This is a genomic window from Arenimonas soli (genome assembly GCF_014643775.1).
GTDB lineage: Bacteria > Pseudomonadota > Gammaproteobacteria > Xanthomonadales > Xanthomonadaceae > Arenimonas > Arenimonas soli.
In genome coordinates this window covers 110727-168275 of record NZ_BMKC01000001.1, presented here as the reverse complement: position 1 = coordinate 168275, position 57549 = coordinate 110727, and the positions used below count along the sequence as shown (strand labels likewise).

Annotated in this window: 49 protein-coding genes (2 of these 49 running past the window's edge); 24 read left to right on the top strand and 25 right to left on the bottom strand. The window is 68.0% G+C overall.

The window, feature by feature from the left end; translation table 11 throughout:
• The 4 genes from IEX13_RS00780 to IEX13_RS00765 form a co-directional block, all read left to right on the top strand.
• On the top strand, window positions 1-649 hold the end of the coding sequence (locus IEX13_RS00780) for a TonB-dependent receptor domain-containing protein (protein WP_188660026.1). The gene continues 1166 nt to the left of window position 1, outside the view; only the last 649 of its 1815 coding nucleotides appear in the window; its start codon lies off the left edge, out of view; its stop codon occupies window positions 647-649.
• 103 nt (window positions 650-752) lie between these two features.
• On the top strand, window positions 753-3092 hold the full coding sequence (locus IEX13_RS00775) for a DUF1631 domain-containing protein (RefSeq protein ID WP_188660022.1): 2340 nt from the start codon (window positions 753-755) through the stop codon (window positions 3090-3092).
• Window positions 3089-3439 carry a PilZ domain-containing protein gene (locus tag IEX13_RS00770; RefSeq protein WP_188660019.1) on the top strand — a complete coding sequence of 117 codons (351 nt, stop codon included), beginning with the start codon at window positions 3089-3091 and terminating at the stop codon, window positions 3437-3439. The genes IEX13_RS00775 and IEX13_RS00770 overlap by 4 nt, the downstream gene beginning before the upstream one ends.
• Window positions 3440-3455: 16 nt before the next feature.
• Entirely contained in the window at window positions 3456-4499 is a 1044-nt protein-coding gene (locus IEX13_RS00765; RefSeq protein ID WP_188660016.1) for an FAD:protein FMN transferase, read from the top strand.
• A 9-nt stretch (window positions 4500-4508) separates the two neighbouring features.
• Here IEX13_RS00765 and IEX13_RS00760 read toward each other — a convergent pair whose 3' ends face one another.
• Window positions 4509-7190 (bottom strand): bifunctional diguanylate cyclase/phosphodiesterase, encoded by a 2682-nt coding sequence (locus IEX13_RS00760; RefSeq protein ID WP_229668405.1) that lies wholly within the window; start codon window positions 7188-7190, stop codon window positions 4509-4511.
• A 71-nt stretch (window positions 7191-7261) separates the two neighbouring features.
• Between IEX13_RS00760 and pepQ the strand changes: the two genes are divergently transcribed.
• The 3 genes from pepQ (at window position 7262) to IEX13_RS00745 (ending at window position 12893) form a co-directional block, all read left to right on the top strand.
• Window positions 7262-8578, top strand: coding sequence for a Xaa-Pro dipeptidase (pepQ, locus tag IEX13_RS00755; RefSeq protein ID WP_188660010.1), 1317 nt, complete (start codon window positions 7262-7264; stop codon window positions 8576-8578).
• Between the two features lie 567 nt (window positions 8579-9145).
• Window positions 9146-11905: a valine--tRNA ligase gene (locus tag IEX13_RS00750; RefSeq protein WP_188660007.1), complete on the top strand. Its 2760-nt coding sequence runs from the start codon at window positions 9146-9148 to the stop codon at window positions 11903-11905.
• A gap of 151 nt (window positions 11906-12056) precedes the next feature.
• On the top strand, window positions 12057-12893 hold the full coding sequence (locus tag IEX13_RS00745) for a hypothetical protein (RefSeq protein ID WP_188660002.1): 837 nt from the start codon (window positions 12057-12059) through the stop codon (window positions 12891-12893).
• 31 nt (window positions 12894-12924) lie between these two features.
• On the opposite strand, the gene rimI is transcribed toward IEX13_RS00745, so the two are convergent.
• The 3 genes from rimI to pssA are packed head-to-tail and all read right to left on the bottom strand — an operon-like array spanning window position 12925 to window position 14426.
• The gene (gene rimI / locus IEX13_RS00740; RefSeq protein ID WP_425488975.1) at window positions 12925-13407 is read right to left on the bottom strand and encodes a ribosomal protein S18-alanine N-acetyltransferase; all 483 of its coding nucleotides are present in this window, start codon (window positions 13405-13407) and stop codon (window positions 12925-12927) included.
• A 6-nt stretch (window positions 13408-13413) separates the two neighbouring features.
• Window positions 13414-13671, bottom strand: coding sequence for a hypothetical protein (locus tag IEX13_RS00735; protein WP_188660000.1), 258 nt, complete (start codon window positions 13669-13671; stop codon window positions 13414-13416).
• Entirely contained in the window at window positions 13668-14426 is a 759-nt protein-coding gene (pssA, locus tag IEX13_RS00730; RefSeq protein WP_425489067.1) for a CDP-diacylglycerol--serine O-phosphatidyltransferase, read from the bottom strand. The genes IEX13_RS00735 and pssA overlap by 4 nt, the downstream gene beginning before the upstream one ends.
• A 108-nt stretch (window positions 14427-14534) precedes the next feature.
• Between pssA and IEX13_RS00725 the strand changes: the two genes are divergently transcribed.
• The 3 genes from IEX13_RS00725 (at window position 14535) to IEX13_RS00715 (ending at window position 17198) form a co-directional block, all read left to right on the top strand.
• Window positions 14535-14921: a hypothetical protein gene (locus IEX13_RS00725; protein ID WP_188659994.1), complete on the top strand. Its 387-nt coding sequence runs from the start codon at window positions 14535-14537 to the stop codon at window positions 14919-14921.
• A 63-nt stretch (window positions 14922-14984) separates the two neighbouring features.
• Entirely contained in the window at window positions 14985-16685 is a 1701-nt protein-coding gene (locus IEX13_RS00720; RefSeq protein WP_188659991.1) for a proline--tRNA ligase, read from the top strand.
• 132 nt (window positions 16686-16817) lie between these two features.
• Window positions 16818-17198 carry an H-NS histone family protein gene (locus IEX13_RS00715; protein ID WP_188659988.1) on the top strand — a complete coding sequence of 127 codons (381 nt, stop codon included), beginning with the start codon at window positions 16818-16820 and terminating at the stop codon, window positions 17196-17198.
• A gap of 6 nt (window positions 17199-17204) precedes the next feature.
• Here the strand turns inward: IEX13_RS00715 and IEX13_RS00710 are convergent, their stop codons facing one another.
• Window positions 17205-18464, bottom strand: coding sequence for a threonine/serine exporter family protein (locus IEX13_RS00710; RefSeq protein ID WP_188659985.1), 1260 nt, complete (start codon window positions 18462-18464; stop codon window positions 17205-17207).
• A gap of 62 nt (window positions 18465-18526) precedes the next feature.
• Here IEX13_RS00710 and IEX13_RS00705 point away from each other — a divergent pair, with 62 nt between their 5' ends.
• From IEX13_RS00705 to IEX13_RS00690, 4 genes are read left to right on the top strand one after another with little or no spacing between them, the layout of a single operon-like run.
• Window positions 18527-19636 carry an MlaE family ABC transporter permease gene (locus IEX13_RS00705; protein WP_188659982.1) on the top strand — a complete coding sequence of 370 codons (1110 nt, stop codon included), beginning with the start codon at window positions 18527-18529 and terminating at the stop codon, window positions 19634-19636.
• Window positions 19633-20433, top strand: coding sequence for an ABC transporter ATP-binding protein (locus IEX13_RS00700; RefSeq protein WP_229668404.1), 801 nt, complete (start codon window positions 19633-19635; stop codon window positions 20431-20433). Before IEX13_RS00705 ends, IEX13_RS00700 begins: the two co-directional genes overlap by 4 nt.
• A 1-nt stretch (window position 20434) precedes the next feature.
• Window positions 20435-21361, top strand: coding sequence for an MlaD family protein (locus tag IEX13_RS00695; protein WP_188659979.1), 927 nt, complete (start codon window positions 20435-20437; stop codon window positions 21359-21361).
• Window positions 21358-21999: an ABC-type transport auxiliary lipoprotein family protein gene (locus tag IEX13_RS00690; RefSeq protein WP_188659976.1), complete on the top strand. Its 642-nt coding sequence runs from the start codon at window positions 21358-21360 to the stop codon at window positions 21997-21999. The genes IEX13_RS00695 and IEX13_RS00690 overlap by 4 nt, the downstream gene beginning before the upstream one ends.
• On the opposite strand, the gene IEX13_RS00685 is transcribed toward IEX13_RS00690, so the two are convergent.
• Both IEX13_RS00685 and IEX13_RS00680 read right to left on the bottom strand, forming a co-directional pair.
• A complete protein-coding gene (locus IEX13_RS00685; RefSeq protein ID WP_425488974.1) occupies window positions 21965-22555 on the bottom strand; it encodes an alpha-ketoglutarate-dependent dioxygenase AlkB family protein in 591 nt (196 codons plus the stop codon). The genes IEX13_RS00690 and IEX13_RS00685 overlap by 35 nt on opposite strands.
• Window positions 22548-23894 carry an amidase gene (locus IEX13_RS00680; RefSeq protein ID WP_188659969.1) on the bottom strand — a complete coding sequence of 449 codons (1347 nt, stop codon included), beginning with the start codon at window positions 23892-23894 and terminating at the stop codon, window positions 22548-22550. The genes IEX13_RS00685 and IEX13_RS00680 overlap by 8 nt, the downstream gene beginning before the upstream one ends.
• A 102-nt stretch (window positions 23895-23996) precedes the next feature.
• Between IEX13_RS00680 and IEX13_RS00675 the strand changes: the two genes are divergently transcribed.
• Genes IEX13_RS00675 through IEX13_RS00665 form a run of 3 tightly spaced genes read left to right on the top strand, consistent with a single transcriptional unit; the run spans window position 23997 to window position 27477 of the window.
• Window positions 23997-25604, top strand: coding sequence for an electron transfer flavoprotein-ubiquinone oxidoreductase (locus IEX13_RS00675; protein ID WP_188659966.1), 1608 nt, complete (start codon window positions 23997-23999; stop codon window positions 25602-25604).
• A complete protein-coding gene (locus IEX13_RS00670) occupies window positions 25601-26467 on the top strand; it encodes an ATP-grasp domain-containing protein (protein WP_188659963.1) in 867 nt (288 codons plus the stop codon). Before IEX13_RS00675 ends, IEX13_RS00670 begins: the two co-directional genes overlap by 4 nt.
• Entirely contained in the window at window positions 26464-27477 is a 1014-nt protein-coding gene (locus IEX13_RS00665) for a glycosyltransferase family 2 protein (RefSeq protein ID WP_188659960.1), read from the top strand. The genes IEX13_RS00670 and IEX13_RS00665 overlap by 4 nt, the downstream gene beginning before the upstream one ends.
• Here IEX13_RS00665 and cysN read toward each other — a convergent pair.
• The 3 genes from cysN to IEX13_RS00650 are packed head-to-tail and all read right to left on the bottom strand — an operon-like array spanning window position 27455 to window position 32065.
• A complete protein-coding gene (gene cysN / locus IEX13_RS00660; protein ID WP_188659957.1) occupies window positions 27455-29335 on the bottom strand; it encodes a sulfate adenylyltransferase subunit CysN in 1881 nt (626 codons plus the stop codon). The genes IEX13_RS00665 and cysN overlap by 23 nt on opposite strands.
• Window positions 29335-30273, bottom strand: a complete 939-nt coding sequence (gene cysD / locus IEX13_RS00655) for a sulfate adenylyltransferase subunit CysD (protein WP_425489066.1) — start codon at window positions 30271-30273, stop codon at window positions 29335-29337. Before cysD ends, cysN begins: the two co-directional genes overlap by 1 nt.
• 22 nt (window positions 30274-30295) lie before the next feature.
• Window positions 30296-32065 carry an SLC13 family permease gene (locus IEX13_RS00650; RefSeq protein WP_188659952.1) on the bottom strand — a complete coding sequence of 590 codons (1770 nt, stop codon included), beginning with the start codon at window positions 32063-32065 and terminating at the stop codon, window positions 30296-30298.
• Between the two features lie 123 nt (window positions 32066-32188).
• Between IEX13_RS00650 and IEX13_RS00645 the strand changes: the two genes are divergently transcribed.
• From IEX13_RS00645 to wecB (IEX13_RS00635), 3 genes are read left to right on the top strand one after another with little or no spacing between them, the layout of a single operon-like run.
• Window positions 32189-32935 carry an electron transfer flavoprotein subunit beta/FixA family protein gene (locus IEX13_RS00645; protein WP_188659949.1) on the top strand — a complete coding sequence of 249 codons (747 nt, stop codon included), beginning with the start codon at window positions 32189-32191 and terminating at the stop codon, window positions 32933-32935.
• Between the two features lie 12 nt (window positions 32936-32947).
• Window positions 32948-33886: an electron transfer flavoprotein subunit alpha/FixB family protein gene (locus tag IEX13_RS00640; RefSeq protein WP_188659944.1), complete on the top strand. Its 939-nt coding sequence runs from the start codon at window positions 32948-32950 to the stop codon at window positions 33884-33886.
• 32 nt (window positions 33887-33918) lie between these two features.
• Window positions 33919-35034, top strand: coding sequence for a non-hydrolyzing UDP-N-acetylglucosamine 2-epimerase (wecB, locus tag IEX13_RS00635; protein WP_188659941.1), 1116 nt, complete (start codon window positions 33919-33921; stop codon window positions 35032-35034).
• 3 nt (window positions 35035-35037) lie between these two features.
• On the opposite strand, the gene IEX13_RS00630 is transcribed toward wecB (IEX13_RS00635), so the two are convergent.
• The 5 genes from IEX13_RS00630 to IEX13_RS00610 form a co-directional block, all read right to left on the bottom strand.
• Window positions 35038-36090, bottom strand: coding sequence for a M48 family metallopeptidase (locus tag IEX13_RS00630; protein ID WP_188659938.1), 1053 nt, complete (start codon window positions 36088-36090; stop codon window positions 35038-35040).
• Window positions 36087-37229, bottom strand: a complete 1143-nt coding sequence (locus IEX13_RS00625; RefSeq protein WP_188659935.1) for a YjgN family protein — start codon at window positions 37227-37229, stop codon at window positions 36087-36089. The genes IEX13_RS00630 and IEX13_RS00625 overlap by 4 nt, the downstream gene beginning before the upstream one ends.
• A gap of 79 nt (window positions 37230-37308) precedes the next feature.
• Entirely contained in the window at window positions 37309-37689 is a 381-nt protein-coding gene (locus IEX13_RS00620) for a GtrA family protein (RefSeq protein ID WP_188659931.1), read from the bottom strand.
• Between the two features lie 7 nt (window positions 37690-37696).
• Entirely contained in the window at window positions 37697-38332 is a 636-nt protein-coding gene (locus IEX13_RS00615; RefSeq protein WP_188659928.1) for a CoA transferase subunit B, read from the bottom strand.
• Window positions 38332-39075: a CoA transferase subunit A gene (locus IEX13_RS00610; protein WP_188662920.1), complete on the bottom strand. Its 744-nt coding sequence runs from the start codon at window positions 39073-39075 to the stop codon at window positions 38332-38334. Before IEX13_RS00610 ends, IEX13_RS00615 begins: the two co-directional genes overlap by 1 nt.
• Before the next feature lie 197 nt (window positions 39076-39272).
• On the opposite strand from IEX13_RS00610, the gene wecB (IEX13_RS00605) reads away from it, so the two are divergent.
• From wecB (IEX13_RS00605) to IEX13_RS00590, 4 genes are read left to right on the top strand one after another with little or no spacing between them, the layout of a single operon-like run.
• Window positions 39273-40382 carry a non-hydrolyzing UDP-N-acetylglucosamine 2-epimerase gene (wecB, locus tag IEX13_RS00605; protein WP_188659925.1) on the top strand — a complete coding sequence of 370 codons (1110 nt, stop codon included), beginning with the start codon at window positions 39273-39275 and terminating at the stop codon, window positions 40380-40382.
• Window positions 40379-41299, top strand: coding sequence for a glycosyltransferase family 2 protein (locus IEX13_RS00600; protein ID WP_188659922.1), 921 nt, complete (start codon window positions 40379-40381; stop codon window positions 41297-41299). The genes wecB (IEX13_RS00605) and IEX13_RS00600 overlap by 4 nt, the downstream gene beginning before the upstream one ends.
• 2 nt (window positions 41300-41301) lie before the next feature.
• Window positions 41302-41535 (top strand): hypothetical protein, encoded by a 234-nt coding sequence (locus tag IEX13_RS00595; RefSeq protein WP_188659920.1) that lies wholly within the window; start codon window positions 41302-41304, stop codon window positions 41533-41535.
• Window positions 41536-41537: 2 nt separating this feature from the next.
• Complete coding sequence (locus IEX13_RS00590) at window positions 41538-42878, top strand: DUF6395 domain-containing protein (RefSeq protein WP_188659917.1); 1341 nt, start codon at window positions 41538-41540, stop codon at window positions 42876-42878.
• Between the two features lie 25 nt (window positions 42879-42903).
• On the opposite strand, the gene IEX13_RS00585 is transcribed toward IEX13_RS00590, so the two are convergent.
• The 10 genes from IEX13_RS00585 to IEX13_RS00540 form a co-directional block, all read right to left on the bottom strand.
• On the bottom strand, window positions 42904-43347 hold the full coding sequence (locus tag IEX13_RS00585; RefSeq protein WP_188659914.1) for a hypothetical protein: 444 nt from the start codon (window positions 43345-43347) through the stop codon (window positions 42904-42906).
• 327 nt (window positions 43348-43674) lie between these two features.
• The gene (locus IEX13_RS00580) at window positions 43675-44220 is read right to left on the bottom strand and encodes a hypothetical protein (protein ID WP_188659911.1); all 546 of its coding nucleotides are present in this window, start codon (window positions 44218-44220) and stop codon (window positions 43675-43677) included.
• Window positions 44221-44354: 134 nt separating this feature from the next.
• Window positions 44355-44981, bottom strand: a complete 627-nt coding sequence (locus IEX13_RS00575; protein ID WP_188659909.1) for a hypothetical protein — start codon at window positions 44979-44981, stop codon at window positions 44355-44357.
• Window positions 44982-45113: 132 nt separating this feature from the next.
• Window positions 45114-45659, bottom strand: coding sequence for a hypothetical protein (locus tag IEX13_RS00570; RefSeq protein ID WP_188659906.1), 546 nt, complete (start codon window positions 45657-45659; stop codon window positions 45114-45116).
• A 159-nt stretch (window positions 45660-45818) separates the two neighbouring features.
• Entirely contained in the window at window positions 45819-47837 is a 2019-nt protein-coding gene (locus IEX13_RS00565; protein WP_188659903.1) for an acyltransferase family protein, read from the bottom strand.
• 69 nt (window positions 47838-47906) lie between these two features.
• Complete coding sequence (locus IEX13_RS00560) at window positions 47907-48392, bottom strand: hypothetical protein (protein WP_188659901.1); 486 nt, start codon at window positions 48390-48392, stop codon at window positions 47907-47909.
• A 201-nt stretch (window positions 48393-48593) separates the two neighbouring features.
• Window positions 48594-49874 carry a nucleotide sugar dehydrogenase gene (locus tag IEX13_RS00555; protein WP_188659899.1) on the bottom strand — a complete coding sequence of 427 codons (1281 nt, stop codon included), beginning with the start codon at window positions 49872-49874 and terminating at the stop codon, window positions 48594-48596.
• Window positions 49875-49933: 59 nt separating this feature from the next.
• Window positions 49934-52474 carry a glycosyltransferase family 2 protein gene (locus IEX13_RS00550; RefSeq protein ID WP_188659897.1) on the bottom strand — a complete coding sequence of 847 codons (2541 nt, stop codon included), beginning with the start codon at window positions 52472-52474 and terminating at the stop codon, window positions 49934-49936.
• 1 nt (window position 52475) lies between these two features.
• Complete coding sequence (locus IEX13_RS00545; RefSeq protein ID WP_188659895.1) at window positions 52476-54140, bottom strand: class I SAM-dependent methyltransferase; 1665 nt, start codon at window positions 54138-54140, stop codon at window positions 52476-52478.
• A protein-coding gene (locus tag IEX13_RS00540) for a glycosyltransferase family protein (protein WP_188659893.1) crosses the window boundary here: on the bottom strand, window positions 54137-57549 show its 3' portion. It continues 202 nt past the right edge of the window; only the last 3413 of its 3615 coding nucleotides appear in the window; its start codon lies beyond the right edge, outside the window — the gene reads right to left on this strand; the stop codon is at window positions 54137-54139. Before IEX13_RS00540 ends, IEX13_RS00545 begins: the two co-directional genes overlap by 4 nt.

Sequence of the window (57549 nt, the reverse complement as noted above, 5' to 3'; positions counted from 1 at the left end):
TGCGCTGCTGCGCCTGTCCTGGGGCGAAGGTTTCCGGGCGCCCAACTTCAACGAGCTCTATTACCCGGACACCGGATTCGGCTTCGCCGGCAACCCCGACCTGCGACCCGAGCGCTCGGAAACCTGGGAAGCCGGGCTGTCGCTGGCGCCTGCCGCGGGACACCGGCTTGGCCTTTCCGCCTACCGCACCCGCGTTCGCGACCTGATCGCCTTCGCGGCCCCGGGCACCAACAACGCCATCAACGTCAACCGCGCCCGCATGGACGGCATCGAACTCGACTACCGCTTCGACGGTGGCGCCTGGATCGTCGGTGGCAACCTGGCCTGGCTCGATACCGAGGACGAGGCCACCGGCCTGGCCCTGCTTCGCCGCGCCCGCCACAAGGCCCACGTGGATATCGGCTACCGCTTCGACAACGGGCTGGAGCTGGGCCTGGACGCTGACTACGCCTCGTCCCGCCGCGATTTCGGCGGCAACCCCGGCGCGTACGCAATCGCCCACCTGCGCCTGGCCTGGACCCTGACCCCGTCCTGGCGCCTGGAAGCGCGCATCGAAAACCTGACCGACCGCGACTACACGCTGGTGCAGGGCTACAACACGCCAGGCCGCAGCGCCGTGCTGGGCCTGGTCTGGAACGGCAGGCACTAGCCCTTGAGGCCACCCGCGGCGCCGGCGTCGCGGGTGGCCCGGCCCTAGGCGCGGGCGCCCGGGTGTGCCTAGAATCGCGCTGGCGAATCACTCGGAGACACGGATGCCCGCATCCGCACCACCTCCGCACGCGTCGGCACCGACGCTGGCGTCGCGGCCATTGCCGGAACGGGTACGCGGCCTTTTGGGCGGCATCCTCGAGTATGCGTCCGATGAAATCGAGCGCACCCTGGTGGGTACGCTCAACGAATTCGAGCAGCAACTGTTCAAGTACGCCGAACAGGCGCGCAGCAACATCGTGCAGACCCGCTGGCTCGAGGCGCAGCGCCTGGTCAAGCGCACCCGTCCCGACCTGGTGCCCCGTTTCCTGATCGCGCTCGAGGCCGAACTGGCCTGCGTGCGCGACGCGGCGGGCCCGAAGACCCTGATCGGCGGCTTCCGGTTCAGCCCCGGCGAACTGGCCCTGGTCGACAACCTCGAACTGGACGAAGTCTCGGTGCTTACCGAGGTGTCGGGGCGCATCGAAGTCCGCAACAGCCTGCCGCTGTACCTGCTGGGCCAGCGCTTTGGCGTGCTCGGGGGCAAACCCGCCTTCGATGCCGAAACCCTGCCGGTGGGGCCGCACGCCCTGTGCCGCATGCTGCGCCTGGCGGCCGAATGCCTGGAACTGAGCACCGAACACCGGGCGCTGCTCTATCGCACCTTCGAACGGCACCTGTCGCCGCTCTACGGCGCATTCATCGAATCGATCAACACCTACCTGGCGCGCAACGGCGTGCTGCCCAACCTGCATTACGTGCCGGTGCGGGCGCGACCGACCGCAACGAATACCGGCCCGGCCAAGGCCAAGGGTGGTCCGGGCGACGAGCCCGCCGCCGGCGAGGCCGGTACGGCCCGCAGTGGTGGCGGCAGCGGTGCCGGCACCGGCGGAGGCCATGGCCACGGCGGCGGTTCGCCGGCCGGCGAGGACAGCTTCCAGCAGATGCGGCACCTGCTGGCCGGACGGCGCCAGCTGCTGGGCAAGCTGGTCGGGGGCGGCGCCGGGGGTGGCTCCCGCTCCGTGCCCGGCAATTCGGTCGTCATCGAACCGGCCCGGGTCCAGGAGGCCCTCGGCCTGCTGCAGGGAAAGGCGCCGGCACCGGTCATGGTCAACGGCGTGCCGACCGTGCGCACCGTCAACCACCTCAAGCAGGACCTGCTGGCCCAGCTCAGGCAGGCAACGCCCGACGGCAAGTCGCCGGCGCTTCCGGAAGAGGACAGCGACGCGATCGATCTGGTCGGCATGCTCTTCGACCACCTCATGAAGGACGTGCGGCCCAACAGCCCGGCTTCGAATTTGCTGGCGAAGCTGCAGGTGCCGCTGCTGCGCGTGGCCCTGCAGGACAAGGCCTTCTTCACCCAGCAGCAGCACCCGGCACGGCAGATGCTCAACGCCATCGCCGAAACCGGCGCCTACTGGCTGGGCGAGGACGACGCCGACCAGCAGCTGGTGGGCAAGATGCAGTCGGTGGTCGACCGCACCGTGCGCGAATTCGACGGCGACCTGGGCGTTTTCAGCAACCTGCTCGAAGACCTCAGTTCGCACCTGCAAACGGTGTCGCGCAAGGCCGAGGTGGCCGAAAAGCGCCACGTCGAGGCCGCCCGCGGCAAGGAGCGCCTGGCCCTGGCCCGCGACCGCGCGGCGACCGTGGTCGAGGCGATGCTCAAGAAGCAGAACCTTCCGCGGTTCACCCACACCCTGCTCAGCCAGGCCTGGACCGACGTCATGGCGCTCACCGCGCTGCGCCAGGGCGAGGATTCCGACGCCTGGCGCCAGCAGCTCGAAATCGCCGAACGCCTGGTCAGCGTGGCCAAGGCCGGGCCCGCCGCCGGCATCCCGACCGAAGAAGCCGCCGCGCTGCAGCAGGACATCCAGGGTGCGCTCACCCAGGTCGGTTACCACAACGAAGAAGCCACGGCGATCGCCCAGCGCCTGGTCGACCCGCAGGGCGCCGCGGCCGCCGATGACGATTCCGCCGCCAGCCGCACCGAACTCACCATGCGCCTCAAGGCCCGCGCCCGGCTGGGCGAGGACCTGCAGGAGTCGAAGAAAAAGAAAAAGGTCAGCCTGTCGCCCGACGAGCAGGCCCGGCTCGAACAGATCAAACACCTGCCCTTCGGCACCTGGTTCGAGTTCACGATCAACCAGCAGGGTGAAAAGGTCCGCCGCCGCCTGTCCTGGTTCTCCACCGTCACCGGCCACGTCCTGTTCGTGAACCATCGCGGCCAGAAGGTCGGCGAACTCACCCTCGAAGGCCTGGCCAAGGCCATCGCGCAGGGCCAGGTGAAGGTCGTCGAGGAAGAAAAGGGCACGCTGATAGACCGCGCCTGGAGCACGGTGATGAACGCCCTGCGCTCCTTCGCCGGCCAGCCCAAGAACGGCAAGGAGGGCCCCGCGCGATGAACACCGAATACCGCCGCGCCAAGCGCCGCAAGGTCGGTTTCGACGTGGATGTCACCGACACCATGACCGGCCACGTGATCGGCAAGCTGAGCAATCTTTCCGAAACCGGCATGCTGCTGATCCTGGGCGAAGCCCTGACCAGCGACGCCCTTTTCCAGCTTCGCTTCACCCTCAACGACGGCGCCGGCAACTCCCGCACGGTCGAACTCGGTTCCCACGAACTGTGGTCGGACGAAGCCGCCGCACCGGGCCAGGTCTGGACGGGCTTCCGCTTCATCGACATGGCGCCCGAAGACGTGGCCTTCATCCGCGGGTGGGTGGATGCCCCCGGCAGCCAGTACGTCTGACCCCCGGGGCTGGCTGTTGCTGGCCGCCAGCCTGGTGCTGGCCGGCTGCAGCCCTCCGCCGGAGCGCGTCGAACAACTGCTGGTGTTCGGCGCCACCGCCGAGATCCGCCTGCGCGGCGCCGACCCGGAGGCCGCACAGGCCGCCCTGGCCGAGCTTTCCGCCGAACTCAACCAGCGCCACCGCGAGTGGCATGCCTGGCAGCCCTCGGACGTCACCCGCATCAACGAAGCCTTCGCCGCCGGCCAGGCCGCCGAAGCGCCGGAATCGGTGCTTGAACTGGTGCGCCTGGCAAAACCGCTGTCGGAGGCCACCGACGGATTGTTCGACCCCGCCATCGGGGGCCTGGTCGAGGCCTGGGGCTTCCACACGTCGACCTACCCCATCCTGACCCCGACCCCGCGCGATGAAGTCCTGGCGGCATGGCGCGAGGACCGCCCGCGAATAGCCGGCGTGCAGATCCAGGGCAGGCAGCTGCGCGCCGACAACCCGCGCACCCAGCTCGACTTCGCGGCCATGGCCGAAGGCGTGGCGGCCAGCCAGGTGGTCGCCACCCTGCAGCGCCACGGCGTGCACGATGCGCTGGTGAACCTGGGCGGCGACGTCAGCGCCTTGGTCGGCAAAGGGTCGCCGCCGTGGCGCGTGGCCCTGCGCGACCCCTACGGCGGCGTGATGGGCACGGTCGAGCTGGGCAACGCCGAATCCCTGTTCAGCTCCGGCAACTACAACAAGTTCCGCTATTCCGCCGCCGGCGCCAGGCAGGCCCACATCCTGGACCCGCGCACGGGCCAGCCGGCGCGCGGCGCTGCATCGGTCGTGGTGTTGCATACCGACCCGGTGCTCGCCGACGTCGCGGCCTCGGCCCTGTTCGTCGCCGGCCCGTCCGGCTTCGCCGACCTGGCGCGCCGCCTGGGCCTGGGCTGTGCCCTGATGGTGACCGACGAAAACGAACTGCTGGTGACGGTGGCCATGAACGCCCGGGTCACCCTCGCCCGCGACCCGGTGTCGCTGGGACCGCCGCTGGACCTCGGACCCGCCTGCACCGCCCCGCCCAGTCCCTGATTTCCGGCCTCAGGCGCGCGGGGGATCCCGGAAACACAGCGCCGGCTCGGGCTTGTGCACGGCGAAACCCTGGGCGTAGTCGACGCTGAGGCCACGCAGCAGGTCGCGCGCGCGCTCGTCGGCCACCCATTCGCCGATGACCTGCAGGCCCAGCTGGTGGCCGATGTCGGTGACCGCGCGCACGATCGAATAGCTGACCGGGTCGGTTTCGATGTTGCGGATGAAGCTGCCGTCGATCTTGATGAAGTCCACCGGCAGGTTCTTGAGGTAGCCGAACGAGGCCATGCCCGAACCAAAGTCGTCGAGCGAGAACTTGCAGCCCGCCGCGCGCAGGCGCTGCATGAACTCCACCGCCCGGGCCATGTTGCTCACGGCCGCGGTTTCGGTGATCTCGAAACAAAGGTGCCGCGGGGAAACGCCATGGCGGTCGATCGCGTCGAGCACGAAATCGGCGAAGGCCGCGTCTTCGAAGGTCGGCCCCGAGAGATTGATCGCGCACAGGCTGATCGGCCTGCCTGACGGATGCAGGCGGCTGAAGTTGGCCAGGGTGGTTTCGACCACCCAGCGGTCGATGGCCGGCATCAGCCCGAAGCGTTCGGCCGCGGGAATGAAGGCGCCCGGCGGCACCAGCGCGCCCTTCTCGTCGCGCAGGCGGATAAGCATCTCCATGTGCACGCCTTCGGAACGCTCGCCCTCCCACAGCGGCACCAGTTCCTGGAAATGCAGCAGGAAGCGGCCGTCGGCCAGCGCCTGGCGGATGCGGCCGGCCCACTCCATCTCGCTGCGGCGCTGGGTGGTTTCCGAATCCTCCTCCGAGAACAGGTGCACGCGATTGCGGCCGCGCTCCTTGGCCATGTAGCAGGCAGTGTCGGCGTGGGCAAGCAAGGTGCGCTGGCTGAGCCCGGCGCCGCGCAGCATCACCACGCCGATGCTGGCGCTGATGGTGTAGTTGCGCTGCTCCCAGCCAAAGGAATAGCCGTCGATTTCGGTGCGGATGCTTTCGGCCAGGACGACGGCCTCGTTTTCGCTGGCCCCTTCGACCAGGATCGCGAACTCATCGCCGCCCAGGCGGGCCACCACGGCATTTTCAGGCAGCATGCCCAGCAGCAGGGTCGCCAGCTGCGCCAGCAGCTGGTCGCCGGCGTAGTGGCCGGAGGTGTCGTTGATCAGCTTGAACTGGTCAAGGTCCATGTACAGCAGGGCCCATGGCGGGCCACCGGCATCGAGCGAGGTGATCGCCGCGTCCAGGCGGCGTTCGAATTCGCGGCGGTTGTACAGGCTGGTCAGCGAGTCGTGCTTGGCCTGGTAGCTCAGCTCCTCGCTGAGCACCCGCAGTTCGGTGATGTCGTTGGCCACGGCCAGCAGGTGCGGTTCGTCGCCCAGGTCGATGTTCGACACCGACAGCGTCGCCCAGAACGGCAACTGCTCCGGCCCGTGCAGTTGGGCCGACTCGTTGATGATGCCGTCCGGGGAGCCGGAAAGCCTGGCGATGCGATCGCGCAGGGCCGGGTCGTCGACCAGGTCGACAAGGCGGATCGCCCCGGCGTCGTCCCCGATGCCGAAACGATCGCGACAGGCCTGGTTGGCGTATACCAGCGAGGTGTCGTCGGCCCGCGCCAGCATCACCAGCGCCGGCAGCAGTTCGTTCAGGGCACGAAAGCGCGCCTCGCTCTGCCGGTACTGCGCCGCCATGTCGCTGGCCAGGGCCAGCGCCCGGGACCGGGTGCCCGCGATCGACCAGGCAAGGCTGGCCAGCAGCAGGCTGGCCAGCACGCCGATGCCGAAGGTCAGTGCCGGCAGCCAGGTGGCCGGGTCGGCGTCGGGCAGTGGCTCGGCTTCGATGCGCCAGGTGCGGCCACCGTAGGCCAGGTCGTGCACGTAGGCGTCCTGGACCGGCCCGGCCCCAGGCTCGACGGCCTGGGTGGCCTGCTCGAACAGCAGCGCCCGGCCCCCGTCGGTAACGTCCAGCACGCGGATCCGGAAACGTTCCTGGGTTTCACTGGGCAGGGCATCGGCGATCAGGCGGCTGACCCGGAACGAAGCGGCCAGCGTGCCGATCTCCCGGCTGCGGCGCTCGGCCAGGTCGCGCGGCGGCGGACCGGCGCTGAAGATCGGCAGCCGGATCGTCACGCCGTCGTTCGGACCAGGCATGCCGGTGCGCTGGATCAGCTGGAACGGGGCCGACATGACGGGCCGGTCGGCGTCGCGCGCGAAACGCGCCGCCGCCAGATTGGCCGGCTGGGTGGCCACGTCCAGCCCCACCAGGGCTTCGTTGCCAGAACGGGGCGCCACCAGGTTGGTCAGGTAATGGTCGCGGCCGTCGGGTTCGGCGTCGGCGGAAGGCCGATCGCTGCGTTCGGCATAAGCCATCGCCTGCAGGCTGGGAAACTGCTCGCGTGGCCGCAGGTTGGCGTAGATGGCCTCGAATTCGGATTCGGTGACTTCGTCCGACGCCAGGAACAGTGCCTGCACCGCCCGCACCAGCAGGCCGCAGGTCTGCAGCTGCCCATCCACGGCCTCGAAGCTGCGTTCGGCCAGGCGGTCGAGCCGCATCCGGTCGGAGCGCTCCAGCGCGTCGTGGTGCAGGGTGGCCGCCAGCACGCTAAGCGCCAGGCCGACCAGCAGCGCGCCGAAGCTCCACAACCACGTGGGTTGGCCGAGGAAGCCGCCGTCTTTGCGCTGCTCGTGCAAGCTTCTCTCCTGCGTCCCTACCCTGGTTTGCGGCAGAATCCCGGTCCTGACCCCCGAACCGGAAGCCATCCATGACCCACCAGGACCTCGGCCATCTATATCGTGCGCACCTGTCGACAATCAAGGCACGCGCCGACCGTGCCCTGGAAAAGGGTGGATTCGATCACCTTCTGGTTGCATCAGGGGTCGAGAAGTTCGAGTTCCTCGACGACCGCCCCTACCCGTTCAAGCCCAACGCCCATTTCAAGGCCTGGCTGCCGCTGACCCGGCACCCTTCGTGCTGGATCGCCTATACGCCCGGCCGCAAGCCGGTGCTCGTGTACTTCCAGCCCGACGACTACTGGCACGTGCCGCCGGCCGCGCCCGAAGGCGTCTGGGTGGACGAGTTCGACGTGCGTGTCATCAGCGACCCCGCCGAAGCCCGCCAGCACCTGCCCACGACAGGCAAGTGCGCGATCCTGGGCGAAGCCGACGCCGCCCTGCCCGGCTTCGAGCCCAACAACCCGAAAGCCGTCATTGACTATCTGCACTTCCACCGCGCCTGGAAGACGGCCTATGAACTCGACCGCATGCGCGCCGCCCAGCGCCGCGCCGTGCCCGGCCACCTGGCCGCCCGCGCCGCCTTCCAGGCCGGCGCCTCCGAGGCCCGTATCCATGCGGCCTACCTGGCCGCCACCGGCCATACCGACCTGGACGCGCCCTACAACAGCATCGTCGGGCTCAACCAGCACGGCGCCACCCTGCACTACCAGTACAAGGACGCACAGGCGCCCGGCCGCAACCGTTCGCTGCTGATCGACGCGGGCGCCGAGGTCGATGGGTATGCATCGGACATCACGCGCACCTGGGGCGACGGCGACGAACACTTCGCGGCGCTGGTGAACGCGGTGGACAACGAGCAACTGGCCCTGTGCGACAAGGTGCGCGCCGGCACGGACTACCGCGACCTGCACCTGGAATGCCACCTGCGCCTGGGCGGCGTGCTGCGCACGCTGGGCATCGTGGACATGGACCCGGGGCAGATGCTGGCCACCGGCCTGACGTCGACCTTCTTCCCGCATGGCCTGGGCCACCCGATCGGGCTGCAGGTGCACGACGTGGCCGGCTTCACGGACGAAGACGGGAAGGTCATCCCGCGCCCGGACGGCCACCCGTTCCTGCGCATGACCCGCACGCTCGAGCCCGGCATGGTGGTGACGATCGAGCCAGGGCTGTATTTCATCCCGACCCTGCTTTCCAAGCTAAAGGCCCGCCCGGAAGGCAAGGCCGTGAACTGGGACAAGGTCGAACAGCTGCTGCCCTGGGGCGGCGTGCGCATCGAAGACGAGGTGCACTGCACCGACGGCGCGCCGGAGAACCTGACCCGGGATGCCTTCGCGGCTGCCTGAAGGGTTAAAGGCGGCGGGTGGCTTTCGCGGGTGGCTTTCGCGGGTGGAGGCGGTGTGATCCTGTTTCCGCCGACACGCCGCAAGTACGTCCCTGTAGGCTCCTCGTCGACATCCCTGTCTCCGAGGGTCGGCGGAAACAGGATCACACCACCTCCTCGACAGATCGTCCGCGTCCGCACCAAGGTCAAGAGCAAAGCTGCGGCTGCAGCCGGCGACACGAGCAGGCGTAAGCCAAGGCCACCCGGACTTCGGCTTTGCTTCCTGCCTTTGATTTAGTGGCAAACGCCGTGACCGGCCGGGGAGGTAGTGCGTGTTCACTTTCCCCGACCCTCGGAGACAGGGATGTCGACGAGGAGCCTACAGGGACGTACTTGCGGCGTGTCGGGGAAAGTGAACACGCACTGCCTCCACCCGCGAAACCCACCCGCCGCTTTCCTGACGACCCGCGAAATCCCCCCGCCGCTTTCCCGACGAACCCCAAGGGCACTAACTACCTGATTCTTGATAGAATTCGCGTCCTTTCAGCCCAAAAACCCCGGCAAATCACCGGGGTAGCGACCCGCCCCCATGGAAAAGAGCTTCGAGCCCAGCACCTTCGAGACCAAGTGGTACGCCCATTGGGAGACCACCGGCTGCTTCAAGCCCTCGGGGAAGGGCCAGCCCTACACCATCATGCTGCCGCCGCCGAACGTCACCGGCACCCTGCACATGGGCCACGCCTTCCAGCACACGCTGATGGACGCCCTGGTCCGCTACCACCGCATGAAGGGCTACGACACGCTCTGGCAGGTCGGCGCCGACCACGCCGGCATCGCCACCGAGATGGTCGTCTCGCGCAATCTCGCGCTCGAAGGCAAGGGTGAAACCCGCGACTCGCTGGGCCGCGACAAGTTCATCGAGAAGGTCTGGGCCTGGAAACAGGAATCGGGCGACACCATCGCCCGTCAGATGCGCCGCATGGGCGCTTCGGGCGACTGGAGCCGCGAACGCTTCACCATGGACGACGGCCTGAGCAAGGCCGTGGTCGAAACCTTCGTGCGCCTGCACGAAGAAGGCCTCATCTATCGCGGCCAGCGCCTGGTCAACTGGGACCCGGTGCTCAAGACCGCCATTTCCGACCTCGAAGTGGTCAGCGAGGAAGAAGACGGCAAGCTCTGGTCCATCCGCTATCCCCTGGCCGACGGCAACGACCTGGTCGTCGCCACGACGCGTCCGGAAACCATGCTCGGCGACACCGCCCTGATGGTGCATCCGGAAGACGAGCGCTACAGCCACCTGGTCGGCAAGACGGTGAAGCTGCCGCTCAGCGATCGCGAGATCCCGGTCATCGCCGACGACTACGTGGACCGCGAATTCGGCACCGGCGTCGTCAAGGTGACGCCGGCGCACGACTTCAACGACTACGCGGTCGGCCAGCGCCACGGCCTGCCGATGATCAACATCCTCACGCCGGACGCCGCGATCAACGACAACGCGCCGGAAAAATATCGCGGCCTGGACCGCTACGCCGCCCGCAAGGCCGTGCTGGCCGACCTGGAGGCCGCCGGCCTGCTGGTCGAGGAAAAGAAGCACAAGCTGCAGGTGCCGCGCGGCGACCGCACCGGCCAGGTCATCGAGCCCTACCTGACCGACCAGTGGTTCGTGAAGATGGACAGCCTGGCGGCGCGCGGGCTGGAACTGGTCGAAAACGGCGACGTGCGCTTCGTGCCCGAGAACTGGATCAACACCTACCGGCACTGGATGGGCAACATCCAGGACTGGTGCATCAGCCGCCAGCTCTGGTGGGGCCACCGCATCCCGGCCTGGTACGACGCCGCCGGCAAGGCCTACGTCGGCCGCGACGAAGCCGAAGCGCGTGCACGCAACGGGCTGGGCGACGACGTGGCGCTGACCCGCGACAGCGACGTGCTCGAGACCTGGTTCTCGTCCTCGCTGTGGTCGCACAGCACCCTGGGCTGGCCGGATGCGGGCGACATGGAGAAGTACGGCTACGCCAAGCGCCTGCCGACCTCGGTGCTGGTGACCGGCTTCGACATCATTTTCTTCTGGGTCGCCCGGATGATCATGATGACCGACCACTTCACCGGCGAAGTGCCGTTCAAGGACGTCTACATCACCGGCCTGGTGCGCGACAAGGACGGCCAGAAGATGTCCAAGTCCAAGGGCAACGTGCTCGACCCGATCGACCTGATCGACGGCATCAGCCTCGACGACCTGGTGGCCAAGCGCACCAGCGGCCTGATGAAGCCGACCGACGCGCCCAAGATCGAAAAGGCCACGCGCAAGGAATTCCCCGACGGCATCCCGGCCTTCGGCGCCGACGCGCTGCGCTTCACCTTCGCTTCGCTGGCCACGCATGGCCGCGACATCAAGTTCGACCTGGCGCGCTGCGAGGGTTACAAGAACTTCTGCAACAAGCTGTGGAACGCGGCGCGCTTCACGCTGATGAACTGCGAGGATTTCGTTGGCGCCGATTCCGCCCCGGAACCGACCACCGACGCCGAACGCTGGATCCTGCACCGCTTCAATGAAACCCTGCGCGAGGTCGAAAAGGCCTATGCGGACTATCGTTTCGACCTGGCCTCGCAGGCGCTGTACGAGTTCGCCTGGAACGAGTTCTGCGACTGGTTCCTGGAGCTGGCCAAGCCGGCGCTGCACGGCGACAAGGGCGCGGCCGCCGACAGCACCCGGCACACCCTGCTGTTCGTGCTTGAAGGCCTGCTGCGCGCGCTGCACCCGGTGATCCCCTTCGTCACCGAGGAAATCTGGCATTCGGTGGCGCCCAAGCTGGGCATCACCGCCGACACGATCAGCACCCAGGCCTGGCCGGAAGCGAACCCGGCCTTCGACGCGCCCGGCGCCGCCGCCGACATCGAATGGCTCAAGGCCGCCGTCACCCAGCTGCGCTCGATCCGCAGCCAGATGAACATCGCGCCCTCGAAGACGGTGCCGCTGCTGCTGCAGGACGGTGATGCGACCGACCGCGCACGCACACAACGCTACGCCGCGGCACTGACTTTCCTGGCCCGGCTGGAATCGATCGCCTGGCTCGACGGCGATGCGCCGGCCGCGGCCGCCGCCGTGCTGGGCGACCTGAAGCTGCTGATCCCGCTCGAGGGCCTGATCGACCTGGGCGCCGAACGCGCGCGCCTGGACAAGGAACTCAAGCGCATCGCCGGCGAAATCGCCAAGTGCGAGGCCAAGCTGGGCAACGCCACCTTCGTCCAGAACGCCCCGGCCGCCGTCGTCGACACCGAACGCGGCCGCCTGGCCGACTGGGCCCGCCAGCACGCGGGGCTGCAGGCGCAGCGGTCCAAGCTTGGCTGAGTTCGATCCAGCCACGGCGCCGTCGGAGCCGCCTGCGTGGAGGCAGCCCGCTTTGTTCGTGGCCGTATCTGCCGAATTGACGCGTTCAATAATTTAACGCTGCTTTCGCCGACAGGTGCGGGCGCGCCGCACACTCCCACAGGAGCTGCTCATGCGTTCTCTTCTGATGCTCTTCACTTTCGGTGTTGCCGCCGCGGCATCCGCGCCTGGCCTGGCTTCGGCACCACGCGCCGGCACGGCCCCCGATGTCGATCGCGTCCAGCTTGCCGTTGTCGACAGCGGCGGCGCGAGTTGCCCGCGGGACGCGGTCCTGACCGCCTGGGCCCACACCAACGGGCCCGGCGAGGTCCGCTTCGTGATCCACAACAGCGGCGGGGGCAAGACGGGCGAGCTCAAGGCCGATGCGGTGGCGGGTGCCGCGGGGACCTACCTGGCGACGTACCGCCACACGTTCAAGATCACCACCGACGTCGACCTCCGGTACATGGCGGAAGTGTCGGGAACGGGAAAGACCTCCAACTGGGTGCCGTTCAAGGCCACCTGTGGACCGCAGGCGCGGGCCACGACGTCAGCGACGGGAGCGTCGGGCCAGCCACCGGCCAGGACGGCAACGGAGAGCCGCGCGCGGGAATCGACCGGCAAACCCACCGCCGGTGGCGGCACGCCGCCCGCCAGCAGCAAGCCCCCGGCCAAACCCGCCTCTGATTCAAAGCCCAATTCCCAAGGGGAATCCAGCGGCTCGAGCAAGCCCAACTCCGGCGGTGACGACGCCAGGCAGTGCGGCAGGAAGATCACGGTGACGCGATACGCCGCCCTCAACAGGGAGGCCGGCAAGGCAACCGCCCTGGTCACCTGGATGGCCGCCGTCGTGCAGGACTATCCGGACAGCTGGAAGGACTGGAACAACGCCAGCGACCGCGACCTGGGCTGCAAGCGGGCCGGCGCGCTGTGGACCTGCTCGGCATCGGCACGGCCCTGCGAACCCTGAGCGGATATCCGCCACCGCCTCCCGCCGGAATTCAGCGATCGAACTCCGGCGGCACCAGCTCGATCGCCATCACGATCGCGTCTTCCCGGCCCTTCGTGGCCGGGTAGTAGTTCGGCCGTAGGCCGATTTCGTTGAAGCCGTATTCGCGGTACAGCGCGATCGCCCGCGGGTTCGACGGCCGCACTTCCAGGAACACCTGCGCCGCCCGGTTCCAGCGCGCCAGGTCGATCATGCGCGCCAGCAGCCGCCGGCCGTGGCCGTGGCCCTGGTGTTCGGGCGCGATGCACAGGTTGAGCAGGTGCGCCTCGCCGGCCGCCGCGCTGAGCACCCCGTAGCCCAGCAGCACCTGCGGCGACTCCAGCAGCCAGCAGTGGTGCCCCGCCCGCAGGCAGTCACGGAAGATGCCCGGCGACCACGGAAACGGATAGGCGCGCTTTTCGATCGCCGACACCGCCTCCACGTCGGCCTGTTTCATCGGCCGCACCTGGATGGCGTCGGAAGGACGCGCGTTCACGTCGGGTCAGCGCGCGCGGCGGGCTGCCCGCAGCCGGGCCCAGAGCGCGCGTTTCGCCGACGCATCGGTGCGCAGCTTTTCGAAGGGCGGCAGGGCCAGCCCGTCCAGGTCGTCGCGTCGCGCCGCGCGGCGGAGGGCCTGCAGCAGCCGGCCCTCGGGCAGCACCGCACCCGCTTCGGGCGCCGCCTCCGCTGCCGGCCCGTGGCGATAGAGCACGTAGCCCATCGCCCCGAGGATCTGCTGCTGGTCGGCGCTCCAGTTCATGCCGTGGCCTGCCGGCGCCTGGCCTTCAGCCACAGCCACCAGGCCGGGCCCGACAGCACGTACAGCAGCGCCAGCGCAAACAGGCCCTTGGCCTGCGCGATGAACAGCACCGCGATCGTCACCACCAGCAGCGCCATCACGAAGAACGGCACCCGGTCGCCCTTGGGCAGGCCCTTGAAACTGTAGAAGCGGATGCGGCTGACCATCAGCAGCCCGGCCACCACGGTCACCGCCAGCGCCAGCCAGCGCAGGCCCTGGCCGCTGTAACCGAAGGTATTCATGGCCCAGACGAAGGACACCACGAAGCCGGCCGCCGCCGGGCTTGCCAGGCCGATGAACCAGCGTTTGTCGGTCGAACCCACCTGGGTATTGAATCGGGCCAGGCGCAGCGCCGCGCACGCCGCATAAAGGAAGGCCGCCGCCCAGCCCACCTTGGCCAGCACCGGACCGTCGGCCTGGAAACCAACCAGGGCCCAGTGGTACATCACCAGGGAAGGCGCCATGCCGAAACTGACCAGGTCGGCCAGGGAGTCGTACTGGACCCCGAATTCGCTGGTCGTGCCGGTCAGCCGGGCCACCCGGCCGTCGATGCCGTCGAACAGGCCCGCCACGAACACCGCGATGCAGGCGTTTTCGAAGTTGCCGCTGGCCGCGGCCAGGATGGCGTAGAAGCCGGCAAACAGCCCGCCGGTGGTCAGCAGGTTGGGCAGCAGGTAGATGCCGCGGCCGCGCGGGGCGCCGGGTTCTTCGTTCAGGTCCATGACTGGCAGTGTAGCGGCTCGCCCCGGCTGTCCATAGTCTCGCCTTGCGGGGCCCGGGCGGCGGTGGTATCACGGTCGCACGATTGCCCCCGGAGTCCCGCCATGAACCGCCTCGCCCTCCCGATCCTCGTCGCCGCCACGCTGTGCGCGGGGCTGGCCCATGCCGACGAAAAAACCACGGTCTACAAGTCCAAGGGCGCCTCCGGCGAGAACGTCTATTCCCAGATCGAACTCAACGGCTCCCAGCGCCAGAGCGTGAATGCCGGCAGCGCCGAGGTTCCGGCTGAGGCGGAAGCCCCGAAGACCGAGATCCAGGTCGCCTGCGAACGCGCCCGCAAGAACCTCGAACTGCTCGGCTCGGACAACCGCCTGCAGCGCGACAAGGACGGCGATGGGGTGCCCGAGGACCTGACCCCGGAAGAGCGCCAGGCCGAGACCGAACTTTCCCAGCGCCAGATCACCGCCTACTGCGAGCCGGAAGCCGAATAAGGGCCGCCACGGGGGCCGGGCGGCCGCTACAATGGCCGACCCGATACGTGGCCCGGTCCCCGCATGCGCCTTTCCCAGTTCCACCTCAGCACCAGCAAGGAAACCCCCGCCGACGCCGAGGTCGTCAGCCACCAGCTGATGCTGCGCGCCGGCATGATCCGCAAGCTGGCCGCCGGCCTCTATACCTGGACCCCCTTGGGCCTGCGCGTGCTGCGCAAGGTCGAAGCCGTGGTCCGCGAGGAAATGGACCGCGCCGGCGCCATCGAAATGCTGATGCCGTCCATCCAGCCGCGCGAGCTGTGGGAAGAAACCGGCCGCTGGCAGAAGTTCGGCGGCCAGCTCCTGAAGATCAAGGACCGCAAGGACGGCGAGTTCTGCTACGGCCCCACGCATGAAGAGGTGGTCACCGACTTCGCCCGCGCCGAGCTGCGCAGCTACAAGCAGCTGCCGCTGAACGTCTACCAGATCCAGACCAAGTTCCGCGACGAAATCCGCCCGCGTTTCGGCGTGATGCGCGCGCGCGAGTTCCTGATGAAGGACGCCTACTCCTTCCACCTGGGCGCGGAAAGCCTGGCAGAAACCTACCAGGCCATGTACGCGGCCTACACCCGCATCTTCACCCGCCTGGGCCTGCACTTCCGGGCCGTGAACGCCGACACCGGCGCCATCGGCGGCAGCGCCTCGCATGAATTCCACGTGCTGGCCGATTCGGGCGAGGACGCGATCGCGTTTTCCGACAACGGCGATTACGCCGCCAACGTGGAGATGGCCGAGGCCGTCTCGCCCGGCCCGCGCCCGGGGCCGACGGAAGACCTGCGCGAGGTCGAGACCCCCACGCAAAAGACCTGCGAGGACGTCGCCGCGCTGCTGGACATCCCGCTGGTGCGCACCGTCAAGTCGGTGGCGCTGGTGGGCGAACAGGGCTTCGTACTGGCGCTGGTGCGCGGCAACCATTCGGTGAACGAGATCAAGCTGGCCAAACTGGCCGGCCTGGCCGACTACCGCCTGGCCACCGAAGCCGAGATCGCCGAGAACCTGGGCAGCGAACCGGGCTTCCTGGGCCCGGTGAAGCCCGCCAGGCCCATCACCGTGGTCGCCGACCGCAGCGTCGCCGCCATGGCCGATTTCGTGGTCGGCGCCAACCGCAAGGGTTACCACCTGGCCGGCGTGAACTGGGGCCGCGACCTGCCCGAGCCCGACGTGGTGGCCGACATCCGCAACGTCGTGCAGGGCGACCCCTCGCCCGACGGCCAGGGTCGCCTGGGCATCGCCCGCGGCATCGAGGTCGGACACGTGTTCCAGCTGGGCCAGAAGTACGCCGAGGCGATGAAGGCCACCGTGCTCGACGCCGACGGCAAGGCCCAGGTGATGCACATGGGCTGCTATGGCATCGGCGTGTCGCGCATCGTCGCCGCGGCCATCGAACAGAACCACGACGCCAGCGGCATCATCTGGCCGGCGCCGATGGCGCCCTGGCAGGTGGCGGTTTGCATCATCAACCCGAAGAACGACCCGGCCGTGGTCGAAGCCGCCGTCGCGCTGTACGAACAGCTGCGGTCGGCCGGCCTGGAAGTGGTGCTCGACGACCGCGGCCTGCGCCCGGGCGTGATGTTCGGCGACATCGAACTGATCGGCATCCCGCACCGGGTGGTGGTGTCGGGCCGGGGCCTGGAAGCGGGCACCTACGAATACCGAGGCCGCCGCGACACCGACAGCGAAAACCTCGACCTGGCCGCCCTGCGCAAGCGCCTGGACCTGGCCTGAGAAATCATCCCGCGTGTATGTCGGAAACCCGGGGCAAACCCTGCCCCGGCTTCATCCGGCCTTGCCGAAAGGTTTAGCATGGGCTTTGCCGGGCGTTTGCCCACCCCTTTCCAGGCAACCCAAGGAAACCCCATGAGCATCAATCTCGAAGGTCTTTCGGCCAAGGAACTCCAGGCCCTGATCGCCAAGGCCAACAAGCGCAAGAAAACCCTCGCCAAGCGCAAGCCGGTGGCGTCGGTGCGCAAGAAGCTCATTTCCCTCGCCAAGGCCGAGGGTTACACCGTCGACGAAGTCTTCGGCACCGGCCGCCAGGTCCGCGAAAAGGCCGGCACCGCCGCCAAGAAGTCGGCCGGCAGCCGCAAGTCCAGCGCCAAGGGCACCAAGGTCCCGCCGAAGTACCGCAACCCCGCCGATGAATCCCAGACCTGGGCCGGCCGCGGCATGCCGCCCAAGTGGCTGTCGGCCGAACTGGCCCGCGGCAAGAAACTCGAAGACTTCGCGATCAAGGGCTGACCGGGTTCAGATATTCCGCCGCGACGGCACCAGCAGGTTGCCGAACAACAACCCGGCGACCAGCGCGACCAGCGCCGAAAGCACCGCGAAGGTGGTATCCAGGCCCAGGAACACGTCGCGTTCCATGACGAAGTTCAGGCTGCGGAAACCCATGCTGCCCGGCACCAGCAGGATGATGCCCGGCACCCGGATCAGGGCGCCGGGCCGGTTGCGCCAGCGGCCGTAGGCATTGCTGATGGCGGCCACGCCCATGCCGGCGAAAAACACCCCGCCGGCGAAGTTCTCCGAAGCCAGGCCCAGCACCTCGCCGCCCAGGCGGGTCAGGCCGTAACCCAGGAACACCGAGGCCATCACCAGCAGGTAGTCGCGCCGGGCCGCCTGGAACAACACGGCGAAAGCAAAGGCCGCCACCGCCAGCGAGGCCAGTTCGCCCGCGGCCGAGAGCGGCACCGGCAGGGCGTCCTGCGGCAGCCAGCCCAGCACCTGGACGATCTGCATGCCGGCCACGGTGCCGAAGGTCAGTTTGAGCAGGATCATCAGCGCGCCGGCGAAACGCGCCGTGCCCGACACCAGGTGCTGGGCCGACAGTTCGCTGACGGCGTTGGTCAGCATCAGGCCGGGCATCAGCACGATCAGCGAGGCGACGATGACCGTCTTGAAGGCGATCGGCTCGATGAAGGTGGCCACCACCGCCGCCAGCAGGGTCGCCACCAGCGCCGCGATGGCCTCCATGGCCTCGTTCAGGCGCGGGCGGTCCTTGGCCAGCACCGCAAGGGCGCCCATCACCAGCCCGATCGCGCCGGCCGTCAACACGCCCGGCAACGCCGCGCCCAGCAGGGCCGCCACGGCGCCGGCGGACAGGCCGAAGCTAAGGGCCGCCAGCACCCGGGCGCCGGCGGGCTCGGGGCGGTCCAGCGCCCGCAGCGCGGCGACGCCCGCGGCCAGGTCGTGGCGGCCGGCCAGTACGCCTTCGGTGATCGCGTCGGTGGCCGCCAGCTTGGCCAGGTTCTGTTCGCCCGGATCGAGCCGGATGACCCGGGTGATGCCGTTCTGCTGGCCGCGCACCGGGTCGGCGAAACTCAGGATCATGCCGGTGGGGTTGGACCAGATTTCCAGGTCCAGGCCCAGCCGGTTGGCCACGCCCTCGACGGCCGCTTCCAGTCGCTGGGCGGTGGTGCCGTAGACGTGCAGGCGCATGGCCAGTTCGGCCACGAAATCGGCCTGGGCCTCGTACTGGGCCTGGCTGGTGAGGACCGGGGCGTTCATGGCGGGGAAGCATGGCATGTTTCGGCTATCCTGAGACCCTCCCCGCGCCCCCGCACGAGTTGATGAGCCAAGGTCCCCGCATTGAAACCAGCGAACGCCATCCAGGCATCCTGATCGCCCGTGGCGACTGGACCCTGGCGCATGCCGGGGAAATGCTTGCGCTGATCGAAAAGGCGCCCGAATCGGCCGAGGACATCGACGGCCGCGACATCGGCAGCATGGATTCGGCCGGCGCGATGATGCTCTCGCGCTACGCCGTGAAGGTGGGCCTGGGCCTGGCCACGGTCGAGGTCAAGCCGATGCACCAGCCGCTGACCGAAACCGTGCGGTCCATCTGCGAAAACCCGCCGCGGGTCCAGCGCAAGGACTACGGCATCCAGCAGATGCTGGCGCGCATGGGTTTCGCGGTCGATGACTACACGCGCGAAGTGCTGGCCCTGGTGGGTTTCCTGGGCCTGACCCTCAAGACCGGCCTGGGCGTGATCCTGCGCCCGGCCCGTTTCCGGCTCACCTCCACCGTGCACCACATGGAGCAGGTCGGCCTCGACGCCGTGCCCCTGGTGCTGTTGCTCAGCTTCATGGTCGGCGCGGTCATCGCCTTCCTGGGCGCCACGGTGCTGCGCGACTTCGGCGCCGAGATCTTCGTGGTCGAACTGGTCGGCATCGCCTTCCTGCGCGAGTTCGGCGTGCTGCTGACCGCCATCCTGCTGGCCGGCCGCACCGCCAGCGCCTTCACCGCGCAAATAGGCGCCATGCAGAGCGGCGAGGAAATCGACGCCATCCGCACCCTGGGCCTGGACCCGATCGAATTGCTGGTGCTGCCCCGGCTGACCGCGCTGCTGGTGATGCTGCCGCTGCTGACCTTCCTGGCGATGATCTCGGGCATGGCCGGCGGCATGGCCGTCAGCGTGGCCAGCCTGGGCATGAGCCCGGACATGTTCATGCAGCGCCTGCAGGACACCATGGAAATGCGCCACTTCTGGGTGGGCGTCGCCAAGGCCCCGCTGTTTGCGATGATCATCGCGCTGATCGGCTGCCTGGAAGGTTTCCAGGTCCAGGGCACGGCCGAATCGGTGGGTGAACGAACCACGTCCTCCGTGGTGCAGACGATTTCGCTGGTGATCCTGCTCGATGCCTTCGCCGCCATGTTCTTCATGGAGATGAACTGGTGACCGGGCAAATCCTCGAACCGTCCACCCCGGCCATCCGCGTGCGCGGCCTGCGCAACAGCTTTGGCGAACAGGTCGTGCACGAGAACCTCGACCTGGACGTCGAACGCGGCGAGATCATCGGCGTGGTCGGCGGTTCGGGCACCGGCAAGTCGGTGCTGATGCGCGCGATCCTGGGCCTGCGGCCGCCGCAGGCCGGCGAGATCGAAGTGCTGGGCGTGGACGCGCTGTCCGACCGGGCCCGCGAGTCGGGCCTGATCGAACGCAACACCGGCGTGCTCTACCAGAACGGCGCGTTGTTCTCGTCGCTGTCGGTGGCCGAAAACGTCTCGGTGCCGCTGAAGGAACACTACTCCGAGCTGCCCGAGGACATGATCCACGACCTGGCCATGCTCAAGATCCGCATGTCCGGCCTGGGCGAGGACGCCGGCGCCAAGCTGCCGTCCCAGCTTTCCGGCGGCATGCGCAAGCGCGCGGCCCTGGCCCGCGCCCTGGCGCTGGACCCGGCGCTGCTGTTCCTGGACGAACCCACGGCCGGCCTCGACCCGATCGGCGCCGCGGCCTTCGACGAACTCATCAAGACCCTGCAGCGCGCGCTGGGTCTTACCGTCTTCCTCATCACCCACGACCTCGACACCCTGTATGCCATCTGCGACCGCGTCGCCGTGCTGGCCGACAAGCGTGTCCTGGTGAATGCCCCACTGGCCGAGGTCGAAAAATTCGACCACCCGTGGGTGCAGGAATATTTCCACGGCCCGCGCGGACGCGCTGCGCAGGCCGCCCTGGCCAAGGAGGCTTGAGATGGAAACCCGCGCCAACCACGTACTCATCGGCGCCTTCACGCTCGGCGTGTGCCTGTTCGCGGTGCTGTTCGCGCTGTGGATGGCCAAGTACACGACCGAAAAGTCCTATGCCGAATACGACGTCGTCTTCCAGGAGGCCGTCACCGGCCTGAGCACCGGCAGCCAGGTGCTGTACTCGGGCATCAGCGTCGGCGAGGTCCGCGAGCTGTCGCTGATGCGGGACGACCCGCGCAAGGTGGTCGCCCGGGTGCGCCTGTCGGCCGACACCCCGGTGCGCACCGACACCCGGGCCAAGCTCACCATGACCGGCCTGACCGGCGTGGCGGTCATCCAGCTCAGCGGCGGCAGCCCCGGCGCGCCACGGCTCGAGGGCGGCAGCAGGGGCAACGACGTACCGGTGATCCAGACCGAACCTTCGGCCCTGCAGAACATCGCCGCCACCGCCAACGAGATCGTCGAACGCATCAACCGCCTGCTCAGCGACGCCAACGTCGAACGCATCACCCGCACCCTGGACCAGCTCGACCAGGTCACCGGATCGATCGCCGCCGAGCGCGAGGAAATCTCGGCGCTCATCCAGAACGCCCGCGCCGCCAGCGAAAAGCTCGACGCCACCCTGGCCAGCGCCGACCGCACCATCAACAACCTCGACAAGGGCCTGGTGCAGGAACTGCCGGCCCTGGTCGAGAAGCTCGATTCCACGCTCAGCCAGCTTGAATCGGCCAGCAAGAACGCCAATGGCATCCTCAACGAGAACCGCGACTCCTGGGCCGAGTTCAGCCAGGACGGCCTGGGCCAGGTGGGGCCGACCATGCGCCAGCTGCGCGGCCTGATCCGCGAAATCGACGCTCTCGCCAACAAGCTCGAGAACAATCCGGCCGGCTACCTGCTGGGCCGCGAAGAACCCGAGGAGTTCGAACCATGACCCGTTCCCTGCGTTTCGCCCCGCTTGCCGCACTGGTCCTGTTGGCCGGCTGCGCCGCGATCGGCGGGCCCAAGACCGAAGTCAGCATTTATTCGCCGCAGACCGGCATCCACGCCGACCCGGCCTGGCCGACCGTGGATTGGCAGCTGACTGTGGGCGCCCCCGACACGCATGCCCTGCTCGATTCCCAGCGCATCGCCGTGCGGCCGACGCCGGACCGCCTGCAAACCTACAAGGGCGCGCGCTGGGCCGACACGGCGCCCGAGCTGGTGCAGCTGGCGCTGGTCGAGGCCTTCGAGGACTCCGGCAAGATCCAGGCGGTCAGCAGCTGGGGTGCCGGCCGCGGCGACTTCGGGCTGTACACCGACCTGCGCGCCTTCGAAACGATTTACGAAGCTGGCGCGCCCAAAGTCGTCATCGAGATCCAGGCCCGCCTGGTGAAACACCGCGGCAGCGGCGGCCTGGTCGCGGCCCGCCGTTTCCGCACCGAAGTCGCGCCCAGCGGTGCCGACATCGAACCGGTGGTCGCGGCCTTTGGTGAAGCCCTGTCGGGCATCGGCGCCGACATCGTCGGCTGGTCGCTGGTGGAAGGCCAGAAGTCGTTTAGCGAGTCCGCGGAAGAATCCGCCGGAAAGTAAGGTTCACACGCGCCGGCACCGGTCGCGCGGTGCGCGGCAGGGCGTGTTTCCAGTCGGCCTGGGTGTCCCCCGTCATCAGCAGCAGGCTGCCGTGTTCGAGCAGCCGTTCGAACTTGCGCGCAGGCTCGCGCCGGTGCTTGAAGACAAAGCGCCGGGTGCCGCCCAGGCTGAGCGAAGCAATGACGGGGCGCGGGCCGAGCTCGGGTTCGTCGTCGCTGTGCCAGCCCATGGCGTCGCGGCCGTCGCGGTAGAGATTGGCCAGCACGCTGTTCATCGCCACGCCGGCCGCGGCATCAATGCGCGCCCGCAGCGCCTGCAGCGCCGGCGGCCAGGGCCGTGGTTCGAAGCGGGCCCCCGAATACACGTAGCCCGTGCCCGGGTCGCCGATCCAGCAGCTCAGCCGCGGCGAATCCACCCAACGCCCGAACATCCGGATCCGGTGCACCTCCCACGGCACCTGCGCCAGCAGCGCGGCCAGCAAGGCATCGGCCTCGTCGGCCTGCAGCCAATCGGGGAAAAGCGTCGCTTCAGGAATCGCGCCTGCGCTGTTATTCACCGGTGTCCGCGACGGACGCCAGTACGCCGCCGAGTTCGAGCAGGCGCAGGTCGCTGCCCGGTGCGCCGACCAGCTGCAGGCCCAGGCCATCGGGCAGCGGCAGGCTGAGCGCGGGGCAGCCGGCTAGCGAGGCCAGGGCGGTCAGGTCGGCCAGGTGCGCCGGTTCGGCCGCGCCCCAGGCGGGCGGCACCGTCGACACGGTGGGCAGCAGCAGCACGTCGAACTGTTCGAACAGCTTGCGCACCTTCACCACGTGGCCGTCGAGCCGCCGATGCGCGCGCGCCGCGTCGGCGGCGGACTTGCGCTGGGCAAAACCGAGCAGGCCCTTGAGCCGGTCGGAGGCCCCGCCCAGGCGCGATTCGTGCGCGGCCAGGATTTCCGCTTCCATCAGCAGCAGGGCCGCGCGCCGGGTTTCGGCCACGTCCAGCGGCGCCACTTCCAGCGCCACCGGCAGTGCGCTGCCGAACACCGCCGCCACCCGCGCCATCAGGGCGCTGAAGTTTTCCACCACCGTGGCGTCGGCGCCCATTGCCGCCAGGTCGGTGACCACGCCGGCCTTGAGTTCGCCCGGCACCCAGTCCGGCGGCGCCAGCGGCACGCGGCGCTTGCGCGAACGCGGGTCGCCGGCGTCGTAGCCGGCCAGCACCGGCAGCACCAGGCCCACGTCCTGCACGGCCCGCGTCATCAGGCCGGGGCAGTCCAGGCGGCGCAGGGCCGAAGCCATGCCGCGGGCGCTCAGCTCGCCCAGGGTCGGCTTGTGCCCGACCAGGCCGCAGAACGCGGCCGGGATGCGGGTGGCGCCCAGGGTATCGACGCCCAGGCCCACCACCGCGTGGCCGGCGGCCAGCGCCGCCGCCGACCCGCCCGAGGCGCCGCCGGCGGCGCGGTCGGGCAGGCGCGGGTTGCGCACGTCGCCGAAATGCGGATTGCGGCCAACGGTGCCGAAGGCGGCTTCGTCGAGATTGGTCTTGCCCAGGAACACGGCGCCGGCGCCGCGCAGGCGGCGCACCACCTGGGCATCTTCGGCGGCCAGGCCCGGATGCCCGGGCAGGCCCAGGCCGGTGGGCATGCCGGCGATGTCGAAGGCGTCGGTGATGGCGATCGGCACGCCGTCCAGGCGGCCCAGGGGTTTGCCCTCGGCGCGGCGGTCGTCGCTGGCGCGGGCCGCGGCGATGGCCCCGGCCGAATCCACCCAGGTCCAGGCATTGAGATGGCCGTCGCGTGCGATCGCCGCCAGGCAGGCGCCGGTGAGCGCCTCGCTGGTGGTTTCACCGCGGGCCAGGGCGTGCAGGACGCGGTACAGCGGCGCCTGGCGCAGGTCGTCGGGGCTGGCGGTCATGCGCGCATGTTTCCGTGGCTTGCCTGGCCCCGCAGTGTCCTTGATTGCCCGCCCGTCGGCAAACCGGGACAATCCAGGCTCAAGCGTAGGGAGACTGTCCGGATGAGTGAGCGTGACGTGATGGAATACGACGTGGTGACCGTGGGCGCAGGCCCGGCCGGCCTGTCGTTCGCGATCCGGCTCAAGCAGCTCAAACCCGAGCTGTCTGTCTGCGTCATCGAAAAATCCTCGACCATCGGCGCCCACATCCTGTCGGGCGCGGTCATCGAACCCGGCCCGCTCGACGACCTGCTGCCCGGCTGGCGCGACAACCCGCCGCCGGTCTGCGTGCCGGCCACCGACGACGAGTTCTGGTACCTCACCAAGACCGGCGGCAGCAAGTTCCCGGTCATCCCCCCGGGCCTGTCCAACCACGGCAATTTCATCGTGTCCCTGGGCGCGATGTGCGCCTGGCTGGCACCGCAGGCCGAAGCCCTGGGCGTCGAGATCTACCCGGGCTTCGCCGCCGCCGAAACCCTGTTCGACGAGGCCGGCGCCGTGTGCGGCGTGCGCATCGGCGACATGGGCGTGGCCAAGGACGGTTCGCACAAGGCCGGCTACACCCAGGGCATCGATATCCGGGCCAGGGTCACGGTGATGGCCGAAGGCGCGCGCGGCCACCTGACCAAGCAGCTGGTCCGCAAGTTCGGCCTCGATGCCGAATCGGACCCGCAGAACTATTCGATCGGCATCAAGGAACTCTGGCAGCTGCCCGCCGGCCGGGTGCAGCCGGGCAGGATCTTCCACAGCTTCGGCTGGCCGGCCGACAGCAAGACCTATGGCGGCAGCTTCATCTACCACCTGGACAAGGACCGCGTGGCCATCGGCTACGTGTCGGGCCTCGACTACCGCGACCCCGAGTACAAACCCTACGAAGCCTTCCAGCAGTTCAAGCACCACCCGAAGGTGAAGCCGCTGCTCGAGGGCGGTGAAATCCTCAGCGCCGGCGCCCGTGCCATCGTCACCGGCGGCTGGCAGTCCCTGCCCAAGGTCGAAATGCCCGGCGCGCTGCTCATCGGCGACACCGCGGGCCTGCTAAACGTACCCAAGGTCAAGGGCACCCACCAGGCGATCCGCAGCGGCATGCTGGCGGCCGAACACCTGGCCGGCCAGGACGCCCCGGCCGCCGCCGGCTTCGACGCCAAGCTGCGCGCCTCGCCGGTGATGGCCGAACTGCGCAAGGTCCGCAACATCAAGCCCGGCTTCAAGAAGGGCCTGTGGTTCGGCCTGGTCAATTCGGCCTGGGAAACCGCCACCGCCGGGTTGTCGCCCTGGACCTGGCGCTGCCGCCCGGACTGGAGCGCGCTGGAGAAGCTCGACGAGGCCGAAAAACCGCTGCGTGACTACGTGGATCGCACCCTGGCCCCGCGCGACCGCCTGGCCGGCGTGTACTTCGCCGCCACCGAACACGACGAAGACCAGCCGGTACACCTGCAGATCACCGACCCCGACGTCTGCATCAGCCGCTGCGCCGAGGAATACGGCAACCCCTGCCAGCGCTTCTGCCCGGCCGGGGTGTATGAAATCGTCGAGGACGACAAGGGCAAGCGCCTGCAGATCAACGCGGCCAACTGCGTGCACTGCAAGACCTGCGACATCAAGGACCCGTACCAGATCATCAACTGGGTGACGCCGGAAGGCGGCGCCGGGCCGAACTACCAGAACCTGTGAAGCTCGCCCTCGCCACCGCCATCGCCGCCTGCGACCTGGACGGCGACCTGGAGCCGCTGCAGGCGGCCTGCGTGGCCGCGGGCATCGACGCGCAGGTGCTGGCCTGGGACGACCCGACGGTCAGCTGGGCGCGCTTCGACGCGGTGCTGCTGCGTTCGACCTGGGACTACATGGACAGGCTGCCGGAGTTCCTGGCCTGGTGCGACCGCGTGCAGTCCGTGTCGCGGCTGTGGAACCCACCCGAGGTCGTGCGCTGGAACACCGACAAACGTTACCTGGGCGACCTGGCTGCGCGCGGCCTGCCGGTGATTGAAAGCCACTTCCTGGCGCCCGGCGACGATCCTGCTTCCTTGCCCGACCTCGACGAATTCGTGGTCAAGCCCACCGTCGGCGCCGGTTCGCGCGACGCCCAGCGCTACCAGCGCAGCGAACGCGAGGCCGCCATCGCCCACGCACGCCGCCTGCTCGACGCCGGCCGCCACGTGCTGGTGCAGCCCTACCTGCACGCGGTGGACGAACACGGCGAAACCGCCCTGCTGTTCTTCGAGGGCCGCTTCAGCCACGCCATCCGCAAGGCGCCGCTGCTGCGCCGCGGCGAAGGCCCGACCCGGGCGCTGTTCAAGGAAGAACACATCCAGCCACGCGAACCCTCCGACGCCGAACACGCACTGGCCGCCGCCGTGCTGGCCAGCCTGCCCTTCGAAACGCTGGCCTACGCCCGGGTGGACCTGCTGCCTTCGCCTACCGGGCCGCAGCTGCTGGAGCTCGAGCTCACCGAACCGTCGCTGTTCCTGCCCTACGGCGAAGGCAGCGCCGCCTGTTTCGCCCAGGCGCTGGCGCACCGGCTGGGCCGCGCCGGATGACCCCGCCGCCGCGCGCGCCGTCCGGCATCGCGGTGGTGGTGCCGTGCTACCGGGTCGTGCGCCACGTACTGCCGCTGCTGGCCGCCATCGGCCCGGAAGTCGACCGCATCTACTGCGTGGACGACGCCTGCCCCGACGGCAGCGGCGACCACATCCAGGCCGGCAGCCGGGACCCGCGCGTGGTGGTGCTGCGCCACGGGCACAACCAGGGCGTGGGTGCCGCCACCCTGACCGGCTACCGGCAGGCGATCGCGGACGGCGCGCGCGTGATCGTCAAGATCGACGGCGACGGCCAGATGGATCCGGCCCTGCTGCCCGCCTTCGTCGCCCCGATCCTTGCCGGCGAAGCCGACTACACCAAGGGCAACCGTTTCTGGGACCTCGACCGCGTGCGGGAAATGCCGCTGGCGCGGCGCATCGGCAACCTGGGCCTGAGCTTCCTGGCCAAAGCCAGCACCGGCTACTGGGACATCTTCGATCCCACCAATGGCTACACCGCCATCCACGCCGACCTGGCGGCGAGGCTGCCGATGGAGCGGATCGGCCGGCGTTACTTCTTCGAGTCCGACCTGCTGTTCCACCTGAACCTGCAGCGCGCCTGCGTTGTGGACGTGCCCATGGCCGCGCGCTACGGCGACCAGACCAGCCACCTCAGCCCGCTGCGGGCGCTGTTCGAGTTCCCGCTGCGGCACCTGGGCAACAGCCTGCGGCGGATCTTCTACAACTACTTCTTCCGCGACATGTCGGTGGGATCGATCGAACTGCTCGCGGCCATCGGCCTGCTGGGCTTTGGCGCGGTGTTCGGCGGCCTGCACTGGTGGAACTCGGCCCACGACGGGGTCGCCACGCCGGTGGGCACGATCATGATCAGCACGGTGGCGGTGATCAGCGGCCTGCAGTTCCTGCTGGCCTTCGTCAGCTACGACGTGGCGTCGGTGCCGCGGCGGGCGGTGCACCGGGCCCTGGCGCCGCGGGCGGGCGCGGCGCTCAGTCCAGGAGACGCCGGATAACCCGCGTGGCCATGGCTTCGGGCGTTTCCTCGCCGCCGGCCAGGTGGATTTCCGGAGATTCCGGCGGTTCATAGGGCGAATCGATGCCGGTGAAATTCTTGATCTTGCCGGCGCGGGCCTTGGCATAGAGCCCCTTGACGTCGCGGCGCTCCGCTTCCGCCAGCGGCGTGTCGACGAAGACCTCGATGAACTCCCCTTCCGGGAACAACTCGCGCGCCATGCGCCGCTCGGCGCGGAACGGCGAGATGAAGCTGACCAGAACGATCAGGCCGGCATCGGTCATCAGTCGCGCGACTTCCGCGACGCGGCGGATGTTTTCGACGCGGTCCTCGTCGGTGAAGCCCAGGTCCTTGTTCAGGCCGTGGCGCACGTTGTCGCCGTCGAGCAGGTAGGTGTGGAACCCCTTGGCCAGCAGCTGCTTTTCCACCAGGTTGGCGACCGTGGACTTGCCCGCACCCGACAGACCGGTGAACCAGAGGCAGCAAGGCGCCTGCGCCTTGATCGCAGCGCGCGCGGCCTTGTCGACTTCCAGCGGCTGCCAGTGGATGTTGGCGGCGCGGCGAAGGGCGAAGTCCAGGGTGCCGGCGGCCACCGTGGCGTTGTTCTGCCGGTCCACCAGGATGAATCCGCCCAGCGCGCGGTTGTCGCGGTAGGCCTCGAACGCAATGGCCTGGTCCAGGCCCAGGTTGCAGTAGGCGACCTCGTTGAGCTCCAGCGACTTCGCCGCCAGCTGCGCCTGGGTGTTCACGTCCACCTTGTGCTTGATTTCGGTGACCTGGGCGCTGACCGTGCGCGGGCCGATCTTGAGCCAGTACGGGCGGCCCGGCAGCAGCGGCGCGTCGCCCATCCACAGCAGGTGGGCGGCGAACTGGTCGGCCACCTGCGGGGCCTGTTCGGCCGAGGCGATGACGTCGCCGCGGCTGACGTCCACTTCGTCGGCCAGGGCCAGGGTGATCGCCTGCCCGGCGCCGGCCACCGGCAGGTCGCCGTCGGCGGTGACGATGCGGGCCACGCTGGAGCGGCGGCCCGAAGGCAGCACCACCACGGCGTCGCCCGGGCGCACCTCGCCCGCGGCGATGTTGCCGGCGAAACCGCGGAAATCCTGGTTCGGCCGGCACACCCACTGCACCGGCAGCCGGAAGCCGACCTCGCTGCCGTCGCGGCGCGCGTCCACGGTTTCCAGGTGCTCGAGCAGGCTGGGGCCGGTGTACCAGGGCATCGCCGCCGATGCGCCGGTCATGTTGTCGCCCTGCAGCGCCGACAGCGGGATCGCCTGCACGTGCGGGATGTCGAGCTGTCTGGCCAGCTCGGCGTAGCCTTCGACGATCTCGTCGAACACCGACGGGTCGTAGCCCACCAGGTCCATCTTGTTCACCGCCAGCAGCACGTGGCGGATGCCCAGCAGCGAGACGATGTAGCTGTGCCGGCGGGTCTGCGTGAGCAGGCCCTTGCGTGCGTCCACCAGCACCACCGCCAGGTCGGCGGTGGAAGCACCCGTGGCCATGTTGCGGGTGTACTGCTCGTGGCCCGGGCAATCGGCGACGATGAACTTGCGCCGTTCGGTGTCGAAGAAACGGTAGGCCACGTCGATGGTGATGCCCTGCTCGCGTTCGGCGGACAGGCCGTCCACCAGCAGCGCGAAGTCGATGCCCTCGCCCTGGGTGCCGTGGCGGCGGCTGTCGGCCTCCAGCGCCGCGACCTGGTCGTCGAACAGGCGCTTGGTGTCGTGCAGCAGGCGGCCGATGAGCGTGGACTTGCCGTCGTCGACGCTGCCGCAGGTGATGAAGCGCAGCAGGCCCTTGGTTTCGTGCTGGTGCAGGTAGGCGGCGACCGCCGCGGCGTGGTCGATGCCGGCCATCAGAAATAACCCTCTTGCTTCTTCTTTTCCATCGACGCCGACGGGTCGTGGTCGATCATCCGGCCCTGGCGTTCGGAGGTGGTGGACACCAGCATCTCGGCGATGATCGCCTCGAGCGTGTCGGCCTCCGATTCGATGGCGCCGGTGAGGGGGTAGCAGCCCAGGGTGCGGAACCGCACCTTGCGCATCATCGGCGTTTCGCCCTCGCGCAGCGGCAGACGGTCGTCATCGACCATGATCAGGGCACCGTCGCGTTCGACCACCGGGCGTTCGGCGGCGAAGTACAGCGAAGGCACCGGGATGTTCTCGCGGAAGATGTAGAGCCAGACGTCGAGTTCGGTCCAGTTCGAGATCGGGAACACGCGCACGCTTTCGCCCTTGTGGATGCGGGCGTTGTACAGGTCCCACAGCTCGGGGCGCTGGTTTTTCGGGTCCCAGCGGTGCTGGGCGCTGCGGAAGGAGAACACGCGCTCCTTGGCGCGGGATTTTTCCTCGTCGCGGCGGGCGCCGCCGATGGCCGCGTCGAAGGCCCACTGGTCCAGCGCCTGCTTCAGGGCCTGGGTCTTCATCACGTCGGTGTGCACGGTGGCGCCGTGGGTGACCGGGCCGATGCCCTGCGCCTTGCCGTCGGGATTGGTGTGCGTATGCAGCTGCACGCCGGTTTCGGCGGCGCGGCGGTCGCGGAAGGCGATCATTTCGCGGAACTTCCAGCCGGTGTCCACGTGCAGCAGCGGGATCGGCGGGCGCGCCGGCGCGAAGGCCTTCACCAGCAGGTGCAGCAGCACCGAACTGTCCTTGCCCACCGAATACATCATCACCGGGTTGCGGAACTCGGCCGCCACCTCGCGCAGGATGTGGATGGACTCGGCTTCGAGTCGGTCGAGGTGGGACAGGCGGTCGGTAACGGTCATTTCGGCACTCTGACGGCGTCGGGGCAGTATAGACAGGCGCGGCTGGCTTCTAGAACGGGAAAAACCGCGGTATCAGCCACAGCGCCACCAGGCCCACCACCAGCGACAGCGGCCCGCCCAGGCGCACGTAGTCGCCAAAGCGGTAGCCGCCGGGGCCGTAGACCATCAGGTTGGTCTGGTAGCCGATGGGCGTCATGAAGCCCGCCGACGCGCCGATCATCAGCGCGATGACGAAAGGCATCGGACTCACGCCCAGTTGCTCCGCCACGCCCATCGCGATGGGGAAGACCAGGATCGCCGCCGCGTTGTTGGTCAGCAACTCGGTGAAGACCACGGCCATCACGTAAACCAGCACCAGGCTGGCGAAGGGGTCGGCGCCCGCCAGGCCGCCCAGCCCGGAGGCCACCACCGCCGCCACGCCCGTGCGATCGACCGCCGCACCGAGCGCGAACGAGCAGGCGATCACCAGCAGCAGGCGCAGGTCCAGGCTGCGCCAGAGCTCCTTGAGCCTTACGCAGCGCGCCAGCACCACCGCCAGTGCGGCGCCCACCGCCGACCACAGGATCGGCAGCCCCAGCACCGAGTTCGCCAGCACCATCGCGCCCAGGATGCCCAAAGTGGTCACGGCCTTCCGACGGTCCACCGGGCGTTCGCCGTCGAGCAGGTTCACCATGAGGAAGTCGGGGGCGGTGCCGAAACGCGCGATGAAGTCGGGCTCGGTCTCCACCAGGAGCGTGTCGCCGGCCTGGAGCACCACGTCGCCGGGCTTCTGGTGCAGGCGCTGGCCGTGGCGGTTGACGGCGATGACGACCGCCCCGTAGCGGTCCCTGAAGGCCGATTCACTCAGGGTCTGGCCGACCGCCGGCGAAAACCGCGACAGCACCAGTTCGGCCAGGTGGCGCTTGCCGCTGACGGTGTCGAGCTTGAACCACTGGTCGGTGGCCGGGCGCAGGCCGGGGATGCGCCGCAGTTCGCGCACCGCGTCGGTGCCGCCGACGAAAACCAGGCGGTCGCCCGAACGCAGCACGGTGTCGGGGCCGACGGCCGTCAGGAGGTCACGTTCACGAGAAAGTTCGATCAGGAAGCTGCCTTTGAGGTGGCGTAGCCCGGCCGCGGCCACCGACTTGCCGGCCAGGCCGCCGCCTTCGGTGACCAGCATCTCGACGGCATACTCCTTGGCATCCTGGGCCGCCTGGTCGAAGGCTGAACGACGCACCGGCAGCAGCCAGCGGCTGGCCACCGCCAGGTACAGCAGGCCGGCCAGCAGCACCGGGAAGGCGACCGGGAAGGGATCGAACATGGCCATCGCCGGGAGCCCGTGGGCGATCACCAGGCCGGCTACGATCAGGTTGGTGCTGGTGCCCAGCAGGGTGCACATGCCGCCCAGGATGGTGGCGTAGTTCATCGGCAGCAGCAGCTTGGACGGCGGCACGCCGCTGGCCCGGCTCCAGGTTTCCACCGCCGATGTCAGCGTGGCCACGATCGGCGTGTTGTTGACGAAGGCGCTGAGCACGCTGGCCAGGCCCGACAGCCGCAGCCGGGCCCTGAGTTCGCCGCGGGGCGGACCCAGTACGCCGCGGCCGATCCAGTGGATGGCGCCGGTGCTGCGCAGGGCCGCCACCAGCACGAACAGCACCGCCACCGTCAGCACGCCCGGGTTCCAGAAGCCCGCCAGGGCCTGGACCGGAGTCAGCACCCCGGAGAGCATCAGCAGGCCGGCCGCGCCGGCCAGGACCTTGTCGGGACCCAGCCGGCCCCACCACAGCAGGCCCAGCGTGGCCAGGACCACGCCGATCGTCAGCCATGCCTGCCAGCCCAAGCCCGCCACCATACGGTCCACCGCCCTCGTGCACGCCCCCGGCACCGGCGGCCAAGGTAGAATTGCCGATTCTACTTGCGGGCGCTCCCCCACGGGCGCCCACCGGAACGGAGCGCATCGTTTATGAAGATTCTGGTCGGTTACAAGCGGGTGGTGGACTACAACGTCCGCATCCAGGTCAAACCCGACAGTTCGGGGGTGGTCACGGACGGCGTGAAGCTGTCGGCGAACCCCTTCGACGACATCGCCCTGGAAGAGGCGCTGCGCCTGCGCGACAAGGGCATCGCCACGGAAGTGGTCGTGGTCACCCTGGGCCCCGCCGACTGCCAGGCCCACCTGCGCAACGGGCTGGCCATGGGCGCCAACCGCGCCATCCACGTGGTCACCGACCAGCCGGTGCAGCCGCTTACCGCGGCCCGCGCCCTGCTCAAGCTGGTCGAGAAGGAACAGCCGCAGATCGTGCTGCTGGGCAAGCAGGCCATCGACGACGACGCCAACCAGACCGGCCAGATGCTGGCCACCCTCTGGGGCCGCCCGCAGGCCACCTTCGCCGGCAAGGTGGACGCCACCGAAAGCACCGCCGTGGTGATGCGCGAGGTCGATGCCGGCCTGGAAACCCTGGAAGTGCAGCTGCCGGCGGTGATCACCACCGACCTGCGCCTGAACGAGCCGCGCTTCATCAAGCTGCCCGACATCATGAAGGCCAAGTCCAAGCCCATGGAAACCATCAACTTCGCCGACCTCGGCGTCGAGGACGGCAACCACCTCAAGACCACCACCTATGCCCCGCCGCCCAAGCGCAGCAAGGGCGTGATGGTGAAGGACGTCGCCGAGCTGGTCTCGGCCCTCAAGGCCAAGGGCCTGGCCTAAGGAGACCCAGACATGAGCAAGATCCTGATTGTTGCCGAACACCTCGACGGCAAGCTCAATGCCTCGACCGCGCGCTGCGTCAGCTGCGCCCAGGCCATCGAAGGCGCCGAGATCCACGTGGCCGTGCTGTCGGACGCGCCCGATGCGGTCGCCGCCGAAGCGGCGAAGATCACCGGCGTCGCCAAGGTGCTGGCGGTCGCCAATGCCGCCAACGCGCATCCCATCGCCCAGGTGCTGGCGCCGCAGGTGGCGAAGCTGGCCGAAGGCTATTCGCATGTGTTCGGCCCCTCCACCACCTTCGGCAAGGACCTGATGCCCTGCGTCGCGGCCCTGCTGGGCGTGGCCCAGGTGTCGGACGTCATGGCGGTCGAATCCGCGCACGTGTTCAAGCGGCCGATCTATGCCGGCAACGCCATCATCACCGTCGAAGCACCGTCTTCGATGGCCGTGGTGGCCACCGTGCGCACCGCGTCCTGGCCGCAGGCCGGCGAAGGCGGCAGCGCGGCCGTTGAAGCCGCTTCGGTGGACGCCAAGCTGCCCGAGCACACCCGCTTCGTCGAACTCAAGCAGGGCAAGTCCGACCGTCCCGACCTGCAGGGCGCCGCCAAGGTCATTTCCGGCGGCCGCGCCATGGGTTCGCCCGACGCGTTCAAGATCATTTATTCGCTGGCCGACAAGATGGGCGCCGCCGTGGGCGCTTCGCGCGCCGCGGTCGACGCCGGCTACGTGCCCAACGAACTGCAGGTCGGCCAGACCGGCAAGATCATCGCGCCCGACCTGTACGTCGCCATCGGCATTTCCGGCGCCATCCAGCACCTGACCGGCATCAAGGACGCGGGCACGATCGTCGCCATCAACAAGGACCCGGAAGCGCCGATCTTCGAGATCGCCGACATCGGCCTGGTCGGCGACCTGTTCCAGATCGTGCCGGAGCTGGAGAAGGCACTTTGACGAGCGCTTCCGGCGCAGCACCACGACGGGTCATGGTGGTCTTCGGGACGCGTCCCGAGGCCATCAAGATGGCGCCGGTGGTGGCCGCGCTGAAGGCGACGCCCGGGCTTGAAACCCTGGTGTGCGTTACCGCGCAGCATCGCGAGATGCTCGACCAGGTGATCGAACTGTTCGACCTGCAGCCCGACGACGACCTGGACCTGATGGCCCCGGAGCAGGCGCTGCCCGACCTGTTCGCTCGCATTCTCACCGGAATGGCCGCGGTGCTCGACGCGCGCAAGCCCGATCTCGTGCTGGTGCACGGCGACACGTCAACGGCCCTGGCCACCGCGCTGGCGGCGTTCTATGCGCGGGTGCCGGTAGGCCATGTCGAAGCCGGACTGCGTACAGGCAACCTGCAGGCGCCCTGGCCCGAAGAAGCCAACCGCCGGCTCACGGCGCCGATCGCAGCCCTGCACTTCGCGCCCACGACGCGTTCGCGCGACAACCTGGTGGCCGAAAACATCCCTTCCGGGAACATCCACATCACCGGCAACACCGTCATCGACGCGTTGCTGGAAGTCGCCGGCCGCATCGAGTCCGACCCTGGGCTGGCACGGTCGCTTGCCGCGCGTTTCCCGTTCCTGGACCCCGGCAAGCGCCTGGTGCTGGTCACCGGCCACCGCCGCGAAAACTTCGGCGACGGCTTCGAGCAGATGTGCCTGGCCATCCGCGACCTGGCCGAACGCGGCGACACCCAGGTGGTTTACCCGGTGCACCTGAACCCGCGCGTGCAGGAGCCGGTGAACCGGATCCTGGGCGACGTCGGCAACGTGCACCTGATCGAGCCGCAGGACTACCTGCCCTTCGTCTACCTGATGTCGCGCGCGCACCTGATCCTCACCGACTCGGGCGGCATCCAGGAAGAAGCCCCGTCGCTGGGCAAGCCGGTGCTGGTGATGCGTGACACCACCGAACGCCCCGAGGCCGTCGAAGCCGGCACCGTGCGACTGGTCGGCACCGATCGCGAACGCATCGTCGGCGAAGCCGCGCGCCTGCTCGACGACGCCGAGGCCTATGCCGTGATGTCGCGCGCGCACAATCCGTATGGCGATGGCCGGTCGGCGGAACGGATCGCCGGCATCATCGCCGGCGAGGACCTGGCCTAGGCCTCAATCACCCGCCGGGGTCCCGGCGGGTGCCTCCTCGGCCGCTCGGCGCGCCGCCTCGATGCGGTTGGCGCTTGGCGGGTGCGAGGACAGGTAACCCATCGGCCCCAGGCCGGCGTCGAGTTTCCCGTCGCCGGTCATGCGCGACATGATGCGCGCGAAAGCCTCCGGCGACAGGCCCTGCCCGGCCAGCAGCGAAAAGGCGAATGCGTCGGCCTCGGTTTCATGGCCGCGCGAAAACCCCTGTTCGACCAGCAGCACCGGCAGCGACACCGACAGCGCGCCGGTGCCCGACACGTCGCCGAACAGGAAACCCACCACCACCAGCATCGCCGACTTCTCCAGCGCCCGGCGCAGCCCGTGGCGGTGTTCGTGGTGGCCGGCTTCGTGTGCCAGCACCGCCATCAGCTCCTCGTCGTCCCCGGCCAGGGTGACCAGCTGGTCGGTCATCACCACCTGGCCATTGGGCAGTACGAAAGCATTCGGCCCCAGGCCGGGGGCATGGCGGAAATCCAGGCGCAGGCCGTCGGCACGCGGCAGGCCACGGGTCATGTCGTGGAAAGCCTGCTGCAGCGCCTCGCGGCGCGCGGCGGGAAGCCGGGTGGGTTCGAGCAGGTGGCCGTCGAGCAGGCCCAGCGCCTGCTTGGAGATGGTGTTTTCGATCGCGGGCGGCACCAGCGGCGCCACCTCGCGCGCCATCCACGGCAGGCCCAACTGGAAAAAACCCCACACGCCCAGCACCAGCACCACCGTCGCCGACAGCACCGCGGCGCGGCGGCGTTCAAGCCAGTCCACGCCGGCTTCGATGCGGCTGCGCGCCGGAAGCCACTGGTCGAGCCGTTCGGCATCCTCGACTTCCAGGTGGGCGCCATCGGCGAAGCGCAGCTGCCTGGCAAGGCGCCCCAGCCGCGGGCTGAGGCGGACCGACGCGGCGTCGAATTCGCGGACGGTCTCGCCGGCGACCAGGCGCAGGCGGCCCGGCGAGGGCGAGTCCAGCCGGGCCGGCTGGCCGCGGCTGCTGCGGCCGTCGTACCAGATACCGTGCAGCTCGCTCACAGTCCGATGCCCACGTCCAGGTCCAGCGCGTCCACGAGTTCGGCGCTGGCCGCGCCCTCCGCGCGCTCGGCCTCGGCCACGAACTCGTCCAGGTCGCCCAGGGCCAATAGTTCGAAGTGCGCCGCGCGGTACTTCGCCAGCCGCACCATAGCCCAGGGCACCGCCAGGCCCAGCGTGCACAGGATGGCCACGCCGTTGCTGAGGTAGATCCAGATGATGTCGCGCGCGCGCAGCGTGCAGGCGAAGCGATGCGGGCCCAGGCGGGAATTCCCCCACATCAGGTTTGTGTAGCGCGTGCGCAGGAAAACCGGCAGCGCCAGCAGCACCAGGTAAACCACCACCACCGGCAGCAGCACGGAAAGCATCAGCCCATTGGGGTCGGTTTCGCCGCCCGTGCGCGCTCCGTCGAAAAGCAACGCGCCGGCGAACACCGCCAGCACCATCACGAAATAGGCGGCGAAGCCCGCGCCCAGGCAGATCGCGAAGGGAATGTAGTAAGGCCCCAGTTCGCCCTGGAAACTAAATCGCAGGCCGCCGAAACGGTGGCCGGTGACGATGTATTCCTGCTGGTGCTTCCGGACCCAGGGCAGCAGCATGTACAGGGTCGGGATCTGCAGCATCGGCCGGAACATGAAGTTCAGGTAGGCATCGTCCACGCCGTTGACGAAGCGAAAGCGCAGGCCGCGCCAGGCCGAATACCGCGCCCGGAAGCGCAGCGCCCGCTGCAGCAGCCAGGGCAGCAGCAGCAGCACGGCGAACACCAGCGGGAAATACACCACCAGGAAGCCGAAGTGGGCGCTGATTCCCAGCGCCACCACCACGGCATAGGCGACCAGGCGCCCTTTCAGGATCTGGATCGGCGTGGCCAGGTATTCGAAGGGCGTGCCGTCGATGCGGGTATTTCCGTAGAAATAGCGCTCGGTGCGCACCTTGGCCCAGGCCGAATAGATGCCCAGGGTCAGCAGCGTCAGCACGACGTTGACGATCCAGATGCCGAAGAATTCCCCGGCCCGGCCGGTGAATTCCACCGGCAGCCGGCGCGGCTCGTGCGGCGGCGGCTGGGCCGGCAGCGCCGGCGGCTGCGCGGGCGGCCCGGCAGGCGCCGGGCTCGGCGGCGCCAGGACATCTTCAGCTGACATGGTTTCCCCGAACGTCCCGGCTCCCCTGCCGGCCACCCGAATTTACCGGGCGTGCCCACGGCGGGCCAGTAGGAACCACCTAGCGGTAGATCCAGTACTTCGCCGCCAGGAAACCCAGCGCGGCCAGCACGGCGTCCACCAGCGGCTTGCCCAGCCAGGCAGCCTGCAGGCTGTGCGCCTGGTCCAGGCCCATCACGGCCAGGGTGCTCAGGGCGGTCATGGCCAGCCAGAACAGCACGAAGCGCAGCAGCCGCCGCCGGCCCAGCCGCGGGGCCTCGCCGGGGCGGGCGAAGGTGAAGCGGCCATTGGCCCAGAAGCCGAGGCTGGCGCCCGCGACCCGGCCCACCAGGTTGGCCGGCAGCACCGCAACGCCCAGCGCCGTCAGGGCAACGAAGCAGGCCCAGTCCAGCAGCAGCTGCAGGCCGCCGACAAGGCCGAAGCCGACGACCTGGCGGATCATCGGGGGCTCAGGCCGCCGCGCGGAAACCGACGCCGGTCTTGCTGCGCAGCTCGTCCTCGGTCACGCCCGGGGCGCTTTCCACCAGCACCAGGCCGTCGGCGGTGACGTCCATGACGGCCAGGTCGGTGATGATGCGGTCCACCACGCCGACGCCGGTCAATGGCAGCGTGCACTGGGGCAGGATCTTCGGCTCGCCGGTCTTGGTGCAGTGTTCCATCAGCACCACCACGCGTTTGACGCCGGCCACCAGGTCCATGGCGCCGCCCATGCCCTTGACCATCTTGCCCGGCACCATCCAGTTGGCCAGGTCGCCCTGGTCGGTGACTTCCATCGCGCCCAGGATGGCCAGGTCGATGTGGCCGCCGCGGATCATCGCGAAGCTGTCGTGGCTGCCGAAGTAGCTGGCGCCGGCGCGGGCGGTGACGGTCTGCTTGCCGGCGTTGATCAGGTCGGCGTCCACTTCGTCTTCGGTCGGGAACGGGCCGATGCCCAGCAGGCCGTTTTCCGACTGCAGCCAGACGTCCATGCCGTCGGGGATGTGGTTGGCCACCAGGGTCGGCAGGCCGATGCCCAGGTTCACGTAGGCGCCGTCGCTGAGTTCGGCGGCGGCGCGCTGCGCCATTTGATCGCGGGTCCAGGCCATCAGTTCGCTCCTCGCACGGTGCGCTGTTCGATGCGCTTTTCCGGGGTGGGGTTGTGCACGATGCGGTCGACGTAGATGCCGGGCAGGTGCACGTGGTCGGGGTCGATGTCGCCGATTTCGACGATTTCCTCGACCTCGGCCACGCAAACCTTGCCGGCCATGGCGCAGGCCGGGTTGAAGTTGCGCGCGGTCTTGCGGAAGACGAGGTTGCCCGACGTGTCGGCCTTCCACGCCTTGACCAGGGCCACGTCGGCGGTGAGCGCGGTTTCCAGCACGTAGTGCTTGCCGTCGAATTCGCGGGTTTCCTTGCCCTCGGCCACCACGGTGCCGTAGCCGGTGGCGGTGAAGAAGGCCGGGATGCCGGCGCCGCCGGCGCGCAGGCGTTCGGCCAGCGTGCCCTGCGGGTTGAACTCAAGTTCGAGTTCGCCGGCCAGGAACTGGCGCTCGAACTCCTTGTTCTCGCCCACGTAGGACGAAATCATTCTCTTGATCTGGCGCGTTGCCAGCAGCTGGCCGAGCCCGAAGCCGTCCACGCCGGCGTTGTTGGAGATGACCGTCAGGCCTTTTACGCCGGTGTCGCGCAGCGCGGCGATGAGGGCTTCAGGTATGCCGCAGAGGCCGAAGCCGCCGACGGCGAGGGTCTGGTTGTCGGCGACGAGGTCGGCCAGGGCGCGATTGGCATCCGGGTACAGCTTGCCCGTCTCGCGGGGGCTGGCCGTGGCGCTCGGGGGTTTGGAAGGCATCGGATCGCTCTCGCTGGGATGGGGCAAGCGCCGATTATAGCCGTCGCCGCCCTGCCCCCAAGGCGTACTTTAGGACGGTAACCTCCCGGGCGAGACTCGGATGAGGTTGCCAAGGCACAATCCACGTGTAGTGTCGCGGCCCGCGGGCCCGGCAAGCCTGGAACCGGAACCAATCGATGCCTTCCCCCGCCCCCCCATTGAAGATCGCCCTGATCGCCGGGACCCGCCCCAACTTCGTCAAGGCGGCCCCGCTCCACCAGGTGCTGTCCGCCGATCCGGAACGGTTCTCGCCGGCCATTTGGGTGGTTTCCCAGCACCGGGCCCCGGCGCTGAATGGCGAGGTGCTGGAGGATCTGATGATCCCGGCCACCGCCCTGATGCACATCGCCGTCGACGATGGCCCCATCGGCCAGCGCCTGGGCCAGATGATTGACGCGATCGGCGAGGCACTGAAGGCCGGCCAGCCCGACCTGGTCGTGGTGTTCGGCGACGTGGATACCACCCTTGCCGGCGCGATTGCGGCGAAACGAATGCAGCTACCGCTGGTGCATGTCGAGGCGGGTCTGCGCAGCCACGACCGCGCCATGCCCGAAGAACTCAACCGGCGCATGGTCGACGCCATCGCCGACCTGCTGATGACCACCAGCGAGGACGCCGCAAATACGCTTGTGCGTTGCGAAGGCCAGCCAGCCGGACACGTGCATTTCGTCGGCAACGTAATGATCGACGCGCTGCTACGTACCGTGGACCGCGATCATGGCAGGTCACTTTGCTCCGGCCTGGGCGTGGCCCCCGGGCAATTCGCAATGGCCACCTTCCACCGTCCTTCCAACGTGGACGCGGAACCCGACCTGCTCAGGCTCCTGTCGATGCTCAGCGATGCCACGCGCCGCCTTCCGGTGCTGCTCCCGCTGCATCCCCGGACGCATGCGGCCCTTGTCCGGCACGGACTGGAGGAAGCAGCGCGCTCGATAGAAGGCCTGCACCTGCTGCCCTCGTTGCGCTACCGCGACTTCGTCTCCCTCCTGTCGCTCGCCCGCGTTGCACTCACCGACAGCGGCGGCATCCAGGAGGAGACCAGCGTCCTGGGTGTCCCTTGCCTGACCGTCAGGGAAAACACCGAGCGCCCCGTTACAGTGGACCAAGGCAGCAACCGGCTGGTCGGCCCCGGCGAGGTGGCCGCGGCCCTCGATGCCATCATGGCAGCACCTCCCCCCGAACCTGCGAGAATTCCAGGCTGGGATGGAAATGCTGCCTTGCGCATCGCCGAGGCACTGGCGGCCTGGGCACCGGAGGTACGCCCGTGACGACCGGGACTGCAGCGCTGAACTCGACTAGTCCGGCGGTCGTGCGCTCGCCCCAGTTCGAGCGACCGGCCGGCGAAGGCCTCGCCGCGCCGGCTTGCACGCTTCCGGAAGAGCCGCTGGTCAGCGTGGTGATGACCAGCTTCAATTCCGCACCTTGGCTGCCGGCGGCAGCCCAGTCCGTGCTGGCGCAATCCTGGAGCCGACTCGAACTGGTGCTCGTGGACGACGCCAGCACCGATGACAGTCTGGACATCGCCCTTCGACTGGCCGATGCCGACTCGCGCGTCCGGGTGTTCGCGATGGACCGCAACAGCGGCACCTACGCTGCGAAGAATGCCGGAATGGCGGGCGCGCATGGCGAGGTCATCACCTTCATGGACAGCGACGATGCCATCGACCCCGAACGCATCGCCAGGCAGCTGGCTCTCTTGCGCCGCCCAGGACTCGTTGCGACGACATGCAATTACGTCCGGCGTACCGCCGCCGGCGAACTCGTGCTCAATCGCGGGCTGGCGGAGAGGCAGGCGCTGATCAGCCTGATGATAAAGCGCCAGGTCGTGGACGAGGTCGGCTGGTTCGATGCGGTGCGGACGTCCGCGGACGATGAATACTTCGAGCGCATACGCCATAGTTATGGCCGCCAGGCACATGCCAACGTGGCCGAACCGCTGTACGTCGCGCTGCATCGCGAGTCATCCCTGAGTACGAGCAATGCCACCGGCACCCGGATGCAGGCCGAGAATGCAGAGGACTTCCTTTCCGCACCGCGCCGGGCCTACGTCGAGGCGTACCGCGCCTGGTACGCGACGCTGGCTGCCGAAGGACTGCGGCCTTGCATGCCACGCCATGTCGGCCCATTGCGGCCGTTCCCGGTCCACCCGGCGGTTGCCGGCACCCCACACCCCGGCGGAGGTTGAACTTGAACGTCTTCGTGCTTTGCACCGGACGCTGCGGCTCGGTGAGCTTCGCCAGGGCCAGCGCCTACCTGACCAACTACACCGCCGGGCAAGAGAGCCGCGACAAATCCCGGCCAGTGCGCATGAGCATGGAGGATCACGAGTCCGACCTCCCGAAGTTCCGGGACTGGATCGGTGGCGAAGGCGACCTTGATCGCGCCATGAATGAATGGCGCACCCCCCACAACAAGAGCTGAGCATGCGCATCAACTGCCAATGCACTACCGAGGGAGTGACCTTCCGCGCCACCCCCGAACCCGGCGACCCGATACCTGTTCAAGGCGTGACCCTGGGCAGGCAGGAGGCCTTCGTTCGCTGCCCCAATGGCGACGGATTCGGCTCGCCCCATCCAGATTTGCTGGCCTTGGCTGCGCTCCTGGTATTCCGCCCCTGGATCGGCAAGACCGTCGATTTTCCGGACCTGGCCCTGAGCACCGAGTTCATCGAGGCCGTGAAGCAGGGGCAGCGCTTGACGGCACGCGGCGACGTTCGCGCCGGGAGCTCCCCGCCGCGCCGCAAGCCTGACAATGGCCGGCCGGGCCTGGCCTTCAGCGGTGGCGTCGATTCAGTGGCTGCCCTGGAGGTACTGCCGGCCGAAACGGCGCTGTTCTTCATGAGCCGGGTCGCGCCAACTGAAGAGTTCTCCGCCTGGGTCTTTTCCAAGGATGGTCCACACCGGGCCCTCGACGCACTGCGGGCCGAAGGCCGGACCGTCTATTCGATTGAAACCGACCTCGAATTCGTCCGCTCGCCACCCGGGGTGCCGCTGGACTGGTCCAACGGCGTGCCCATGGTCCTGATGGCCGACCGGGAGTCGCTGGATGCGGTCACCTGGGGCCTTATCCTGGAGTCGGCCTACCGCATCGGCCGCGCGGATTTCCAGGACTGGGGCGAACGCCCCGGCTTTACCCGCTGGGCCCTGCTTTTTGCCAGCGTCGGGCTTGACATGTTCCACCCCGTCGCCGGGCTTTCGGAAATCATCACCAGCAAACTGGTGATGTCTTCACCGCACGGCACGATGGCGCAATCGTGCGTCCGCGGTCCCGGAGGCGCTGAATGCGGGGAGTGCCCCAAGTGTTTTCGCAAGATGCTTCTATCGAGCGCGCTTGGAGACCGTGGCTTTGATTTCAGCACCATGGCCCGCTTCTGGCGGTCCAAGCGCGTGCTCAGGACCGTCACCGTATATCCGATCAAACACCAGAACGTGCTGGCGTACTCGCTGCTCAGGCACGACTTCGAAGACGCCGGGCTACTGGCGATTCAGCGCATGATCCTGGCCTCGCACCCTTCGTTCGATCTCTACCAGAGGCATTACGCGCCGGCACTGGAGCTTGTTCCGGAGAAGTATCGCACTGGCGTGGCGGAACGGATCGGCGCATATGCGGCGCCAATGTCGGCACGCGAAGAAATTGAACTGCGCGCGTGGAGCATGCCCAACATCGACGACGACGCCGACATCCTGGCATTGCACCAGGACTGCGTCCGCATCCTGCGCAGATCCCACGAGGCCTCGTTGGCGCAGGCACAGGCCGGCGCCTGAACCCCGGGGACGCCGGTGGAAGCACTCAGCCGCCGACGCCGCCCCTCGGGAACTGGTCGGCCGGGATGGTGTCCGGCGCTACCCGGCCAGTCGAAAGCAGGCCTTGGGAATCGCGGGTAACGACGAAGACGTGGACGTCGTAGCTACCATCCGGGCGACGCACCGGCAGGGTGCGCCCGACTTCGAACTCGGGATCCATCATCAACACGAGCTGTGACGCGAAATCGTCCACGTCAAGCAGGTGGGCGAAGCGGTACGATGCCCGGCAGACTGATCGCCGGCACTGAACGTCGGACCCCAGGATCTTGCCGCGGGCCCAGGCAAAAGTCTCTTCCTCGAGCACGAGCTGATCCAGCCCCTGCTCCTTCTCGCGCGACCATTGGCCGCCATCGGGCTGCATGGCCACCATCGTGCTCAGGTCCGCCAGCTCGCTGCCGGAAAACTCCTGGAGCAACTGCCCGGCGGTCATGCCGGACGCCGCCGGTACGTTTGCAACGGCCTGTCGGTCCGAGGATACCGCTGCGCCGCCCCGTGGCAGCCCACTGGCTTGGGCAACTGGCTCGTGCACCACCGGACCAGGAGCCGCGTGGCTCCTGACCAGCTCGGCGCCGCCAAGGACCAGAGCGGCTCCGATCGCTGCGGCAGCGAGCAAGGGCATTATCAATGGACGATCCCGGGAAACGGCTTGCACTGCAAACTCCTCGTATCTGGCGGTTCTGCGTGGCACGGCGTACTACCCACGGCATGGCAGGGCGCGGCCCTGCCGTGCCGGGGCAGTTGCCGTGGTCAGGACGGATTAAAGGATCGGATCCGGCTTGTCCGTCTCGGCGTTTTCGTTCTGCCATACGCGGGTCAGCGTCGCGCTGGGCGGGAGCTTGCAGTACAGCGTGATGGGCGGCGAAGGCTGGCCGATCTGGGCGACGCCGTCGTTGTCCAGGAACAGGTTGGCCGTCCAGATTTCCCCGCTGTACTGGTAGAGATTCGCACTGTCCACCTTGGTCGTACCCGTCAGGTTCGAGCCCATGAAGAGCTTGCAGTTGGGCACTTCCCCGCCAGGGTTGTGCATGATCACGTTCACCTGGCCATTGTTGTCGGGCGTCCAGGTGCCGAACTCGTCGACGTCCACGGAAATGCTGCACACCACGTACTCGTCGGTATCGCGGATGTTGGTGACGCCGGCGGGGCGATAGGCCAGGTCCGTCTGGTCGGTGGTGCTGCGGTAGGGCTGGCAGCTCATCGCGCTGTTGACCTTTCGGTCATCCGCGGCTTCAGTGGCCGCCGGGAAGGCAATGGCGGCCGCGAGGGCCAGAAGGGTCGTGCCCTGAATGATGGAAAAGTTCATGTCGCTATCCTCGTTGAGTGCGGGGGGCCATGACTCCGGTTGAGTCCGGTGGCAGGCACTAGAGGAATCGACAAAGGATGGTGGCGAGTGCCACCTGGCGGGAAATTTCTCCTGAACGCCTATGCGGCGGGGCTTCAGCCCCCGGCGCCGCCCCTCCGGACATCGCTGGTGGAAATGGTTTCCGGCGGGGCCCTGCCCGTCGAAAGCAGCTCGCGCGCATCCGGGGTGACAACGAAGACATGAACTTCATGGCTCCCATCCTCCCGACGGACGGGGATGGTTCGCCCGCCAGTGAACTCCGAGTCCATCATCAGCAGGAGCTGGGCTGCGAAGTCATCGGCATCGAGCAGGCTGGCGAAGCGGTAGCTTGCGCGGCAGGCCGCCTGCCGGCACTGGACGTCCGAATCGAGGATCTTGGCGCGGGCCCATGCGAAGGTCTCTTCCTCGAGCACGAGGCGGTCGAGCGACTGTTCCTTGCCGCGCGACCATTGGCCGGCATCCGGCTGCATATCAAGACGGACACCAAGATCGGCCAATTCACTCCGGGCAAACTCTTCGGTTGCCTGCGCGGCCGTGAGGCCGGGGGGCGCCTGGACTTCGGCCCTGGCGACGGCCTTCATTGATTCCGGGGCCGGCGGCACTTCGAGGTCTGCCACGGCAGCTTCCGGGACACTGGCCGCCTGACCTTCCTGGCGATCAAGAAACTCCATGCCACCGAAAACGATGGCTCCTCCAATCGCAGCTGCAGCGAGCAGGGGCATTATCAGCGGACGATCCTGGCTGCTTGGTTGCACGTCTGGCTCCTGGAACGCAATAAGGTGGGGGGCCGGATTCAGCATCGGGCCACGGCATGGAACTGCCGTGGCCCTGGCTGCCGCAATCGATCGGATGGTTTACATCACCGGATCAGGATTGTCGGTTTCAGCATTCTCATTCTGCCAGACGCGAGTCAGCGTCACGCCGGGCGGGAGCTTGCAGTACAGGGTGATCGGCGGATCGGGCTGTCCGGTCTGGGCAACACCGGTGTTGTCCAGGAACAGGTTCGCGGTCCACAAGGTACCGCTGTACTGGTAGAGATCCGCGCTGACCACGTTGGTGGTGCCGGTCAGGTTGGAACCCATGAACAGCTTGCAGTTCGGCACCGCCTCGGTGTTGTTGTACATCACCACGTTCACCTGGCCGTTGTTGTCGGGCGTCCAGGTACCGAACTCGTCGACATCCACGGAAATGCTGCACACCACGTACTCGTCGGTATCGCGGATGTTGGTGACGCCGGCGGGGCGGTAGGCCAGGTCGGTCTGGTTGGTGGTGGAACGGTAGGGCTGGCAGCTCATGGCGCTGTTGACCTTTCGGTCACTCGCCGCGTCAACGGCCGCCGGGAAGGCGATGGCGGCCGTGAGCGCCAATAGGGCGGTGCCCTGGACAATGGAAAGATTCATCTTTTTCGATCCTCGGTTGAGGTGCGTCCTGCACGTTTCTGGCCATTGCACGCCGGAGGCTCCGGTAGCTGGCACTAGCTAAGTACGCGAAACGGCGGCCGGCACGGCCATTGGGCAGGGTTTGGCCGCGGTCAACTTTCGAGGCGGCTTCCTGAATCTTCAGTCAGGTTCGGCATGGTCGGCCAGCACCGCGTCCAGCCTGCTCTCCAGCTCCGGCGCCAGCGACCGGGCGAAGGTGGCGGTCAGGTGGTGCGAATCCCGCCAGACCAGCAAACCCCCGATTACCGGCGGACAGGTCGTGCCGGGACAGATCGCCGGGTTCATGTCGACCCGGGCCATGGCCGGCACCCTCACCGCGGCGGCGTCCAGGGGATCGGGGCGCGCCAGGAGGGGGCGCGCATTGCGGCTGCAGCCAGCCTGGGTGGCACCCTGGCGGCTCATGCATTCAGCCACGTCGATACCCAGGCGGGGCGTATCCCGGATGGCCACCACCCGTATGCCTGCCTCCACCAGCGGGCGAACCGCATCGGCAATGCCGGCGGCAAGCGCGTCGAAGTTGTCCGAGGGGTCGCTGACACCTTCGACGAGATAGGTAGTCGACAGTGAAAGCAGCACGAGGTCGGGCTTGGTCGCCAACAGGTCCCGGGTGACGTTCCGGCTCCACTCGCGGCAGGACTCGTAGACGGGCCCGCCGCGCGCCTTCAGGACGACCGCTTCCGAGAACGCGCAAGCGGACTTGGTGTGGCTGCTCAGCCGCCAGCCCTTCGACTTCGCAATGACCTGCAGCGCCGGCACCCATTGCACGGCGTGGGAGTCGCCGACGATCATCACGTGCATGTCGCCATCGGGATTCTCGATCGCACAGGGAATCGGTTCCGGGCTCATCTGGTCGACGTGGCAACCCAAGGCATACACCACCGGGTTGTCGCTTCTTGCGCCGGCCGGCGATGGCGTGATGGCAAGCGCTCCTTCCGAAGCATCCGACGCCGCGCGTTCACCCGCCCTCGCCAGGTACTGCGCGTTGACGAACGCGCCGGATCCCAGCACGAGGCCGATGCAACCGCCTGCAAATGCGAAAGGCATCCAGCGACGGCTGCTTGCGAACCCCGGCACACGGAAGCGATCTTCCACGAGGAACTTGGTCTGGTGCGCCAGCGCCGTGGAAACCACCAGCACGACCACGCCGTCGATCAGCGTGACGTCTCGTTGCGAGATCTGCTGGTAGAAGACGATGACCGGCCAGTGCCAAAGGTAGAGCGAGTATGAAATGTCACCCAGGTACTGGAACGGACCGGAATTGAGCAAGCGCAGCGGAGACCAGGACATGTGCGACTGGCCGGCCATGATCACGAGTGCTGCTCCGACGGTCGGCAACAGCGCGTGGTATCCCGGGAACGGCGTACCGTGTCCGAACGTAAAGGCAGCCAGGACGATCGCGACCAGGCCGGCCACGCCCAACAAGGTGGCCTTGCCCGCACCCAGGCTGGTCCGCGCGAACTGGACGGCCACGAAACCACCCAGCGCCAGCTCCCAAACGCGGGTCGTGGTGGCGAAGTAGGCCAGGCCGGGGTTCCGCGGGGTCAGGTAGATCGAATACGCAAGCGACAAGAGTCCGATCGGCACCAGCAAGCCGATGAAGACACGCCTGGGTCCGGCTGATCTCCAGCCTGAGAACACGGCCGCCACCGCGAACAGCAGCGGCCAGATGATGTAGTACTGTTCTTCGACCGACAGCGACCAGAAGTGCGTTACCGGGCTTGGCGGCGAATCGGCGGCCAGGTAGTCCACGGAGAGCCCGGCCAGCCACCAGTTCTCGACATAAAGCGCACTGGCGGCGATCTCGTAGGCGGTTTCCTGCCACCGCACCATCGGCAGGAGCGATATGCACGTGGCCACTGCCATCAGAACGACAGTCGCCGCCGGCAGCAGTCGTTTTATGCGCTTGGCATAAAAGCCCGTGATCGAGATCCGCCCGCGCTCCTGCACCTCGCGCAAAAGCAGTCCGGTGATCAGGAATCCGGAGATGACGAAAAACACGTCGACGCCGACGTAGCCGCCCGGCAGGGCGGAAGGCCAGACATGGAAGACCAGCACGAGGGCCACCGCCACCGCACGCAGGCCCTGGATCTCAGGGCGGAATCCACCCCCGGAATGTCCGCCGTGTTTCGGGCTCGTCATTGATTTCTCATGGTCGAAGTGTCCCTGGGCCCGGGCAGGCGCCGCCCGGACCCAGCCTGCGTTGCCAGGTTACTGAACGGAAGTGCGCAGGTAGATCGAGGACGTCGCGTTGCTCATCTGGAGATCCGGTCCCGCAGCCCGGTCGCGAATCAGGAATCGGATCGACTCCATGCCTTCCCGGTTGAGCATGCCGCGGATACCGTCACCATCTTCACGACGCCCTTCGGCCACATAGCCCTGGCTGGCCATGAAGGCCATCATCACCTGCTCGGCGCCGGCGGCATCCTGGCCAAGGACCTCAATGAAGACGCGGCGCTCGTCCCCACCCTCGCCGTCCGGTCGTTCACGGTCGTAGCGCAGCCACGCCCGCTCGCCCACGGTGATCGCCTCGATGGCGCGATCCAGCACTTCATGGGCGGTGGCGGGCTCGGCGGCCGGAGCCTCGGGCACGGGCGGGACGTCTTGCGCCGAAACGGCCGGCTGTTCGACGGGCACGTCGGCGCCGCAGCCGGCCAGCAGGACAATGGAAAACAGGAACACGAAGGCAACGCGCATGGGGGGATCTCCTTGGAAGTAGCCGAATATCGGATGCGTGGGGAATCCACGGGCCAGGACAGGCCGTTGTTCACTCATCGGACCCGGTCTTGGCAGGGGCACCGGACCCAATGGTAACCAGATACACCTGGGAGCGCCGGTCGGGATCCGGGACCGCCAGGCCCACCCCTGCATTCCGGACCGGGGCGGTTGCCCGGCCGATCAGAGGCGATAGACGTTCCCGGCCGGAGGAACGGTCCCCTTCACGTCGAAAACTATGCCGCCCGGCTTGAGCAGGGACTGGATGTCCAACGTGGCTTCGGACCCGATGAACTGCTTGTGTGCAACGGCCAGGATGACTGCATCGTAGCTGCCGGCCACGGGGACCCCGGACAGGCCGACGTCATATTCATGCCGCGCCTGTTCCGGATCCACCCACGGATCGTAGACGTCGATGCTGGCGTTGGTTTCCTTGAGCTCCTCGAGCACGTCCACCACCTTGGTGTTGCGCACGTCGGGGCAGTTTTCCTTGAACGCCAGGCCCAGCACCAGGATGCGGGAACCGACGATGTTCAGTCCATTCTTGGCCATCAGGCGCAGGACGCGGTCGGCAACGTGCGGGCCCATTTCGTCGTTGATCCGGCGCGCGGCAAGGATAAGCTCCGGGTTGTAGCCGAGCATCGTTGCCTTGTGGGCCAGATAGTAAGGATCAACGCCGATGCAATGGCCACCCACCAGCCCAGGTACGAACTTCATGAAGTTCCACTTGGTGCCTGCAGCGGCGAGCACCTCGTGCGTGTCGATGCCGATTCGATGGAATATCCGGGCCAGTTCGTTCATCAGCGCGATATTGACGTCGCGCTGGGTGTTCTCGATCACCTTGGCGGCCTCGGCGACCCGGATGGAGCTGGCCTTGTGCGTGCCGGCAAGGATGATGGTCTTGTAGAGCTGGTCGACGAACTCGGCAGCCTCCGGGGTCGAACCGGACGTAACCTTCGTGATCTTGGTGACCGTGCGCTCCTTGTCACCAGGATTGATTCGTTCCGGGCTGTAGCCGCAGGTGAAGTCCTTGTTGAATTTCAGGCCGGAAACCTTTTCCAGCACCGGCACGCAAACCTCTTCGGTAACACCGGGATAGACGGTGGATTCGTAAATCACCACATCACCCTGCTTGAGCACCTGGCCAATGCTGGCGCTGGACTTGAGCAGCGGATCGAAGTCCGGGCGTCGGGCCGTGTCGATCGGCGTGGGTACGGTGATGACGTAGACGTTGCAGCCCCTCAGGTCTTCGACGTTGTCGGTGTAGCTGAGCCGGCTCGCGGCCATGAGCTCATCGGACGAGGTTTCCAGCGTACGGTCGACGCCGGCGCGAAGCTCCTTGATCCGCTCGGCACTGATGTCGAATCCGATCACGTCGGATTGGCGGCCAAACGCAACCGCCAGGGGCAGTCCGACGTAGCCGAGTCCAACGATGGCGATTCGCGCGTCTTTGACAGTTAGCATCTGGTCTTTTCCTGAGTCCGGCCGTAGCCGTATTGGGTACAAAAGGGGGCGGGATTATATCAGTAGGTGGAAGCGAACCCGGAAAGGGCTTTGGCGAAGCCCGCTTCCATTTCCTGGGCGCGCAGCCACTCCTGGCTTCGACGCCTCTGGGCCGCCTGTAGTCCCGGATCGTCATGGATCCGCCTCACAACGTCCGGCACGGCATCTGGATCGCAGTAGACGGCCGCGTCGCCGAAATGACCGCCCCAATCCGGCGGCAGCAAGGTGATGCAGCCTGATGCCATGGCCCGGCGGATGTCCCAGGCTTCATCCTGGGTGGGCTTTCCGGTGTGGTGGTGGGAGAAAAAATCGCAGCTGGCAAGGAACAGGTCGGGCGAAACCGTGTTGTTGGTCAGCACCCGCCAGTTGGCCGGCAGCTTCCTGCCCAGCAGCCGGCCCGCCCGTGGCATCGAATGGTCGTCGAGGAACCGCACCTGCAGTTCGGTATCGGCACCCAGCGCCCTTGCGCGGGCCTGGCGACCCGCAGGCAGGCCACCACCCGCACGTTTGGCGATGAAGCGGCCCAGAATGGGCGCCCGCCCGGAAACCGGCGATCGCGGCGTATGCCACAGGTCCGTCACCACCACCCTCGGCCAGGTTCGCGCCGCCACGAGCCGGGCACATAGCTCCGATTCAAGCAGCCGCCTGGCCGCCGCATTGGTCGCCACCCAGCGGGGATCGGCGCTGAAACAGCGGAAGCATCCCGAGGCGACGTCGTGGGGCTCGTAGTGGATCCGTCCGTCCGGCCCGCGGGCACCGTGGCCGGCAACCACCAGGGCGCGCGCCACCTTCAGGCCCGATGGTCGCCCCGGCGGGAACTGCAGCAGCGTCGGATCCCGCAGCACCAGCAAGCCGACGGCCGCCGGGTCGGTATACAGCACCTCGTCGACGCAGCCCTGGGACAGCAGGCGCTCCACGTCAGGATCCAGGGGCTCTACTTCCCTGCGCGTGGAATTCCGGTAGGACTCCATGTGCAAAAGCGCGACCCGGAGTCCGGCCCGGGCAGCGGCCTGAGCCTCTTCAACGATGCTTCGATCGGGTCGCGCCGTTGCCCTCAGGTCGGCCGCCAACACCAGGTCATAGGCCTGCCTGCGCATCGCTTCCTCGCCTTGCTGTTCGACGAGAAAGCGGGCGGGCTTGCGGAAGACCTGGGTTTCCTGCACGAAGGGGCGGTACAGCCCGCCTGGCTGGTCCTTTGCCGCCTGGTGCCAGGCTTCGTAACTGCGCCGGAACATGGTCCGGGAAGGGTGGCGCCATCCCGGCTTGAACTCCTCGCGCGACAAGCTGCCGGGGCTGAGCCGGATCATTGCAAGTGGCTCGGCCAGGTTGCGGTGGGATTCGGGTCCGAAAGCATGCAGCATGCGCAGGGTGTATTCGGTATCGGCGCCCTTGCGCGAGGCTTCATAGAACCCGATGCGGTCGCGAACCCGCGCCAGATCGAACAGGAGCGATGAGGCATTGTCACGAATGGCCGAGGTGCCCAGCAGGTTGAAGACCAGGTTTTCGTCGCACCGGTAGGCCATGCTCGAAGTGGAGACCAACGCGGCGTCGGACTCCAGGGCACGCACCTGCCGCTCAATCCGTTCAGGGTGCGCCCAGTCGTCGGAATCCTGCACGGTGAAGTACTTGCCCGTGGCTTCCAGGATGCCGCGGTTGCGGGCCACGTAGGTGCCGCCATTGCGGGGCTGTCGGATCACTTTCACCCGCGGGTCCATGGCGGCCGCCTGCTCGAGCAGCGGCAGGTACTCGTCCGGAGAACAGTCGTCGATGACCAGCACCTCCAGGTTCTTCCATGTCTGCGAGATGATCGACCGGATTGCAGTGATCAGCCCCTGGTCCGGGCTCCAGCTGGTCACGACAACGGTGACCCGGGCGCCGTCGGTCACTGCGGTCGTCGGCCTGGCCGACAACCGGTCGAAAGCAGGCAGCGTGGCGAGTCCCTGCTCGAGCTCGAGCGGGGCCACTCCCATGCCGACGTAGGATTGGTTCAGTTGTTCCAGCCAGGTCTTCGCGTCGCCGAAAGGCGAGGAAATGTGCGGATTGAGAAGGTCGGTCTGCAACATCAACCGGTCGAGCTCGGGCATTCTGAGCTCGGCGAGGTTGCGCCGCACCAGCTGCCAGTCCCGCATCTGGAACGCCAAGTCGCAGTAGAGGCGGATGTGCTGGGCCTGCAGGGCCTTGATGCCATGCACCTGCACGAAGAGCTTGAAGAAGTCGAGTGCGATCGGCCTGTCGTCCGGGAACAGTGACTGCAATGCGACGATCCGCGCCAAGCGCAGCGCCGGCCGGGGGTCGAGCGAAGCCACCATTTCCAGGCACGCGGGAAGCCGTTCGGGGTACCTGGCACCGATGATCTGGTCGCGGATCTGCGCCCAGCGCAGGCGCCCTCCGGAGGCCATCGCGGCAAACAGTTCGCGTCCGTCCAGCGAACCGGTGCGCAGCACGGTCGCGTCGATCTGCCTGGGATCACCGCGTTCGGCGAAATAGTCCAGGTAGTCCGCCAGCACCCCGCCGGCTTGATCTTTACCGTCGGTCCCGGTTTGGATCGGCAGGGAACTCACTTCACTTGCCCCGGTACTCGATGGCAATCGTGCGGGCGCCGATCTTCATCGGCTCGCCCAGCCCGCTGAATTGCTCGCGCCAGCGGGCGATGGTCTGCTTTTCATCGGGGCGGTCGGCGTCATCGACGATGATCAGTGCATGGTCGGAAAGTTTGTTGACAAGCATCGGAACCGCCGGATATCGGGCCAGCGGGCCCGTCGACTTCGGTGGGCCGTCGACCAGCAGCAAGTCGATGCCCTTGCGGATGCCGGACAACGCCGACTTTGCGTACCAAGGGTAAGCCGACCCGTCCAGGGAGACCTCCTCGAGGGGCGCCAGCCTCAGGTCGACGATCGACTCCAGGCCGTGGAGCGCGATCTGCTCGACGCCCGCATCGTAGTACTGCTGAAGGTGTTCGAGGGAAATCATCTTCGCGTGGCCCGGCAACTGTTCCAGCGCATAAGCCAGCCAGATCGTGGATAGCCCGCTGCCGCACTCCAGAACCTGCCTGGGTTTCCGGCGAAGGATTTCCTCGGCCACCGCCAGGATGGAAGAGGGCTCCATGGAATAGCCGGTCTGCGCCGGAAGCGCCTGGCGGGGCTTGAGCAGGTGCGGCAGGCCCAGCATCGCAGAGACCTCCACCACTGTTTCGTTCTTGAGCCAGCGCACGTTGCGCTTCACGACGGCATCGGCCAGCTTTTCGTCCGGCACCTTGCCGATGGCCGAAAGGGCCTCGTCAAGGCGTTCGCCGAGCCCGTCAAGGCGCGTCCTGGCGTCCTTGCGGTTGACCACGACTTCGGCATTGACCTGGCGCGACACGTCGTCCACCAGCTGCAGCATCTGCTCCTTGAATGCTTCCTGCAGGCGGTCGCCGACGCCGTCGATGCGCGCCCTGGCGTCTTTTCGATTGACGACGACTTCCGCGTTGACCTGGCGCGCAACATCGTCCACCACCTTCTGCAGCTGGTCCTTGAAGGGGTGACCGCCCAGCAGTTCGCCCAGCGAATCCATGCGCTGCTCAAGGGTCCTGCTGACACCGCGCAGTCGCTTGGCCAATTGTTCGTCCCAATCCAGCAGGGCCTTGGCAACGAACTCGCGGCTTTCCGCCGCTTGCTGCGCCGCGACCTGCTCGATTGCCTCACGCATTGAAGAGGCCAGCGTCGCCAGCGCCTCCAACTGGTTCCGGGCCATTGCCGCTTGCTGGCTGCCGGCCGCCTCGAGGGTCGCCATGCTGGCCTGCATCTCGCGCACCTGCTGCTCGTGCTGGCTTACCAGCCTGGCGGTGATGTCCCGATAGGAGCGAAGCGTCAGCTCGCTTCCGTCGACGACCAGCTGGCGCAGCGTTTCCTGGGCATGGGCATTCGCCTTGATCTGCTCCCTGATGGAGGACACGGCTTCGGCCAATTGCCTCAGCTCGCGCTGACCCTCAGCGGCAAGCTGCGCCTGTGCTTCCTGCCACTGCCTGGCCTGACCCAGGTCGAAGCGGGTCGCCGCGCCCAGTTCCATGCCAACCTCGGCACGCTGGCGAACGGACCAGACCAGGCCAGCACCCAGTGCCAGCCAGGCCCCGAGCCCCAGCGCCGACAGCTCTGGCCGGCCGGCCCAAATGCCCCACGCGAGGAAGCCGACGCCTGCACCCGCGAGGGTGGTGGCCAGCAGCCAGCGCAGCGAATTCATGTTCTTCATGCTTGCTCCTTTTTGCAGGGCAGACCAAGCCAGTCCAATTCCCTGTCAACAATCAAACGAATGTCACTCTGGCGTCTCACGCGCAACGCGGCCGCACGAGACAGGGCCTGGAACCGGTCGGGGTCCGCAGCCAGGGACAGCAGCGCGCCAGCCAGGGCTTCAACGTCTTCGGCCGGCACGAGCACCCCACAATCCTCGTCGACGAACTCGGGCACCGCGCCAGCGGCGGTGGTCACCGGAACCAGGCCAGAAGCCATGGCCTCGTCGCGGCTTACGCCCTGGGTATCCCCTCGCGTTGGCACGAGGAAAATTCCGGCTTCGCGGTGAAGCTCCGCGATCTCGGGCTGCCTCAGGAACCTGCGTTCGATCCGCACGTTGGAAAACTGTTCCAGGCCAGCGAAGTTCTCCTCGAACAGCGCACCGTCTCCCACCAGATGGAACTGGAAGGCAGGGAAGTCGGGGTGTTGGGCCATGCGCCGGATGGTGGCCGCGACCAGGTCATTGGCGTAGATGCGGTAGCCATGCGGCCTGATCGAAAGGACCCGAAGCCGCTGGGCGTCGGGCTTGGGTTCGAATCGGTACAGCGCGGTGTCGATCGGGTTGTGGATCACTGTCCAGCGTGAATCGGGCAGGCGGATGCCCAGGTCCTGCCAGCACTGTTCGGCGAAGGTGCGTGAGACGAAGGCCAGGTGCAAGCCTTGGGGAGGGCTGGCCAGCAAGCCGCGCCAGAACGCCATGCGCTGCTCGCTCGCTTCCTTCGCCGCCTCGCGCTCGGCGTCATCGATGTAATTGCACGAGCGGCGGGTCCAGGGCTGGATCTCCGCCCCGTGCAGCCAAACCACGGTGCGCGTGTCCCCGGCAGCCTGCTCGATGCCCTGCCAGATTTCAGCGTCCAGGAAGTGCACTGCCACGGCCGCATGGCCGGACACCCCGAGCGTTGCCGCCAGCACCGCCGGTGGACAGACGTGCACCAGGACCCCGTCGAAGAGGTAGCTTCGCTGGGCGAACCGGCTGGTGACCCACACGACATCGACGTCGACGCCACGCCTGCGGTACTCGAGCACGCGCCGGTGGACGAACGCATTCCGATAAAGTTCGCCGTCCTGCGGGTAACCGTTGCACACCAGCAGCAACCGGCCCTCCCCCGGCAGCAACAGGGGTCGTGCAGGCATTGCGCCGAGCCAGATGCCGTCGACGTTCGCGACGAAGCGACCCCGCACCGTCGCGGCGATTCGATACGCCACCGTTCCGTCGATGTGGGGGGCGCGAACCGGGGAACCGTGGCGCAGGGTGAAGCGACGCAACACGCGCCCGTCCGCATCGAGCGCGTCCAGGTAGATATCGAGCTGCGCGCAGGCCGGTGCTTGAAGGCAGGCCCGCAGTTCTCCATTGCGCTCGACGGCGTCGACTGCAACGGGGGCGCTGAAGATGGCATCCTCCAGGCCCTCCGGAAGCAGCGAGCAGATCTCAAGTCGTCCGTCGCTGGCGCTGGCGGACGTTCGCGCCGGCATGACGCCGAGATTGAACAGGCGCGCGATCTGACCACCACACAGGCTGTCGGCCCCGGCCGCCGCCGGATCGGCGTCGGCCGGCATGCCTGCCAGGAGCTGCTCAAAGGCGACCAGTGAAACACCTTCGGCCAGGGCCGGCCCATCCGTGTCCGCCGCTCCCTCCAGGCCGACGCCCTCGCCATAGGAAAGGGCATCCAGCGCCACGAGTCCCTCCCCGCGCAGCAATCCCTGGTCGGCAGCGTCAATCAGTTCCTGCAGCGATCCCGCCCAACGCGACCGGCGCAGCAGGCAGCGGCGGATGGCCAGGCATTCCACGCGGCGGTATTCCCGACCCTGCCCGCGCAGGACCCGCTCCCCATCGTGTTGTTGCAGCCATTCCGCCTTTCCCAGCGCGTCACCCTGGTCGAAGGACCGGGCCAGCGCCAGGTCTTCAAGGTAATGCGGACCGTAGTGGTCGTCGGGATGCAGGACCGCGAGCCAGTCGCCGTCGGCCGGGTTCGCCTGCGCCAGGCCGCAGGCACCGTCGGGAAGCGCGAGCCCCGGACCAAGGTCGAGCACCAGTGTCGCCTTCACGCCGCGCTGGCGGCCGAATGCGGCAGCAACGCGCTCGAGTTCGTCGGCAGTGGTCGCCCGTGCCAGCACCCACAAGGCACCGTGCCCCGAGGCCGGAACGCAACCCAGGGCTGCCTGGGTTATCGCGCCGAGGCGATGGACCCAGCAGTGCTCCTTGAGCACCTTGCGCAGGGCAGCCAGGCGGCGCTGGCGAAACCGGAGCGCATCCGGATCACGGAGCTCCAGGTAGGCCTGGGCCAGTATGTCCTGCGGGTCATCCGAGCTTACGGTCAGATCCCCGAACAGTTGCCGCAGCGCCAGCGACCGGTTGCCATAAACCGAGGTATTGCAGCCGATGAGCTCAAGGACCCGCCGCGCGAACATCGTTGGCGAGTCCTTGACGGTGTTGAGGTTGACGCCGATCCGGTAGCGTCGGAACAGCGCCGGCGTCTGCGCATACGGTACCGACGGCCTCAGGCTGGCGGCGAATCGTGCCGGGAACCGCTGGTGCGGTTCGCTCGCACCGTGGTTGCGGTCGTGGATGACCAGCGGCCCGGCAAGCGAAAGTGCGTCGGCGACGCGCTCGAAGTCGCGACAACGCTCCGCCATGCGCCCGTACCAGGCGCCGGCGAACATCGAAGCCGCTACACGGCCCTCGTCCTGTACGGGATGGTGCGTGCGGGGCTGCAAGGCGAAGGGCAGCAGGCCGACCCGGTCGTGCCCCAGCGCCAGGCGGTAGCGCGGCACGCATGACGCGTCGGTGGTGAAGACATGATCGAAAAGTCGTGCGGTATCGAGGAAGGCCCCAAAGTGCAGGGGGTCTTCCTTGTTCCAGAACACCGTGGGAATGCCGGCGCGCCGGCAGGACGCGGTGATCGCCCGCAGCGCGGCCGAACCGCGCTCAACCAGGCCCTGCCACTCGCCGTCGGCGCCTAGCCAGGCCGACTCCACGAGCAGCAGGTGGGGCCTGGCCTCCCGCAGCTGCGCCTGCCAGCGGTCAGGGTGCAGCAGGGTCAGCCGGCATTCGGGGGCAAAGCTGCCGATCGAAAAGGGATCCAGGATCGCGGCGACGCGAAGGTCCGCCATGGCCGCCGGCGCGGAAGGCGGCGCGGGGAGCGAGAAAAGCTCACTCGCCTCGGCGGGCGCCGGCCCGCAGACCCGGTCGGGAACGGCACGCAACAGCAGCCCGCCGATCACCGGAGTCCCGGCGCCGGCGGTCGATGAACCAGCCTGGGCGGCTTCAACGCGGGGCCGCCGCAGGCGCCTCCACACGCGTCCAGGAAGCGCCAGGACCGACGACGGCGACCGAACTGAATCGACAAGCAGTGATCCCAGGCGGAATCGCA

What these genes read in the sequence shown, in the direction of transcription:
- IEX13_RS00775 (WP_188660022.1), top strand. Translation starts at nt 753, where the DNA reads ATGCCCGCATCCGCACCACCTCCGCACGCGTCGGCACCGACGCTGGCG.
- IEX13_RS00770 (WP_188660019.1), top strand. Translation starts at nt 3,089, where the DNA reads ATGAACACCGAATACCGCCGCGCCAAGCGCCGCAAGGTCGGTTTCGAC.
- pepQ (WP_188660010.1), top strand. Translation starts at nt 7,262, where the DNA reads ATGACCCACCAGGACCTCGGCCATCTATATCGTGCGCACCTGTCGACA.
- IEX13_RS00750 (WP_188660007.1), top strand. Translation starts at nt 9,146, where the DNA reads ATGGAAAAGAGCTTCGAGCCCAGCACCTTCGAGACCAAGTGGTACGCC.
- IEX13_RS00745 (WP_188660002.1), top strand. Translation starts at nt 12,057, where the DNA reads ATGCGTTCTCTTCTGATGCTCTTCACTTTCGGTGTTGCCGCCGCGGCA.
- IEX13_RS00735 (WP_188660000.1), bottom strand. Translation starts at nt 13,671, where the DNA reads ATGAACTGGAGCGCCGACCAGCAGCAGATCCTCGGGGCGATGGGCTAC.
- IEX13_RS00725 (WP_188659994.1), top strand. Translation starts at nt 14,535, where the DNA reads ATGAACCGCCTCGCCCTCCCGATCCTCGTCGCCGCCACGCTGTGCGCG.
- IEX13_RS00720 (WP_188659991.1), top strand. Translation starts at nt 14,985, where the DNA reads ATGCGCCTTTCCCAGTTCCACCTCAGCACCAGCAAGGAAACCCCCGCC.
- IEX13_RS00715 (WP_188659988.1), top strand. Translation starts at nt 16,818, where the DNA reads ATGAGCATCAATCTCGAAGGTCTTTCGGCCAAGGAACTCCAGGCCCTG.
- IEX13_RS00710 (WP_188659985.1), bottom strand. Translation starts at nt 18,464, where the DNA reads ATGAACGCCCCGGTCCTCACCAGCCAGGCCCAGTACGAGGCCCAGGCC.
- IEX13_RS00705 (WP_188659982.1), top strand. Translation starts at nt 18,527, where the DNA reads ATGAGCCAAGGTCCCCGCATTGAAACCAGCGAACGCCATCCAGGCATC.
- IEX13_RS00695 (WP_188659979.1), top strand. Translation starts at nt 20,435, where the DNA reads ATGGAAACCCGCGCCAACCACGTACTCATCGGCGCCTTCACGCTCGGC.
- IEX13_RS00690 (WP_188659976.1), top strand. Translation starts at nt 21,358, where the DNA reads ATGACCCGTTCCCTGCGTTTCGCCCCGCTTGCCGCACTGGTCCTGTTG.
- IEX13_RS00680 (WP_188659969.1), bottom strand. Translation starts at nt 23,894, where the DNA reads ATGACCGCCAGCCCCGACGACCTGCGCCAGGCGCCGCTGTACCGCGTC.
- IEX13_RS00675 (WP_188659966.1), top strand. Translation starts at nt 23,997, where the DNA reads ATGAGTGAGCGTGACGTGATGGAATACGACGTGGTGACCGTGGGCGCA.
- IEX13_RS00665 (WP_188659960.1), top strand. Translation starts at nt 26,464, where the DNA reads ATGACCCCGCCGCCGCGCGCGCCGTCCGGCATCGCGGTGGTGGTGCCG.
- cysN (WP_188659957.1), bottom strand. Translation starts at nt 29,335, where the DNA reads ATGGCCGGCATCGACCACGCCGCGGCGGTCGCCGCCTACCTGCACCAG.
- IEX13_RS00645 (WP_188659949.1), top strand. Translation starts at nt 32,189, where the DNA reads ATGAAGATTCTGGTCGGTTACAAGCGGGTGGTGGACTACAACGTCCGC.
- IEX13_RS00640 (WP_188659944.1), top strand. Translation starts at nt 32,948, where the DNA reads ATGAGCAAGATCCTGATTGTTGCCGAACACCTCGACGGCAAGCTCAAT.
- wecB (WP_188659941.1), top strand. Translation starts at nt 33,919, where the DNA reads ATGGTGGTCTTCGGGACGCGTCCCGAGGCCATCAAGATGGCGCCGGTG.
- IEX13_RS00625 (WP_188659935.1), bottom strand. Translation starts at nt 37,229, where the DNA reads ATGTCAGCTGAAGATGTCCTGGCGCCGCCGAGCCCGGCGCCTGCCGGG.
- IEX13_RS00620 (WP_188659931.1), bottom strand. Translation starts at nt 37,689, where the DNA reads ATGATCCGCCAGGTCGTCGGCTTCGGCCTTGTCGGCGGCCTGCAGCTG.
- IEX13_RS00615 (WP_188659928.1), bottom strand. Translation starts at nt 38,332, where the DNA reads ATGGCCTGGACCCGCGATCAAATGGCGCAGCGCGCCGCCGCCGAACTC.
- IEX13_RS00610 (WP_188662920.1), bottom strand. Translation starts at nt 39,075, where the DNA reads ATGCCTTCCAAACCCCCGAGCGCCACGGCCAGCCCCCGCGAGACGGGC.
- IEX13_RS00590 (WP_188659917.1), top strand. Translation starts at nt 41,538, where the DNA reads ATGCGCATCAACTGCCAATGCACTACCGAGGGAGTGACCTTCCGCGCC.
- IEX13_RS00585 (WP_188659914.1), bottom strand. Translation starts at nt 43,347, where the DNA reads ATGACCGCCGGGCAGTTGCTCCAGGAGTTTTCCGGCAGCGAGCTGGCG.
- IEX13_RS00580 (WP_188659911.1), bottom strand. Translation starts at nt 44,220, where the DNA reads ATGAACTTTTCCATCATTCAGGGCACGACCCTTCTGGCCCTCGCGGCC.
- IEX13_RS00575 (WP_188659909.1), bottom strand. Translation starts at nt 44,981, where the DNA reads ATGCCCCTGCTCGCTGCAGCTGCGATTGGAGGAGCCATCGTTTTCGGT.
- IEX13_RS00570 (WP_188659906.1), bottom strand. Translation starts at nt 45,659, where the DNA reads ATGAATCTTTCCATTGTCCAGGGCACCGCCCTATTGGCGCTCACGGCC.
- IEX13_RS00565 (WP_188659903.1), bottom strand. Translation starts at nt 47,837, where the DNA reads ATGACGAGCCCGAAACACGGCGGACATTCCGGGGGTGGATTCCGCCCT.
- IEX13_RS00560 (WP_188659901.1), bottom strand. Translation starts at nt 48,392, where the DNA reads ATGCGCGTTGCCTTCGTGTTCCTGTTTTCCATTGTCCTGCTGGCCGGC.
- IEX13_RS00555 (WP_188659899.1), bottom strand. Translation starts at nt 49,874, where the DNA reads ATGCTAACTGTCAAAGACGCGCGAATCGCCATCGTTGGACTCGGCTAC.
- IEX13_RS00545 (WP_188659895.1), bottom strand. Translation starts at nt 54,140, where the DNA reads ATGAAGAACATGAATTCGCTGCGCTGGCTGCTGGCCACCACCCTCGCG.